The organism is Arhodomonas sp. SL1 (assembly GCF_052060015.1).
Taxonomy (GTDB): Bacteria; Pseudomonadota; Gammaproteobacteria; order Nitrococcales; family Nitrococcaceae; genus Arhodomonas.
The window spans coordinates 113,736-167,658 of the sequence record NZ_JBPODZ010000002.1 but is presented as its reverse complement, the minus strand read 5'-3'; the positions used below and the strand labels follow the sequence as shown (position 1 = coordinate 167,658).

At 68.6% G+C, this 53,923-nt stretch carries 56 protein-coding genes (1 of these 56 running past the window's edge); 28 read left to right on the top strand and 28 right to left on the bottom strand.

The window, feature by feature from the left end; genetic code table 11:
* On the bottom strand, positions 1-122 hold the 5' end (the start) of the coding sequence (locus ACQ754_RS04570; protein WP_440995814.1) for an LLM class flavin-dependent oxidoreductase. The gene continues 967 nt to the left of window position 1, outside the view; only the first 122 of its 1,089 coding nucleotides appear in the window; its start codon is at positions 120-122; its stop codon lies beyond the left edge, outside the window.
* 90 nt (positions 123-212) lie between these two features.
* Between ACQ754_RS04570 and ACQ754_RS04565 the strand changes: the two genes are divergently transcribed.
* Positions 213-992: an IclR family transcriptional regulator gene (locus ACQ754_RS04565; protein ID WP_440995813.1), complete on the top strand. Its 780-nt coding sequence runs from the start codon at positions 213-215 to the stop codon at positions 990-992.
* Here the strand turns inward: ACQ754_RS04565 and ACQ754_RS04560 are convergent.
* Together ACQ754_RS04560 and ACQ754_RS04555 are read right to left on the bottom strand one after the other, a co-directional pair.
* Positions 959-1,690: a biotin/lipoate--protein ligase family protein gene (locus ACQ754_RS04560; protein WP_440995812.1), complete on the bottom strand. Its 732-nt coding sequence runs from the start codon at positions 1,688-1,690 to the stop codon at positions 959-961. The two genes, ACQ754_RS04565 and ACQ754_RS04560, sit on opposite strands and share 34 nt — an antisense overlap.
* Positions 1,687-4,020 carry a tetratricopeptide repeat protein gene (locus ACQ754_RS04555; RefSeq protein ID WP_440995811.1) on the bottom strand — a complete coding sequence of 778 codons (2,334 nt, stop codon included), beginning with the start codon at positions 4,018-4,020 and terminating at the stop codon, positions 1,687-1,689. The genes ACQ754_RS04560 and ACQ754_RS04555 overlap by 4 nt, the downstream gene beginning before the upstream one ends.
* Before the next feature lie 40 nt (positions 4,021-4,060).
* Between ACQ754_RS04555 and ACQ754_RS04550 the strand changes: the two genes are divergently transcribed.
* Positions 4,061-4,267: a DUF6494 family protein gene (locus ACQ754_RS04550; protein ID WP_440995810.1), complete on the top strand. Its 207-nt coding sequence runs from the start codon at positions 4,061-4,063 to the stop codon at positions 4,265-4,267.
* A 4-nt stretch (positions 4,268-4,271) separates the two neighbouring features.
* Here the strand turns inward: ACQ754_RS04550 and moeA are convergent, their stop codons facing one another.
* The 5 genes from moeA to ACQ754_RS04525 are packed head-to-tail and all read right to left on the bottom strand — an operon-like array spanning position 4,272 to position 8,311.
* Positions 4,272-5,522 (bottom strand): molybdopterin molybdotransferase MoeA, encoded by a 1,251-nt coding sequence (moeA, locus tag ACQ754_RS04545; RefSeq protein ID WP_440995809.1) that lies wholly within the window; start codon positions 5,520-5,522, stop codon positions 4,272-4,274.
* Positions 5,519-6,133, bottom strand: coding sequence for a molybdenum cofactor guanylyltransferase MobA (mobA, locus tag ACQ754_RS04540; RefSeq protein WP_440995808.1), 615 nt, complete (start codon positions 6,131-6,133; stop codon positions 5,519-5,521). Before mobA ends, moeA begins: the two co-directional genes overlap by 4 nt.
* Complete coding sequence (locus ACQ754_RS04535; RefSeq protein WP_440995807.1) at positions 6,130-6,408, bottom strand: MoaD/ThiS family protein; 279 nt, start codon at positions 6,406-6,408, stop codon at positions 6,130-6,132. Before ACQ754_RS04535 ends, mobA begins: the two co-directional genes overlap by 4 nt.
* 47 nt (positions 6,409-6,455) lie before the next feature.
* Positions 6,456-7,205: a selenium cofactor biosynthesis protein YqeC gene (gene yqeC, locus ACQ754_RS04530; protein WP_440995806.1), complete on the bottom strand. Its 750-nt coding sequence runs from the start codon at positions 7,203-7,205 to the stop codon at positions 6,456-6,458.
* The gene (locus ACQ754_RS04525) at positions 7,202-8,311 is read right to left on the bottom strand and encodes a WD40/YVTN/BNR-like repeat-containing protein (protein WP_440995805.1); all 1,110 of its coding nucleotides are present in this window, start codon (positions 8,309-8,311) and stop codon (positions 7,202-7,204) included. The genes yqeC and ACQ754_RS04525 overlap by 4 nt, the downstream gene beginning before the upstream one ends.
* Positions 8,312-8,408: 97 nt before the next feature.
* Between ACQ754_RS04525 and ACQ754_RS04520 the strand changes: the two genes are divergently transcribed.
* The 10 genes from ACQ754_RS04520 (at position 8,409) to ACQ754_RS04475 (ending at position 17,558) form a co-directional block, all read left to right on the top strand.
* Positions 8,409-8,900 (top strand): DUF6505 family protein, encoded by a 492-nt coding sequence (locus ACQ754_RS04520; protein ID WP_440995804.1) that lies wholly within the window; start codon positions 8,409-8,411, stop codon positions 8,898-8,900.
* A complete protein-coding gene (locus tag ACQ754_RS04515) occupies positions 8,897-9,388 on the top strand; it encodes a DUF3305 domain-containing protein (protein ID WP_440995803.1) in 492 nt (163 codons plus the stop codon). Before ACQ754_RS04520 ends, ACQ754_RS04515 begins: the two co-directional genes overlap by 4 nt.
* Entirely contained in the window at positions 9,372-10,004 is a 633-nt protein-coding gene (locus ACQ754_RS04510) for a DUF3306 domain-containing protein (protein WP_440995802.1), read from the top strand. Before ACQ754_RS04515 ends, ACQ754_RS04510 begins: the two co-directional genes overlap by 17 nt.
* Positions 9,979-11,637 (top strand): 4Fe-4S dicluster domain-containing protein, encoded by a 1,659-nt coding sequence (locus ACQ754_RS04505; protein WP_440995801.1) that lies wholly within the window; start codon positions 9,979-9,981, stop codon positions 11,635-11,637. Before ACQ754_RS04510 ends, ACQ754_RS04505 begins: the two co-directional genes overlap by 26 nt.
* 98 nt (positions 11,638-11,735) lie before the next feature.
* On the top strand, positions 11,736-12,374 hold the full coding sequence (locus ACQ754_RS04500; RefSeq protein ID WP_440995800.1) for a TorD/DmsD family molecular chaperone: 639 nt from the start codon (positions 11,736-11,738) through the stop codon (positions 12,372-12,374).
* Entirely contained in the window at positions 12,371-12,589 is a 219-nt protein-coding gene (locus tag ACQ754_RS04495) for a hypothetical protein (RefSeq protein WP_440995799.1), read from the top strand. The genes ACQ754_RS04500 and ACQ754_RS04495 overlap by 4 nt, the downstream gene beginning before the upstream one ends.
* A gap of 31 nt (positions 12,590-12,620) precedes the next feature.
* The gene (locus ACQ754_RS04490; protein ID WP_440995798.1) at positions 12,621-15,578 is read left to right on the top strand and encodes a formate dehydrogenase subunit alpha; all 2,958 of its coding nucleotides are present in this window, start codon (positions 12,621-12,623) and stop codon (positions 15,576-15,578) included.
* 30 nt (positions 15,579-15,608) lie between these two features.
* Positions 15,609-16,199 (top strand): formate dehydrogenase FDH3 subunit beta, encoded by a 591-nt coding sequence (gene fdh3B, locus ACQ754_RS04485; protein WP_440995797.1) that lies wholly within the window; start codon positions 15,609-15,611, stop codon positions 16,197-16,199.
* Between the two features lie 15 nt (positions 16,200-16,214).
* Positions 16,215-16,418, top strand: a complete 204-nt coding sequence (locus ACQ754_RS04480; protein ID WP_440995796.1) for a hypothetical protein — start codon at positions 16,215-16,217, stop codon at positions 16,416-16,418.
* A gap of 45 nt (positions 16,419-16,463) precedes the next feature.
* A complete protein-coding gene (locus tag ACQ754_RS04475; protein WP_440995795.1) occupies positions 16,464-17,558 on the top strand; it encodes a formate dehydrogenase subunit gamma in 1,095 nt (364 codons plus the stop codon).
* A 41-nt stretch (positions 17,559-17,599) separates the two neighbouring features.
* Here the strand turns inward: ACQ754_RS04475 and ACQ754_RS04470 are convergent, their stop codons facing one another.
* The 5 genes from ACQ754_RS04470 to ACQ754_RS04450 form a co-directional block, all read right to left on the bottom strand.
* Positions 17,600-19,534: a molybdopterin biosynthesis protein gene (locus tag ACQ754_RS04470; protein ID WP_440995794.1), complete on the bottom strand. Its 1,935-nt coding sequence runs from the start codon at positions 19,532-19,534 to the stop codon at positions 17,600-17,602.
* A 17-nt stretch (positions 19,535-19,551) separates the two neighbouring features.
* Positions 19,552-20,646, bottom strand: coding sequence for a hypothetical protein (locus ACQ754_RS04465; protein WP_440995793.1), 1,095 nt, complete (start codon positions 20,644-20,646; stop codon positions 19,552-19,554).
* Positions 20,647-20,735: 89 nt separating this feature from the next.
* The gene (locus ACQ754_RS04460) at positions 20,736-21,557 is read right to left on the bottom strand and encodes a substrate-binding domain-containing protein (protein ID WP_440995792.1); all 822 of its coding nucleotides are present in this window, start codon (positions 21,555-21,557) and stop codon (positions 20,736-20,738) included.
* Entirely contained in the window at positions 21,530-22,321 is a 792-nt protein-coding gene (locus ACQ754_RS04455) for an ATP-binding cassette domain-containing protein (RefSeq protein ID WP_440995791.1), read from the bottom strand. The genes ACQ754_RS04460 and ACQ754_RS04455 overlap by 28 nt, the downstream gene beginning before the upstream one ends.
* Entirely contained in the window at positions 22,318-23,013 is a 696-nt protein-coding gene (locus ACQ754_RS04450; protein ID WP_440995790.1) for an ABC transporter permease, read from the bottom strand. Before ACQ754_RS04450 ends, ACQ754_RS04455 begins: the two co-directional genes overlap by 4 nt.
* Before the next feature lie 113 nt (positions 23,014-23,126).
* Between ACQ754_RS04450 and ACQ754_RS04445 the strand changes: the two genes are divergently transcribed.
* On the top strand, positions 23,127-24,002 hold the full coding sequence (locus ACQ754_RS04445) for a substrate-binding domain-containing protein (RefSeq protein ID WP_440995789.1): 876 nt from the start codon (positions 23,127-23,129) through the stop codon (positions 24,000-24,002).
* On the opposite strand, the gene ACQ754_RS04440 is transcribed toward ACQ754_RS04445, so the two are convergent.
* The 8 genes from ACQ754_RS04440 to paaX all read right to left on the bottom strand — a co-directional run bounded on the left by ACQ754_RS04440 (position 23,990) and on the right by paaX (position 30,496).
* Complete coding sequence (locus ACQ754_RS04440; RefSeq protein ID WP_440995788.1) at positions 23,990-24,769, bottom strand: alpha/beta fold hydrolase; 780 nt, start codon at positions 24,767-24,769, stop codon at positions 23,990-23,992. The two genes, ACQ754_RS04445 and ACQ754_RS04440, sit on opposite strands and share 13 nt — an antisense overlap.
* 94 nt (positions 24,770-24,863) lie before the next feature.
* On the bottom strand, positions 24,864-25,940 hold the full coding sequence (paaE, locus tag ACQ754_RS04435) for a 1,2-phenylacetyl-CoA epoxidase subunit PaaE (RefSeq protein ID WP_440995787.1): 1,077 nt from the start codon (positions 25,938-25,940) through the stop codon (positions 24,864-24,866).
* 39 nt (positions 25,941-25,979) lie between these two features.
* The gene (paaD, locus tag ACQ754_RS04430) at positions 25,980-26,489 is read right to left on the bottom strand and encodes a 1,2-phenylacetyl-CoA epoxidase subunit PaaD (RefSeq protein WP_440995786.1); all 510 of its coding nucleotides are present in this window, start codon (positions 26,487-26,489) and stop codon (positions 25,980-25,982) included.
* Positions 26,476-27,231: a 1,2-phenylacetyl-CoA epoxidase subunit PaaC gene (gene paaC, locus ACQ754_RS04425; RefSeq protein ID WP_440995785.1), complete on the bottom strand. Its 756-nt coding sequence runs from the start codon at positions 27,229-27,231 to the stop codon at positions 26,476-26,478. The genes paaD and paaC overlap by 14 nt, the downstream gene beginning before the upstream one ends.
* 15 nt (positions 27,232-27,246) lie before the next feature.
* On the bottom strand, positions 27,247-27,528 hold the full coding sequence (gene paaB / locus ACQ754_RS04420) for a 1,2-phenylacetyl-CoA epoxidase subunit PaaB (protein WP_440995784.1): 282 nt from the start codon (positions 27,526-27,528) through the stop codon (positions 27,247-27,249).
* 26 nt (positions 27,529-27,554) lie between these two features.
* The gene (paaA, locus tag ACQ754_RS04415) at positions 27,555-28,541 is read right to left on the bottom strand and encodes a 1,2-phenylacetyl-CoA epoxidase subunit PaaA (RefSeq protein ID WP_440995783.1); all 987 of its coding nucleotides are present in this window, start codon (positions 28,539-28,541) and stop codon (positions 27,555-27,557) included.
* Between the two features lie 246 nt (positions 28,542-28,787).
* Complete coding sequence (locus ACQ754_RS04410; protein WP_440995782.1) at positions 28,788-29,534, bottom strand: SDR family oxidoreductase; 747 nt, start codon at positions 29,532-29,534, stop codon at positions 28,788-28,790.
* Positions 29,513-30,496 carry a phenylacetic acid degradation operon negative regulatory protein PaaX gene (gene paaX, locus ACQ754_RS04405; protein WP_440995781.1) on the bottom strand — a complete coding sequence of 328 codons (984 nt, stop codon included), beginning with the start codon at positions 30,494-30,496 and terminating at the stop codon, positions 29,513-29,515. The genes ACQ754_RS04410 and paaX overlap by 22 nt, the downstream gene beginning before the upstream one ends.
* 365 nt (positions 30,497-30,861) lie before the next feature.
* Here paaX and ACQ754_RS04400 point away from each other — a divergent pair, with 365 nt between their 5' ends.
* From ACQ754_RS04400 to ACQ754_RS04335, 14 genes are all read left to right on the top strand, one after another.
* Positions 30,862-31,737, top strand: coding sequence for a branched-chain amino acid ABC transporter permease (locus tag ACQ754_RS04400; RefSeq protein WP_440995780.1), 876 nt, complete (start codon positions 30,862-30,864; stop codon positions 31,735-31,737).
* Positions 31,738-31,740: 3 nt separating this feature from the next.
* Complete coding sequence (locus ACQ754_RS04395) at positions 31,741-32,688, top strand: branched-chain amino acid ABC transporter permease (protein WP_440995779.1); 948 nt, start codon at positions 31,741-31,743, stop codon at positions 32,686-32,688.
* A complete protein-coding gene (locus ACQ754_RS04390) occupies positions 32,685-33,446 on the top strand; it encodes an ABC transporter ATP-binding protein (protein ID WP_440995778.1) in 762 nt (253 codons plus the stop codon). The genes ACQ754_RS04395 and ACQ754_RS04390 overlap by 4 nt, the downstream gene beginning before the upstream one ends.
* 19 nt (positions 33,447-33,465) lie before the next feature.
* Complete coding sequence (locus ACQ754_RS04385) at positions 33,466-34,806, top strand: ATP-binding cassette domain-containing protein (protein ID WP_440995777.1); 1,341 nt, start codon at positions 33,466-33,468, stop codon at positions 34,804-34,806.
* 117 nt (positions 34,807-34,923) lie between these two features.
* On the top strand, positions 34,924-36,090 hold the full coding sequence (locus ACQ754_RS04380; protein WP_440995776.1) for an ABC transporter substrate-binding protein: 1,167 nt from the start codon (positions 34,924-34,926) through the stop codon (positions 36,088-36,090).
* A 67-nt stretch (positions 36,091-36,157) separates the two neighbouring features.
* Positions 36,158-37,108, top strand: coding sequence for an MBL fold metallo-hydrolase (locus ACQ754_RS04375; RefSeq protein WP_440995775.1), 951 nt, complete (start codon positions 36,158-36,160; stop codon positions 37,106-37,108).
* A 12-nt stretch (positions 37,109-37,120) separates the two neighbouring features.
* Entirely contained in the window at positions 37,121-38,797 is a 1,677-nt protein-coding gene (locus ACQ754_RS04370; RefSeq protein ID WP_440995774.1) for an FAD-dependent oxidoreductase, read from the top strand.
* A gap of 32 nt (positions 38,798-38,829) precedes the next feature.
* Entirely contained in the window at positions 38,830-39,054 is a 225-nt protein-coding gene (locus ACQ754_RS04365) for a DUF2783 domain-containing protein (RefSeq protein WP_440995773.1), read from the top strand.
* 12 nt (positions 39,055-39,066) lie between these two features.
* Positions 39,067-39,669: a DUF2946 family protein gene (locus tag ACQ754_RS04360; RefSeq protein WP_440995772.1), complete on the top strand. Its 603-nt coding sequence runs from the start codon at positions 39,067-39,069 to the stop codon at positions 39,667-39,669.
* A 128-nt stretch (positions 39,670-39,797) separates the two neighbouring features.
* Positions 39,798-41,057 (top strand): amino acid ABC transporter substrate-binding protein, encoded by a 1,260-nt coding sequence (locus ACQ754_RS04355; protein ID WP_440995771.1) that lies wholly within the window; start codon positions 39,798-39,800, stop codon positions 41,055-41,057.
* Between the two features lie 111 nt (positions 41,058-41,168).
* The gene (locus tag ACQ754_RS04350) at positions 41,169-42,041 is read left to right on the top strand and encodes a branched-chain amino acid ABC transporter permease (protein ID WP_440995770.1); all 873 of its coding nucleotides are present in this window, start codon (positions 41,169-41,171) and stop codon (positions 42,039-42,041) included.
* A 13-nt stretch (positions 42,042-42,054) separates the two neighbouring features.
* On the top strand, positions 42,055-43,017 hold the full coding sequence (locus tag ACQ754_RS04345) for a branched-chain amino acid ABC transporter permease (protein WP_440995769.1): 963 nt from the start codon (positions 42,055-42,057) through the stop codon (positions 43,015-43,017).
* Positions 43,014-43,757, top strand: a complete 744-nt coding sequence (locus ACQ754_RS04340; protein ID WP_440995768.1) for an ABC transporter ATP-binding protein — start codon at positions 43,014-43,016, stop codon at positions 43,755-43,757. The genes ACQ754_RS04345 and ACQ754_RS04340 overlap by 4 nt, the downstream gene beginning before the upstream one ends.
* Positions 43,754-44,467 carry an ABC transporter ATP-binding protein gene (locus ACQ754_RS04335; RefSeq protein WP_440995767.1) on the top strand — a complete coding sequence of 238 codons (714 nt, stop codon included), beginning with the start codon at positions 43,754-43,756 and terminating at the stop codon, positions 44,465-44,467. Before ACQ754_RS04340 ends, ACQ754_RS04335 begins: the two co-directional genes overlap by 4 nt.
* On the opposite strand, the gene ACQ754_RS04330 is transcribed toward ACQ754_RS04335, so the two are convergent.
* From ACQ754_RS04330 to paaF, 7 genes are all read right to left on the bottom strand, one after another.
* Positions 44,452-45,666 (bottom strand): multidrug effflux MFS transporter, encoded by a 1,215-nt coding sequence (locus tag ACQ754_RS04330; protein WP_440995766.1) that lies wholly within the window; start codon positions 45,664-45,666, stop codon positions 44,452-44,454. The two genes, ACQ754_RS04335 and ACQ754_RS04330, sit on opposite strands and share 16 nt — an antisense overlap.
* Positions 45,667-45,750: 84 nt before the next feature.
* The gene (gene paaK, locus ACQ754_RS04325) at positions 45,751-47,067 is read right to left on the bottom strand and encodes a phenylacetate--CoA ligase PaaK (RefSeq protein WP_440995765.1); all 1,317 of its coding nucleotides are present in this window, start codon (positions 47,065-47,067) and stop codon (positions 45,751-45,753) included.
* 60 nt (positions 47,068-47,127) lie between these two features.
* Positions 47,128-48,339, bottom strand: a complete 1,212-nt coding sequence (pcaF, locus tag ACQ754_RS04320; RefSeq protein WP_440995764.1) for a 3-oxoadipyl-CoA thiolase — start codon at positions 48,337-48,339, stop codon at positions 47,128-47,130.
* On the bottom strand, positions 48,336-48,797 hold the full coding sequence (paaI, locus tag ACQ754_RS04315; RefSeq protein WP_440995763.1) for a hydroxyphenylacetyl-CoA thioesterase PaaI: 462 nt from the start codon (positions 48,795-48,797) through the stop codon (positions 48,336-48,338). The genes pcaF and paaI overlap by 4 nt, the downstream gene beginning before the upstream one ends.
* Positions 48,790-50,316 carry a 3-hydroxyacyl-CoA dehydrogenase PaaH gene (gene paaH / locus ACQ754_RS04310; RefSeq protein ID WP_440995762.1) on the bottom strand — a complete coding sequence of 509 codons (1,527 nt, stop codon included), beginning with the start codon at positions 50,314-50,316 and terminating at the stop codon, positions 48,790-48,792. The genes paaI and paaH overlap by 8 nt, the downstream gene beginning before the upstream one ends.
* 2 nt (positions 50,317-50,318) lie before the next feature.
* Positions 50,319-51,110: a 2-(1,2-epoxy-1,2-dihydrophenyl)acetyl-CoA isomerase PaaG gene (gene paaG / locus ACQ754_RS04305; RefSeq protein ID WP_440995761.1), complete on the bottom strand. Its 792-nt coding sequence runs from the start codon at positions 51,108-51,110 to the stop codon at positions 50,319-50,321.
* Between the two features lie 6 nt (positions 51,111-51,116).
* Complete coding sequence (gene paaF, locus ACQ754_RS04300; RefSeq protein WP_440995760.1) at positions 51,117-51,896, bottom strand: 2,3-dehydroadipyl-CoA hydratase PaaF; 780 nt, start codon at positions 51,894-51,896, stop codon at positions 51,117-51,119.
* A gap of 280 nt (positions 51,897-52,176) precedes the next feature.
* Here paaF and paaN point away from each other — a divergent pair, with 280 nt between their 5' ends.
* Positions 52,177-53,844, top strand: coding sequence for a phenylacetic acid degradation protein PaaN (gene paaN / locus ACQ754_RS04295; RefSeq protein ID WP_440995759.1), 1,668 nt, complete (start codon positions 52,177-52,179; stop codon positions 53,842-53,844).
* Positions 53,845-53,923: the final 79 nt, after the last annotated feature.

The window sequence follows — 53,923 nt, the reverse complement described above, 5'->3', positions numbered from 1 at the left end:
GTGCGCCTGTGCCCCGGGTACTTCTCGCCGGGATAATGGTCCTGCACGGAGAAAATGGAATAGCGCATGGGGTTGCCGGTGTCACCGGGGCCACCGGGGGTAATGGGTCGTGTAGCGGGCATCTCCTTCCTCCGTGTTTTCCTATTCATAATTGGTTACGTTAAACATAATTTCAGGGTGCGCTTCCGTCAAGCAACCGCAAGGAGTGAGGCATGGGCAGGGACGAACGGGCGCAGCAGGGCGTGCGCTCGGTGGAAACGGGGATGACGTTAGTGGCCGCGTTGGCTGCCGAGGAAACCGGCATGGGCCTGGGGGCACTGGCACGGCGCGCCGGGATGGCGCCGGCCAAGGCCCACCGCTACCTGGTGAGCCTGGCGCGCGCGGGGTTGGTGGAGCAGCACCCGGACACCGGGGTCTACGACCTGGGGCCGCTGGCCCTCGAGCTCGGCCTCGCCGCCCTGCGTCGGATGGATATCGTGCGCCTGGCCGACGCGGCGCTGCACCGGTTGCGTGACGAGCTCGACGAGACCGTATTGTTCGCCGTGTGGGGCAACCGCGGGCCTACGGTGGTGCGCTGGCTGGAGAGCTCGGATGCGGTCACCGTCAATGTCCGACTCGGCTCGGTGATGCCGCTGTTGCGCTCGGCCACCGGGCGGGCCTTCCTCGCCTGGGGTGCCCGTGCGGTGGTGCAGCCGCAGCTGGAGCACGAGCTGGCCGGCGCATCGTCCGAGGAGGCCGAGGCCATGGCGGAGCGGATCCGCCGCGACGGCGTCGCCACCGTCAGCGGCGACCTGCTGCCGGGGATCGCGGCGGTGGCGGCGCCGGTGTTCGATCATCAGGACGAGGTGGCCGGCGTGGTCACCGCCCTGGGGTATTCCGCCGGATTCGACGCGCGGCCCGGCGAGGCGCCGGCGGCGGCGGTGTGCGCCGCGGCCCGGGATCTCTCCCGGCGCCTTGGTCACCGCGGGGGGACGGATCCGGTGACCAAGTGATCCGCGAGGGGCAGGCTGGTGTCGCCGTCGCGGGTGCGTACGATCAGGTTACCGCGGGGGTCGATGTCCACGGCCTCACCGGCGGGTGCCTGCGGCGGCAGGTATTCCAGGATCCTTCGAGCCAGCCAAGCCCGGCGGACGGGGGCGAATCCCTCCTCCGCCCACCGGTTGATCCAGTCCAGGAAGAAGCGGCTGGTGCGGCCGAGGAGCTCCCCCGGGGTGGTGTCGGCACCGCCGTCGGTGTTCAGTGCGGCGACCGGTGGCTCCCCCTCCGGTGGGGCCGTGATGTGAATGCGCCAGGCGACCGCGAGGAGCTGTGCCTCCGGCGCGAGGGCGATGCGCCCCGCCTCGTCGGGGCCCAGGGCGAGGCCGTCCGGCCAACGGTAGCGCAGCGGGGTCATGGGCTGGCAGAGCTCGGCGATCGCCGCGCCGGCGGCGACCGCCGCCACGGCGGCCAGCTCCGGCCAGCGCCCGCCGATCTCCTCGCCGGGCCGGAGGAGCACGGCGGCATACAGGGCCCCCGGTGGGCCGGAATTGTCCTCCTCCGCCGCCCAGACCAGGGTGCCCTCATCGGCTCCTTGCCTGCCAAGGCGCAGCGCTTCCCGGGAGACGCTGTCCACCCGCTGCCGCCGGACTAGCTCGTAGGTCGCGGGGAGCTCCGCGGCGAGGGCGTCGCTGCCGTGGGCGTCCGCGCTCACGGGCCCTCCGCCGGTTGACCGTCGCCCGCGATGGCGTCGCGATGACGGCGCAGCTTTTGATAGCGGGCCGTGAGCCGCGCGGTACTGCCCTCCGCGGCCCCCAGGGCCTCGTCGAGCAGGGCCAGGGCAGCATCGCGTCGGCCGCGCCCCGCCCGCAGCCGCGCCAACCGCAGCGCGGTGTCCAGGTATAGCCCGCTGGTGACGCCGAGGCGGGCGCGGAGCTCTTCGAGGGCCGGTTGGAGCCAGGCCTCCGCCTCCTCGGGCCGGTCGCTGTCGGCGCAGAGACCGCCGAGCTCGGCCGCTGTCATCAGCACGTTGGGGTGGGAGGGACCGAATAGCGCCTCCCATGTATCCAGGTTCCTCCGGTACAACGCCTCGGCCTCTCGATGGTTCCCCTGCTCACGCAGCAGATCGGCGAGGTTGTTGACGCTGGTGGCCGTCGCCGGGTGGTCCGCGCCGACCAGCCGTTCCCAGGCATCGATGGCCTCACGGTAGAGGGTCTGGGCCTCCCTCCCGCGGCCGGTGACATCCAGCACCCCTGCCAGGTTGTGCAGCGTCGATGCGGTGTCCTCGTGGTGGGGGCCATGGAGGCTGCGCCGGAGTTCCAGCGCTCGGCGAAAGCATGTCTCGGCCTCACGGTAGGCGCCACGGCTGTCCAAGCAGGTCCCCAGGTTATGCAGGGCGGCAGCGGTGGCCCCATGATACGGGCCGAACAGCCGCTCGGCGCTGGCGGCCACCTGTCGGTAGTGTTGCTCGGCCCCTTCCGGGTCGCCCCCGGCGTAGAGCAGCCCCGCCAGGGCGTCCTGAAGGGAGACTGTCGCGGGATGGTCCTCCCCCAGGGACTGCCGGGCGGTGCGCAGCGTCCCCTCCAGGTGGTCCCGGGCCGGCTCCAGCCGGTTGGCGGCCCGCTGTACCGCCGCCAGGTTGGCCCGGTACGCGATCAGTCGGGGATCCCCCGGGTCGTGGCGTTCCGCGGCACCATCGAGCAGACGGCGGTAGCATTGCTCCGCCTGCTCGGTCTCTCCCTTGGTCTCGTGGACCATGGCGATGGCGTGCTCGCTGGCGAGGGCCTCCGCGGAGTGTTCCCCATGGATGCGGCGGCGAAGCCGCAGGGCCTGCTCCAGGCGCTGCATGGCCGGGTCCGGCTCACCGGCATCCAGGGCGGCCAGCCCGTCCCGGTGCAGGGCCTCCGCGAGCTCACTACGCGGTGCGCCGGCCCGGGCGAGCCAGTGGGTGACTGCGGCACGGAGCTCCGCTGCCTCCTGGGGGCGCTCCAGCGCCTCGAGCAGCGATACCGCGGAGAGCTGCCGCCGGGCCTCCCGCGTCGTCGGTTCCCTGCCGCGCGCCCGCGCCAGGGTCTCGGCGAGCGATGACCAGGCGGCCTCAGGGTTCGGGAGCCGCCGCCACAGTGCCGCCACAACGGGTGCCGAGCTCGACCAGTGATCCAGCGTGTCGGGCGCTGCCAGGCGGGCCGCCAGTTCCTGCCATGCCTCGGCGACGGCGAGCCAGCCGCCGGCGTGGATAGGGTCTCGGGTCCCGGAGGCCAGTGCGGTGAGCCATGCGCTGCCCCGGTCACCCTCCAGCTCGAGGGCCGAGGCCAGCGCGCGGCGCATGCCGTCGTCGGCCAATGCTACGCGTCCCGGGCGCCGCCGCAGCCAGGCGCTCGCCGTGCGGCGCTGATCACCGCCGGGATCGATGCCGGTGAGCTCGTCGTCGGTCACCCCGTCGGGCGAGGCCCACAGTCGCCGCAGCAGCGGTTCGGCCCGGTTGGCCGGGGGCCGGGGGCTGGTGGAGACGCCGGCGACATCGATGCGCTCCCAGCCCGACGCCGTCAGCTGGTCCGCCACCCCGCCCGGGAGGGCCGTTGCGAGCACCGTGACCGTTGGCGGGACATGGCCGGGGAGCCAGTCGGTATCACCGCCACGCCGGTCCACGCCTTCGAGCACGACGATGGCCCCGCCCGTGGCGCCGGCCCGGGCCAGCCAGTTCGGCAGTGCCTCCCGCATCGGCCCGGGCTGCAGCGGGATACCGGCGGGGATCGGGCTGAGGGCAGACGCCGCCTGCCCGAGCCGGAACAGCAGGACCTCGGGCTCGCGCTCCAGCAAGGGGACATCCAGGGTCGCCGCGATCACGGCGGTGCCCTCCGGCCGGCGGGTGATCCAGTCCCCCACGGCGGCACGTATCGGCCCATCCTCGCCGACAAGGAGGATCCTGCGTCCCTCTCCCCGGGCCACCGGCGGCAAACCGCGGAGGGGTTCGCTGCCGTCCGGCTGGCCCCATCCGGGTAACGGGTTGATGGCGCGGTGCCGGGATGCTCTGCTGTGGGTCATATGCGCTCGCCTAGCAATGTTCCATGAAGGGAGAAAGACCATGGACGAGGACGCACTGAACATGAGCATCCGGCGCTTTCTCAAGAAGGTCGGTATCACCTCCCAGCGGGAGATCGAGACCGCGGCCCGTGCCCTGGCGGAGGAGGGCCGGTTGCCGCAGGGCAGCGTTGCGGTAACGGTGACCCTGCGTTGCGAGGAACTTGGCGTTGAGCATCATGTCGATGGGGAGCTCGAGCTCAGGGACTGAGCGCCTACAAGGCGAGCGGCCCCTGGAACGGTTCCACGGTCACGGGATCCCCGGCGCCGATCTCGGCGCCCTCCCGTGGCAGGACGATGAAGCAGTCGGCGGCGCTCATGGAACGCAGTATGCCGGAACCCTGGCGGCCGAAGGGGGTGACCTCCGGCTGTCCGTCCGTGCCGCTTGCGAGCATGCCTCGCTGGAACTCCAGTAGTCCGGGCTTCTTGTGCAGCGCATTGGTGCAGCGGGCGGTGAACCGTAGCGGCGGTCGGGGGGTCTCCCCGGAGAGGTGACGCAGGGCCGGCGCCACGATCTGGGTGAAGGTGACCATGGACGAGACGGGATTGCCCGGAAGGCCGAAGAAGGCCGCGCCGCCGATATGGCCGAAGGCCAAGGGGCGTCCGGGCTTGACCGAGACCCGCCAGAAACCGATCTCGCCGATCTCCGAGAGGACCGTGGTCACGTAGTCCGCGGAGCCGACGGAGACGCCGCCGGAGGTGAGGATCACATCGGCGCGGTGGGCCGCCTCGTTCAAGGCCCGCCGCAGCTCCTCGGGATCATCCCGCACCACCCCCAGGTCCACGGCCTCCACGCCCAGGCGCGAGAGCATGCCATGCAGGGTATAGCGGTTGCTGTCGTAGACGTCGCCTTCCCCCAGCGGCTGGCCCACCGAGCGCAACTCGTCACCGGTGGAGAAGAAGGCCACGCGCGGCCGATAGCGGACGTCCGCCTCGGCCCGCCCCACGGATGCCAGGACGCCCAGGTCCGCTGCAGTGAGCCGCCTGCCGGCCTCGAGGACGGTGCCGCCGCGGGGGAGGTCCTCGCCGGCGCGACGGATGTTGGCACCGGGCTCCGGGCAGCGCTCGACCCGTAGGTGATCGCCGTCGGCCGCGCAGTGCTCCTGCATGACGACCGTGTCGGCGCCCGCCGGGACCACGCCGCCGGTCATGATCCGCACGCATTCGCCGGGCCCTACCGCTGATCCATAGGGGTGGCCGGCGAGGGCATCGCCTATGATGCGCAGCGGACCGGCGAGGGCGTCGGCATGGCGCAGGGCATAGCCGTCCATGGCGGAGTTGTCGCGCAGGGGGACGTCGCGGTCCGCGGTCACCGTCTCCGCGAGCACTCGGCCGAGGGCGCCGCGCACCGGAACCCGCTCGATCAGGGTGGCCGGCGTGAGGGCGCCGCGGATGCGTGCCAGTGCCTCGTCGAGGGTGATGGCGGGGCTGTCGTGGCCGCCGCCGGTCGGTCCGGATCCGCTCATGGTGCCGTCCTCTGCAGCAGTGCCGTCATGCGGTCGCGCTCCTCCGGCGTGTTCACGTTGGCGAAGGCCTCGGGCACGTCACTGAAGTCCACCTCCACCGTCCGCCGGCCACGGAACCAGTGGGCGATGCGGCGCTGTCCCGCCGAGACCTCCGCCGCGAGGCTCCCCGTGAGCGCGGTGCGCAGCAGGGCGTGGGCCGGCTGCAGGCGCTCGCCGTCGTGGGCCGTGGCCACCTCCGCCCCTTCCGCCTCCAGGGCCCGGCGGAGACGGGCCACGAGGTCCGGTGGCAGTGCCGGCGCGTCGCAGGGCACGAAGGCAGTGAGCGGCGTGTGCACCTCGGCAAGCGCCGCGGCCATGCCGGCCAGCGGGCCCTGGAAACCGCTCCCGGCGTCGGTGATCACGGGGTGACCGTAAGCGCGATAGCGTTCGAGGCTGCGGTTGGCGCTGATGAGCACGGCATCCACCTGAGGCCGCAGGGCGCCGAGCACGTGTTCGACCAGCGGTCGCCCCGCTACCTCCACGAGGCCCTTGTCCACGCCACCCATGCGGCTGCCCTCGCCGCCGGCGAGAATAACCCCCGTGATCGCCTCCCCCGATGCGCCCATGCTCATCCCCCGGCCACCGACGGGACTACGAGCAGTTCCCGCGCGCCGGTGACGGGGGTCTCCAGGCCGTTCAGGGACCGGATGTCATCCTCGTCCAGGAAAAGGTTCACATAGGGTCGCAGGTCCCCGCCGCGGGTGAGGATGCGCGGCAGCAGCAGGGCATGGCGCTCGCCGATCCGCTCCAGGGCGTCGCGCACGCAATCCGCCTCCACCACCAGCTCGGCGTCACCGCCGGTGAAATCCCGCAGGGGGGAGGGGATGTGGACTGTGATCCGGTTCATCGTCGTCACCGATGCTGCGGATTCGCTCTCTGGCCAGTCTGCCGCCGTCACCGGCGCCGGACAACCTCCCGGATCGGCTCCGCCGCGCGCATGGCGGTGAGCACTACCCGTTCCGCCGTGCCTCGCCCGATGGCCGTCCGGGCCGCCTCCCGCGCCCCCTGCAGGCGCGCGTCGTCGTCGACCTGGTTGATCACCGCCACGAGCCGGGCCCGGCCCACGCCCTTACCTGCCCCCTCCGGCGACGCGATTAGCTTGGCCAGATGCTCCGGTCGGAGGGGCTCCCCGGGAGCGGCGCCGATCACCGGGCCCAGCCGTTCCGGGCGGTGGGCGACGGCCTCGTCCAGGGGCGCCCCGAGGACGGCGGCGGAACACAGGTGCAGCACCACGTCGGTGGCCGCGGGGATGATCGGCTCGTCCTGCCGCGGGGCCTTGATCCCGCGCATGCGGGCCCCGTCGGCCTTGACCAGGGTCAGCCCGCGTCCGGCTTCATGGTGTAGGTCCGCAATGAGCTCCGGCGCGACGCCTGCGACCCGGCCAGGCTTGTCCGAGGGTCCGGCATAGGCCAGACGGCGGTGTTCGCCCGCCGCGAGGACGGATGCCTGCAACTCGGCACCCGAGGCCAGTATCCGCCGATCCCACAGCCGTCGGGGCGGCGGCGTGGTGAATACCGTCGCAGTGAGGGCATAGGATCCCGGCCAGAGTCCGGCGATGCGATAGAGGGTCGTCTTCTTGCCGCCGGCGCCCACGGCGCAGACGATCCCCCCTTCGATTCCCAGTGCCTCGAGCAGCCCGGTCATGGTGCCGACTCCGTGAGGGACGCCCGGACGCTCAGGATACCGGGGAGGAAACCCGCCATCAGGTACCAGTGCGCACCGCCGTCGTTACTCGCGAAGAGGTGGCCGCTGGAGGTGCCCAGATACAGGCCGGTGGGGGTGAGGGGGTCGCTGTCCAGGCCGTCCCGCAGGATGGTGACGAAGACGTTCTCCTGGGGCAGCCCTTGCTCGAGGGGTCGCCAGTGCAGCCCGGCGTCGCTGCTGGTGTAGACCCGCAGCCGGGCATCCACGGTGGCGCGCATCTGACTGTCCTGTTCCGGCACCGTGTAGAGCCGGTCGCGATCGGCGGGGTCGGTGGCCAGCGCGTAGCCGAAGTCGCTGGGGAGGCCGTCGGTGACCTCCTCCCAGTGGGCCCCGTGATCATCGCTGACATAGACGCCGTTGTGACTTTGCTGGTAGAGCCGCCCGCCACCGGCGGGGTGCACCAGCAGCCGGTGCACGCAGTGCCCGGCCTCCGGTGCGCGGCCGGGGAGATAGGGCGCGCGAACGCCGTGATTGCAGGGGACCCAGTGGCCGCCGGCATCGTCGGAGCGGAATACCCCGCCGGCGGACAGGGCGGCGTAGAGGCGCTCGGGATCGTCGGGATCCACCTGTACGGAATGTACGGCGAGCCCGCCCTTCGCCGGGGACCAGAGCCGGCGGGTGGGGTGGTTGTTGAAACCCGGCAGCGGCTGCCAGCTGCCACCCGCATCATGGGAGACGAACAGCCCCGCGGGCTCGATGCCGGCGTACAGGGTGTCCGGCCGCTGTGGTGGGCCCGGTGCGAGGCACCAGATCATCCGCAGCTGCTCGGGGGTGTCGTCAGTGCCGAAGCGCGGCACCTCGGCCAGGGCCTGCCAGCTGTGGCCGGCGTCCTCGCTCCTGTAGACGTGGATCCCCCACACCGGGTGATGGGCCGCGGCATAGCCGCGCCGGGGGTCGCGCGGATCGAGGAAGGCCGCCTGGATCTCGTAGCCGGCGAGATGGGGACCCTCCAGGCGCCAGTGTTGCCGTTCCCTGTCGCCGCGCGCCACAAACAGGCCCTTGCGTGTCCCCACCAATACCGCTATGCGACTTTCCTGCGTTGCCATCGTGTTGGCCGTATCCGCGGTTTCCTGATCCGCGTACATATACTATACCGTCAAGGTCTAGGTGAACGTGGTGTGACCACGCCGGGAGGAGGGTGCCATGCGGCTGCTGCGATGTCTGCGCCTCGACGATTCCGACGATCACGCGTACCCGCGCGCCGCCCATGCCGGTGAGTGGCTGGTGACCGGCACCTTTGCGTTCACCTTCAGTGACCGGGATCCCGACGCCCTCGTCGGGGGGGAACGGGCAGCCTTCGAGGGTGGCTTCCTGGGCCTGGAGAGCTTCGGCTGGTCGACCCTGGCGGTAGTCGCGGAGATCGGGGATCTGGACTATCGCCGGTTGGCGGAGGTGTTGGCGGCGCACCTGCGTGACCAGTACGGGGCGCCGGGGCTGGAGGCGGCGCTGGAGGAGGCCCGCCGCGAGCTCGACTACACCGCCTCCCTCGCTGATGCCCCGGTCAATACCATCTTCTCGCTGCAACGACGACTCACCGGCGAGGGTGTCGCCGAGCAGATCCGCATTCACCGGCCGCAGCCCGCCGACTGGCAGGCGGGCCAACCGATACGCTTCGTCCCGGAGGGTACCTCGTGAGCACGACGGCGCCCGAGGTCACGGTCCTCCCCGTCAGCGTCCTCATGCGCTGTACGCAGCGGGTGCATCGCGGCTGGTCCTATCCCGCCTGGGAGGTGGCCGGATTGCTTCCCGACGAGGAAGGCCACGGAGAGACGCCGAGCGGCGGTGTCGTGCACGCGGTGGAGGGCACCTCCGACTACCTCTGGCGCGGGCTTCGTTTCCGGCTGGTGCGCTCCAACGCCGAGACCTACTGGTTCAATCTCACCGGCACCCGGCCGCGGGCCTTCGTGATCTGCCGGCCGGACAGCGCCGGGCAGCTGGTGCCGGTAATGGTGACCCTGGACCAGGACGAGGCCACGCGGCAGCTCGAGGGCGACGGCGAGGTCTTCGAGGTGGTGATCCCGGCGCCGGTACAGGAGGTACTGGAGCGTTTCGTGATGACGCACTATCAGCCCCGGCCCAGGCGCCGGGGCCGACGGAGGTCCAGCGATGACGACGGCCGATGACCCCCAGGGCGGGGACCCGCCCGGCGGCGAGCCTTTCCTGCGGCGCTGGTCGCGGCGCAAGCGCGACGTCGGCGATGATGCACCGCCGCCTGCCGCCGATACTTCGGAACCCGGCGCCAGCGTGTCGGAGGCGACACCGGGGGATGACCCCGAGGGGGGCGGCGATCCCGCGGTGCTCACGGACGACGACATGCCCCCGGTGGAGAGCCTCACCGAGGATACGGACGTCAGCGGCTTCTTCTCCGAGGGGGTCAGCGAGGCGCTACGCCGCCAGGCCCTGCGCCGGCTGTTTCGCATGCCCAAGTTCCAGCTCCGCGACGGGCTGGATGACTACGACGGCGACTATCGCGCCTTCACGCCCCTCGGCGATACCGTGACCTCGGATATGCGGCTGCAGTCGGAGCGCCGCCTCGCCGCCGAGCAGGACCAGGCCGCCACCGGGGAGGAGTCCCGCACGGATGCGACCGCCGAGGGGCAGCAGGCGGGCACCCCGGAGGGGGCCGTTGAAGGCGAGCTCGCCGGGGACACCGGCGCATACAGCCGGGATACCGGTACGGCGCCGCAAGATTCACCCGTGGATGGAGAGGATCATGGAGATCGGCCTTCAGGCGCTTGATCTGCCGGAAGGGGCCAGTGCTGCGCGCCAGGCCGCCCTTGAGGTGCTGGCCCGGGCGCGCCTGCAACTGGAGGGGTTCGTCGACTACGAGGCCGGGCGGGAGCTGCTGGTGCTCGGGCCGGGGGAACGCGCCCTCGAGGCCCTCCGCGCCCTTGACGGTGCCCTGGAATGCGCCGTGGTGGACGAGGACGGTAGCGCCGGCGGTGGCGAGGCGGCGGCCCACGTCATCGCGGTGGGTCGCCCCGAGGGTGTCGCCGGCCATCTCGGGGCCTTCGAGGCGTGGATCCAGCGCGACGGTGCCGTGCGCAATCTGGCGTCCCTGTGGCGTCAGGGACGCACCTGTTTCGACCAGGTGCTCGATCTCTCCCCCGCGCCTCACCTGGAGGTGGAGCGCCCGCCGGTGGGCTACCACCGCGTGGGGGAGGACGCCGAGGCCCTCACGCAGGCGTTGCGGGATCTCCCGCAGCTGATCGGGGGCTTCCGTAAGCCCCGCTATTTCGCCTATCAGGAGATGCTCTGTGCCCATGGCAGCCGCCGCATCGGTGGCTGTACGCGCTGTCTCGACGCCTGCGCCACTGGTGCCATACGCTCACTCGGTGAGCGGGTGCAGGTTGACCCCTATCTCTGCCAGGGCTGCGGCAGCTGCGCCACGGTCTGCCCCTCGGGGGCCATGGCCTATGCCTTCCCGGATGCCACCGATCTGCTCGGGGTCCTTCGAAGCGCCGTGGATGCCTACCGCAGTCACGAGGCCCCGCCGCCCTGCATCCTCTTCCATGATGACGATGCGGGGGCCGAGCTCCTGCAGGCGATGGCCGACGAGCTCCCGGAGCGCGTGCTGCCGGTGGCGGTGGAGGACGTCGGCAGCGTTGGCCCCGAGGTGTGGACGGCGCTGCTCGCCTTCGGCGTCTCCGATGTCCTCATCCTGTTGCCGCCGGCACCGGAGCCCAGCCTGGCGGCGGCGACCCGTTCGCAACGACACTTCGCCGGGGAGGTGCTCGAGGGCATCGGCCTGTCGGCGGGGTGCGTTCGTGTGGCGGGGGGCGCCGTGGAGCTGCGGGAAGCGCTGGGCGAGCTCAGCGAGCGTGCCCCCCGGAGCCTGGAGACCCATTTCAGCGTCAGCGGCAGCAAACGCGAGGTCTGGCAGCGCGCGTTGTTCGCCCTCGCCGATCCACCACCGGCCGCCTTCACGCTGAGTCCGGGCGCCCCCTTCGGTACCGTCGCAGTCGACGACTCTGCCTGCACCCTCTGTATGGCCTGTGCCTCGGTGTGCCCGGTGGAGGCGTTGAGCAGCGCGGGCTCCAGCCCGCAGCTGCTTTTTGCCGAGGACCGCTGCGTACAGTGCGGGATCTGCGAGCGGGCCTGCCCGGAGGACGCCATCACCCTGGCACCGCGCATGGATGTCCATGCGCAGACCGCCGCCGAGCCCCGGGTGGTCCACGAGGAACGGCCGTTCCACTGCGTGAGCTGTGGCAAGGCCTTCGCCACCGAGGGGGTGATCGACCGTATTACCTCCCAGCTCGCCGAACACTGGATGTTCGCTGATGAGCGCTCGATGAGGCGGCTGAAGATGTGCGAGGAGTGCCGGGTGCGTGATCTCCTTGCCGAAGAGGGTGGCCTGGAGCGTTACCGGTGACGGCGCTGCGATAATGCGCTGCAACGTCGAAAATATTTGCGACACCCGCGACTTCTGTCTATACCAGTACAGTAAGCCGCCCCAGGGAGGAGCGCTTGATGGTTGACGATGATGGGCCGGGTATGGATACGGATGATGCCATCCGGGGCGAGACCTATCGCCTGCTGGCCCGCTTGTTCGCGCCACCGCCGGATCGTCGTTTGCTTGATGCGCTGGTCGCGGCGCGGCGGCCCGAGACCACCGGCCCGGTGGCCGAGGCTTGGGCGAATCTCGGTGAGGCCGCCGGTTCGGCCCCCGTCGATGTCCTCGACGGAGAATTCCAGGACCTGTTCATCGGCCTCGGTCGCGGCGAGGTCGTCCCCTACGCCAGCTGGTACCTCACCGGCTTCCTGATGGGCCGCCCCCTGGTGGCCCTGCGCTCACGGTTGGGGGATCTCGGCTTTGAGCGCCAGGAGGGTGTCAGCGAGCCGGAGGATCACATCGCCGCCCTGTTCGACGTTATGGGTACCCTTGCCGCGCCCGATGAGGGTGCCGACCTGGGCGTCCAGCGGGGCTTTTTCGCCGAGTTCCTGGCCCCCTGGGTGGAGCGCTTCATGGGGGATGTGCAGGGCGCACCGAGCGCGGATTTCTATGCGGCCGCGGCCCGTCTCGGCGAGCGCTTTGCCGTCCTGGAGAAGCAGTACCTGGGGCTGGCCGCCGATGACAATCCCCTTCGTTCCGGGAGAGCAATGCCATGACCGATAAGACACCCACCTCCCTTCCCCGGAGGCGTTTCCTACGCGGTGTCGCCGCCGGCGGTACGTTGGCGGCCGGTGCCGCCGCGGCCGGGGTGAGGGTGAGCGCCGATACCGCGCGTGCGGACAAGCCCGCTGGCAAGGACGACGCCGGCCGGGCACGGGGTTACCAGGAGAGCGAGCACGTGCGTCGGTACTACGACCTGGCCCGGTTCTGAGCCGCCACGGGCCAGCAGGGGGAGAGAGACGATGAAACTGATCCGCAAGCAGGTAGATACGGACACCGCTGCAGCGGGGCACGGGACGGGCGCGACCGGCATCCTCTCGGCCCCCATGGACCGGCGCGCCTTCCTGCGTCGTTCCGGGCTCGCCGCCGGCGCCGGTGCGCTGGGCGCCGCCGCGCTGGGGCCGAGCATGATGCGCCGGGCCGAGGCCCAGGACGAGGACCACACGCGCCGGCCCGATGTGGCCACGGAGATCCGCCGCTCGGTGTGTACCCACTGCTCGGTGGGCTGCGGCGTGATGGCCGAGGTGCAGAACGGCGTCTGGACCGGCCAGGAGCCGGACTTCGACTCGCCGTTCAACCTCGGCGGCCATTGCGCCAAGGGGGCCTCCGTGCGAGAGCACGGCATGGGCGAGAAGCGGCTGAAGTACCCGATGAAGCTCGAAGGCGGGCGTTGGCGGCGCATCGACTGGGATCAGGCGGTGGAGGAAATCGGCGATGAGTTCCTCCGGATCCGCGAGGAGCACGGGCCGGATGCCATCTTCTGGTGCGGCTCGTCGAAGGCGAGCAACGAGGGTTCCTACCTGCAGCGGAAGTTCGCCGCCTTCTGGGGCAGCAACAACATCGACCACCAGGCCCGAATCTGCCATTCCACCACCGTCGCCGGGGTGGCCAACACCTGGGGCTACGGGGCGATGACGAATTCCTTCAATGATATCCATAACGCCAAGTCGGCGATCTTCATCGGCAGCAACGCCGCCGAGGCGCATCCGGTGGCGATGCAGCACATCCTCCGGGCCAAGGAGAACGGCTGCCGCGTCATCGTCTGTGACCCCCGTTTCACCCGTACCGCCGCCCACGCCGACCTCTACGTGCGACTGCGCCCGGGTACGGACATCCCGTTGGTCTGGGGCCTGCTCTGGCACATCTTCGGCAATGGCTGGGAACACAGCGACTATATCGCCCAGCGCGTCTACGGCATGGACAAGGTCCGCGCCGAAGTGGAGCAGTGGACGCCGGAGGTGGTCGAGGATATCACCGGCGTGCCGGAGGATACGGTCCGCGAGGCGGCCCGGGTCCTGGCGGAGAACCACCCCGGTACCATCGTGTGGTGCATGGGCGGGACCCAGCACCACATCGGCAACAACAACACCCGGGCCTACTGCATCCTCCAGCTGGCCCTGGGCAACATCGGCGTCAGCGGCGGCGGTGCCAATATCTTCCGCGGCCATGACAACGTGCAGGGTGCCACCGATGTGGGTCCCAACAGCCACACCCTGCCCGGTTACTATGGGCTGTCGGAGGGCGCTTGGCGGCACTGGTGCCGGGTCTGGGACGTGGATTATGAGTGGCTACGGGGGCGCTTCGACACCTCTCAGCAGTACGACGCCGGCGGCGGCAGCATGGCCTACACCATGAATATCGAGGGCATCCCGGTGTCCCGCTGGGTGGACGGCGTCCTCGAATCCCCGGAGAACCTCTCCCAGCGAAGCAACTTCAAGGCGGTGTTCTTCCAAGGCCACGCGGTGAACTCCCAGTCCCGCGGCGTGGACATGAAGAAGGCCGTCGAGCAGCTGGATTTGGTGGTGATCTCGGACCCTTATCCCACCCATCTGGCGGTGATGAGCGAGCGCAGCGACGGGGTCTACCTGCTGCCCACCTGTACCCAGTTCGAGCAGCCGGGCTCGGTGACCGCCTCCAACCGATCCCTGCAGTGGCGGGAGAAGGTCGTCGAGCCGCTGTTCGAGTCCAAGACCGATGCCGAGATCCTCTATCTCTTCGCCGAGAAGTTCGGCTTCGCCGAGGAGATGTTCAAGCACATCGCCGTGGAGGACGGGATGCCGAGCGTCGAGGACACCCTGCGGGAGATCAACCGCGGCACCTGGACCATCGGCTATACCGGCCAGAGCCCCGAGCGATTGAAGCGTCACACTGAGCAGCGGGCCACCTTCGACACCACCACGCTGCAAGCGGTAGGCGGGCCACTGGATGGCGAGTACTACGGCCTGCCCTGGCCGTGCTGGGGGACGGCGGAGATGGGGCACCCCGGCACCCCCATCCTCTACGACACCAGCAAACCGGTGGCCGAGGGCGGCCTGTGCTTCCGTGCACGCTTCGGGGTGGAGCGCGACGGCGAGACCCTGCTGGCGGAGGGTTCCTATCCGGAGGGCTCGGAGATCGAGGACGGTCACCCCGAATTCACCTTCGGCATGCTGCGCCAGCTCGGCTGGGCCGGGGATCTCACCGGCGACGAGATGGATGTGATCCGGGCGGTGGCCGGCGCCTCCGGCGACGGCAGTGACGGTGCCCTCGACGGCGTCAACTGGAAGACCGACCTCTCCGGCGGGATCCAGCGGGTGGCCATCGCCCACGGCTGCGCGCCGTTCGGCAACGCGAAGGCCCGCTGTGAGGTCTGGCAATTCCCGGACCCGATCCCGGTGCACCGGGAGCCGTTGTACACGCCGCGCTTCGATCTGGTGGAGCAGTACCGGACCTATGAGGACCGCAAGGCCCTGTGGCGGTTGCCGACCCGGTACGACTCGATCCAGCAGACCGACCACTCGCGACAGTATCCCCTGGTGTTCACCAGCGGCCGGCTGACCGAGTACGAGGGCGGCGGCGAGGAGACACGCTCCAACTCCTGGCTTGCCGAGCTGCAGCAGGAGATGTTCGTGGAGATCAACCCGGCCGATGCCAACGACCGCGCCCTCGAGGACGGCCAGTGGGTGTGGCTGGAGGGCCCCGAGGGGGGCCGCATCAAGGTCCGCGCAATGGTGACACCCCGCGTGGGCCGCGGTGTGGTCTGGACGCCCTTCCACTTCGGCGGCTGGTTCCAGGGCGAGGACCTGTTGGATCGCTATCCGGAAGGGACGGCGCCCATCGTCCGCGGCGAGGCCTGCAACACGGCGACCACCTATGGGTATGACTCGGTGACGCTGATGCAGGAGACCAAGTCCACCCTGTGTGAGATCTCAGCGGCGTAACGGAACGGCTGGACCAGGGAGAAGACCGCCATGGCGCGAATGAAGTTTCTCTGTGACGCCGAGCGCTGCATCGAGTGCAATGCCTGCGTCACCGCCTGCAAGAACGAGAACGAGGTGCCGTGGGGCGTGAATCGCCGCCGCGTGATCACCCTCAACGACGGTGTCCCCGGGGAGAAGTCCATCTCCGTGGCGTGCATGCACTGCACCGATGCCCCCTGCGCGGCGGTCTGCCCGGTGGACTGCTTCTATACCACCGAGGATGGCATCGTCCTCCACGACAAGGACCTCTGCATCGGCTGCGGCTATTGCTTCTATGCCTGCCCGTTCGGGGCACCGCAGTATCCGCAACAGGAGGCCTTCGGCGTCCGCGGCAAGATGGACAAATGCACCTTCTGTGCCGGCGGGCCGGAGGAGGACAACAGTGCCGAGGAGTACGAGCGCTACGGCAGCAATCGCATCGCCGAGGGTAAGCTGCCGGCCTGCGCGGAGATGTGCTCGACGAAGGCCCTGCTGGCCGGTGACGGCGACATGGTGGCGGACATCTACCGCGAGCGGGTGATGCGCCGCTCCGGTCGTCCTTCCACCTGGGGCTGGGAGAAGGCCTACGGGGCCGGCGTCTAGCCGGGGGGAGGGATTATGAGCCGAATGCTGCCTGCCGGCCTGCTGGTCCTCCTCGTCTCCGGGGTCGGCCTGTCGGGCTGCTACGAGGATACGGACGTGACCCTCTATGAGCCCGGCCAGTACAAAGGTAGCTCCGACCCATTGCTGGCGAAGTTGCGGGACGGTGAGCTCCGGGAGCGCCTGAACCGTCGCTTCGAGCAGGTCCAGAAGGATCGCTAGGGATCCCGCCGCCGGAGGCGGGATGACCCGGAGGAGGTCGAGAACATGAGACAAGGTACCCATCGCCGGGCCATCCTCTGGAGTCTGGCGTTCATTGTCGCGGCGGCGATCCTGCTGCCCATGAGCGGCTACGTGTACGTTGCGTTCGCCCAGCAGGAGGCGGACAACCCCACTGCCGCGGTGGCCGAGCGGGGAGGCGCTGCCCTGGGGGCGCAAGGGTGGCAAGGTGACAATCCGCGGGCCGAGAGCTGGCGGCAGGCGCGCCAGGGGAATGCCGGGGTGACCACCGTCGGCGGGCCCGAGGCAGGCGTGCTGATCCAGAACGGCGGCGAGAACTGGCGCCAGGTCCGCAACGGGCCGGTGGCGGGGCTGACACCGTGGCTGATGGCCATCGCCCTGGTGGGTATCGCCCTCGTATGGGTGATCTCCGGCCGTCATCGCCTCCACGAGCCACGCTCGGGCTATGTGGTACCCCGCTGGAAGCTCTGGGAGCGGGTGCTGCACTGGGTGGTTGCGACGCTGTTCATCATCCTGGCGATCACCGGTTTGAGCCTCCTGTTCGGGCGCGCCGTGCTGATCCCCGTGCTGGGCCCCGAGGGGTTCGCCGCCTGGGCCACGGTGGCCATGAACCTGCACAATTACATCGGCCCCTTCTTCACCCTGTGCGTCGCCGTGATGGTCCTCGCGTGGGTGTGGTTCAACATCCCCAGTCGAGAGGATTGGGGTTGGTTCAAGGCCGGCGGCGGTTTCCTCAAGGGGCGCACCCTCCATGCCGGGCGCTTCAATGGTGGGGAGAAGGTCTGGTTCTGGTTCGTGGCCCTGGTGGGGGGCGCGGTCTGCGTCACCGGGGTCATCCTAGACTTCCCGAACCTGGAGCAGACCCGTTCCACCATGCAGACCGCCAACATCATCCATGCCGTGGCCGCCATCGCCTGGATCTCGTTGTTCTTCGGCCATGCCTACATCGGCACCGTGGGTACCGAGGGCGCCCTGGAGGGGATGACCACCGGTTACGTCTCCCGGGAGTGGGCGACGCAGCACCATGATCGCTGGTACGAGCAGGTCAAGGACCGGGAACAGCCCGAGTCGGCGGTACGTGGTGGGGAGCGACGCCACGGGGAGAGCGACACCGCTACCTGAGCTATCTTGCGCCCGTTGCCGGGGGTATACCGATCGGGCACTCAGCCTGCGGCGGTGAAGCCGAGGCCGGTGAGGGCCTCGCGCACCTCCGGCTCGGCGAGCAGCTCCCGGAAGCGGGTCACTGCCGGCCGATCGAGCCGCGCGTCCGGGATCATGAAATCGTAGTGCTCGTCGCGCACGGGCACGAATGCCAGCCCATAGGCCCGCGCCACCGGCTCGATGGTCATTCCCCAGTCGGCGCGACCCTGGGCCACCGCGGCGGCCACGGCGTTGTGGGAGGCGGGTTGTACCCCCCAGCCCGGGGGACGGAGCCCATCGAGGAGGCGATCGATGAGCACCCGGGTCCCACTGCCATGGTTGCGGTTGACCATGACCAGATCGGGGTCGTCGCGGAGCCGCTCGGCCAGGGTCTCGAGGGGCACAGTGGTGAGGCGTTCATCGTCCGGGCGCAGGCAGATCCCCTGGCGACGCCGGTAGCCCGGGACCAGGGTAACCCCTTCCGGCAGCCAGGGGCTGTTGTAGCGATCCGTTTCGGAATCGAGCAGATGGACGCCGGCGATGTCGCAGTCGCCCCGGCCGGCGGCTGCGACGCCGCCGAGGCTGCCCACGTGCATCGAGCGCACGGCATGGCCCTCGCGACGCAGCCGCCCGAGGAGATGGTCCAGTCCCGTGCAGTGGCTGCCCACGGCCACCAGGTCGGCCGCGGTGTCCAGGCCCTCCAGGCACTGAACCTCCACCTCGCTGCCCGCGCCCATTCCGGTGCTGCGCGCGCCGATGGCGATGAATCCGTCGGCGCGGCTGAAGGCGGTCACCGCCCCGGACCCCTTGGGGCTCGGGTAGGCGGCCGGGGTGCCGTCGGCCTGGGGCAGCAGTCCCACCATGCGGTAGTCCACGCGGCCGTACTCGGAGGGCACGTCCATGGGCAGCCGTGCCGTCACCACCTCCCGCCGTCGGGGCGGCAGCCCGGCGAGTCGCCGGATCACCGGGACGATGAACTCATGGAAGGTGAAGATCGCGGAGGTGGGAAAGCCGGGCAGCACCGCTATGGCCACTCCGTCGTGCACCGCGAGACACAGGGGTTTGCCCGGGCGCAGGGCGACCCCGTGGACGAGGACGCCGGGATTCCGCAGCCGGGCCACCACCCGGTGCACCACATCCCCGGCGCCCTTGGACGTGCCACCGGAGAGCAGCACCACGTCGGCCTCCAGCGCCCGCTCCAGGGCCGACGCAATAGCGGCCTCGTCATCGGGGCAGATGCCGAGGGGCAAGGGCTCGCCGCCATTCTCCCGGACCGCGGCGGCGAGTATCGCGCCGTTGGAGTCGTATACCGCACCGGGGCGTGCCGGTGCGCCCGGTGGCAGGATCTCGTCGCCGGTGGAGAGGATGGCGATCCGCGGGCGCCGCCAGACCGGCACCTCCGCCAGGCCCACGGCAGCGAGGAGACCGATTTCGCGCGAGCCCAGGGGTTGCCCGGCATAGAGGACGGTCTCGCCGAGGGCGATATCCGAGCCGGCGTGGGTGACGAAGGCCCCCGGATGGAGCGGGCGCGAGACGGCGACGCCGCCATCCACCGTTTCGGTGTGTTCCACCATGACCACGGCATCCGCGCCGCGGGGGATCATCCCCCCGGTGGCGATGGCGCTGGCCGTGCCGCTCGACACCGTCTCCTGCGGCATCATGCCGGGGGTTAGAAGCTCCGGCGTCAGCGTCAGCGTAACCGGGGCCTCCTCCGAGGCGGAGGCGAGGTCGGAGGAGCGCACCGCGACCCCGTCGACATTGGCCCGGTCGAACCCGGGCACATCTACTGCGGCGGTGGCGTCGGCGGCCAGGACCCGACCCGGGCAGGCATCCAGCGGTAGAGGCTCGGAACCGCGCGGGGAGAGGTCCAGGGCGCTGAAGAACCGTTCGATGGCCTCTTCTCGGCTGACGGTATCGAGGAATTGGCTCTGCTCGTTGCCTTCTCGGCCAGCGCGCATGGTCGGTGTTTCCTTCGTCACATCCCCTCCACGGCTACCGCGGCGCCCCGCGGGAACCCCTCGCTTCCGTCGGCCACCCTGACCATGCCATCCACACCGGCCGGGGGCAGGAGCCCTCCCCGCCGCAGCGGCCGGATGCCGTCCTCCCCGATGGCCACGGGCACGTACTCCGTAAGCCCCGGCGCGGAGGTGATCTTGCCGGTTAGGGGGAGCGTGCCGGTGCTGACGGGTCCCCGGACGCCGGAGAGGGCCTCGAGGGCCGGTGCCACGGCCAGACGGAAGGCGGCGAAGGCAGGCCACGGCGCCCCGGGCAACCCCAGGGCCGGCACCTCCCCGAGCATACCGCCGAGCAGGGAGGTTCCGGGCCGGATGGCCGTTCCATGCCAATGGCAGTCGCCGTCCTGGCGGAGCAGCGTGGCCGCGTCATCCGCGGGGGACCACCCTGAGCCGCCGTAGAGCAGCACCAGGGCGACCCCCTCGAGCTCCGTGGGTGTACTCACGAACCGCGGCCGGACGCCCCATCGTTCCAGCTCGGAGGTTAGCAGGGGCCCAGTGATGTCCGGCCCCCTGTGGCTCCCCCTGCGGAGAAGGGCCACGACGGGGCGCGCATATACCGTTACCGTCTTCATCCAGCAGGCGGCGAGGCGGGCCCCGTCCAGGGCGGAGAGGCGGTGGCCGGCCGCCGCGAGGAGGGTCGCCGGCGGGATCTCGGCGCCGGCGGGTACGGTTCCTTCCCCCGGGGCCAGCGGTGTGGAGACCTGCAGGTGGTCCCCGTCGCGGTGGCCCTGGTGGGCGGGCAGCACGGCGTCCCGCGGGGGTGGCAGGGGCTCCCCCACGGCAATGGCCCTCGCATCGGCGTCCGGCCCCACCAGGGACAGCCGCAGGGGGGTATACAGGGAGACCCCCACGGTGGCCTCCGCCACCAGCGCATAGCCGTCCTCCGCGGCGATTGTCGTGGCGGGTAGGGCACCGCCACTTGTGGTTGGCTCGGCCACAACCCGACCGGCGGCCGACGTCGTGGCCACCGCCTCGGTCTCCGGGCAATCCGGCAGCCGGGCACGCAGCCACTCCCCGACCTCCGCCAGGGGCCGGAGCGTCCGGCCGATACTCACCCCTTCACTCCCCGAGACACGCCCGCATACCTCCCGACGGCCTTTGCGCCGACCATCCTAACGCGGGCCGCCGGGGGGCACGAGGGGGCTCATTCGGCGTTGGGGTGGAACAGCCGCGCACCGTTCAGCCGGAAGGAGGCGATCCGCTGCTGGCCTTCGGGGGACGTCAACCATTCGTGCCAAGTTTGCGCCAGCCCGGTGCGCAGGCCATCGTGGCGCTCGGGGTTGACCAGGATGCTGCCGTACTGGTTGAAGAGGGCTTCGTCGCCCCCGTAGAGGACCTGCAGATCCTGGCGGTTGTCGAAGCTGAGCCAGCTCCCCCGGTCGGTGAGGGCGTAGGCGTTCATGGCTGCCGCGGTATTGAGGGTGGCCCCCATACCGGAGCCGAGCTCGCGGTACCAGCTGCCGGACGGCGTGACCCCCGCCGCCTCCCAAATCGAGCGTTCCTTCTTGTGGGTACCACTGTCGTCGCCGCGGGAGGCAAATGGCGCCTCCGCCGCGGCGATGCGGGAGAACGCCTCGGCCGCCGAGCCGGCGCCCGCGATCCCGGCGGGATCGCGTCCCGGTCCGACCACCACGAAGTCGTTGTACATGACCCGGCGGCGGTCGACCCCGTAGCCGCGGTCGATGAACTGGTGCTCTGCCGCCGGGGCATGGACCAGAAGCGCGTCGGCGTCGCCGCGGCGGCCGAGCTCCAGGGCCTGGCCGGTGCCCACCGCCACTACCCGCACGTCGATCCCCGTATCCTCCTCGAAGACCGGCAGCAGGTGGCCGAACAGCCCCGAGCTCTCGGTGGAGGTCGTTGAGGCGAGGGTGAAGGCCGTCTCCTCGGCGCGGATGACGGTGGCGAATGCCGTGGCCACCAGCAGCGCGATCATCGAGGCTAAGGGGGGGAGGTCTGTGCGTCGCATTGGTCCTCCCCGGGTTGTATGAGGCGGGGGAATGGGCCGGTCAGCAGGTCGCCGCGCAGGAAGGCGCTCGCCTCCCGGGTCCGGGGCCGCGCGAAGAAGCGCCCGGCGGGGGTATGCTCGAGGACCCGTCCGCCGCAGAGGAACACCACTTCGTCGGCGAGTCGTCGGGCCTGGGCGAGGTCATGAGTGGCCATCACCACCGTGACGCCATCGGCGCGGAAGCGCGTCACTGCCTGCTCCACCGACTGGGTGGAAGCCGGGTCCAGGGCGGAGGTGGGCTCATCGAGGAACACCACCGCCGGGGACAGCGCCCAGGCCCGCGCGAGGGCCAGGCGTTGTCGTTCGCCGCCGGAGAGTACCCGAGCCGGGCGGTGGGCCAAGTGATCTAGCTGGAATACGGCGAGGGCCTTCTGCGCATGGGCCTTGCGATGGCGGAAAGGGACGCCGTGCAGGGCGAGGGCGTGACGGACGTTCGCGATGCTCGAACGGCGCAGCAGCACCGGTTGCTGAAAGACCATGGCCAGGTGCCGCCGATGGCCCCTTGCTGGCGGCGCCCCGGCGTAGCGGACCTGGCCCCGGGTGGGCGCCAACAGCCCATGGCAGACCCGCATCAGCAGGCTCTTGCCCGCGCCGTTGGGGCCGAGCAGCACAGTATTGCCCCCGCCCTCGATGCGCAGGGAGACGTCCTCCAGTAGTACTTGGTCCCCGTGACCGTATGTGATCCCCGCCAGCGACAGGGGCAATACAGGGCCGTTCGGGCTCATGATCCGTACCTCCGCCCCAGCGAGCCGACAGCAAACGCCACCGCATTGACCGCCACAATGAGTGCGATGAGGATGATGCCGAGTGCCAGGGCCAGGCCCAGCGCCCCCTTGCTGGTTTCCAGGGCGATGGCGGTGGTCATCACCCGGGTGTAGCCGTTGATGTTGCCGCCGACAATGAGCACCGCGCCGACCTCGGCGGCGGCCCGGCCGAAGCCGGCGAGCACTGTAGTGATAAGGCTGAAGCGGGCATCCCACAGGAGCGTCGGTATGGCGCGCAGACGGCTCGAGCCCAGCGATTGCAGCTGCTCCCGGTACTCCTCCCAGAGGTCGGCGATCACCTGGCGGGTGAGGGCCGCGATGATGGGCAGCACCAGCAGGGACTGGGCGATGACCATGGCGGTCGGCGTGAACAGCAGCCCCAGCGACCCTAGCGGGCCGGCCCGGGAGAGCAGCAGGTAGATCACCAGGCCCGCGACCACCGGTGGCAGACCCATCAAGCCGTTGAGCAGGACCACCAGTGCGGAGCGGCCCGGGAAGCGATACAGCGCCAGCGCCGCCCCCAGGGGCAGGCCGATGACGCTGGCGACGAGCACCGCGGTCAGGCTCACCCGCAGGGACAACACTACGATGCCGATCAGGTCGGCGTCCGCCTCCAGGATCAGGCGGATGGCCCGGGCAAGGATCCCGTCCATCGTTCCCCGTAGCTACAGTGATCACTTTCCCCTAAAGCATGGGCGTTCATTTGCATGCATGCCGCTAGTTCTGTAAATCATGCAGTCATAAACAGTTCAATGCGGTTGCTGTCATGGAGTATCTCACCACCGCCGAGGTCGCCGCGTATCTGCGGATGAAGGAGCGCAAGGTCTATGCACTGGTGCGCGACGGCCAGATCCCCTGCAGCCGGGTCACCGGCAAGCTGCTCTTCCCCCGCCAGGCGCTGGACCTGTGGGTGATGGGCCACTTGAGTGGCGACCGGGCGCTGGAGCCGCCGGCGCCGCCGGTCTATGCCGGCAGCCATGATCCGCTGCTGGGATGGGCACTGCGGGAGGCGGGGAGCGGGCTGGCGGAGCTCTGTAATGGAAGTGGCGACGGGGTGCGCCGACTGCTCGACGGTGACGCCCAAGCGGTGGGTTTGCACGTCGTCGACGCTGAGACCGAAGGCTTCAATGACCCTGTCCGCTTGGGGCTCGGCGGTCTGCGGGACCTGGTGATGATCCGCTGGGCGTCGCGTCGCCAGGGGTTGGTGGTGGCGCCGGGCAACCCCCAGGAGATCAACGCGCTGTCGGATCTAGCGGACAGCGGCTGCCGGCTGGCCATGCGCCAGCCCGCCGCCGGCGCGGACACGCTGTTCCGCTACCTGCTCGGCCAGGCGGGGATCGATCCGCAAGGGCTGGCGGTGGCCACGGAGGTGGCCCTGACCGAGGACGATCTGGCAGTGGAGATCCAGGCCGGGCGGGCGGATTGCGGCTTCGCTGTGGAGGCGGCGGCCCGCCGCCACGGCCTCGGATTCATCCCCCTGAGCTGGGAGCGATTCGACCTGGCGATGCGCCGGCGCACCTACTTCGAGCCGCCGGTGCAGCGGCTGCTGGCCTTCACGCGTACGACCCGCTTTGCCGAGCGGGCGGTCGCCATGGGCGGTTACGACATCGCTGACTGCGGCGGTGTTGCCTACAATGCCTGAGCGGTGGCGTTCACTCCAGGAACGCGTGCAGTCGTGCCGCCAGTGCCGGTGGCGTCTCCACCATCGGATAGTGTCCGGCCCCCCCCGAGCGTCTCCACGGTCACCGCCTCGAGCCATTCCCCCAGGGTGGCCTCTAGGGACTCCGCGGTAATGGCCGGGTCGTGCTCCCCGGCCAGGGCCAGGAACGGGGTCTCGCAACCGGCCAGCGCCCGGGAGAAGTCCCCGTCCGCCCAGTCGCGGAAATAGTCGGCGAAGGTGTCTTCGTCGCAGGCGGTCAGTGAAGCCCGGGTCATCGCCGCCAGCCAGGTCCCGCCGAGGCGATGCCCGGTGGTGAGGTCGAGGATGGCGCTGCGCGCGTCGGCGTCCCCGGCGGCCGACTCGAACAGGGCGCGGCCGTCGTCGTCGAAGGGCGTGGGGGCGGCGGGGACCGGGTTGATCCCCACGGCGCGGCGGACCCGGTCCTCGGCATAGGTGCACAGCCACTGCGCCGCCTTGCCCCCCATGGAATGCCCGACCACGTCGAAGCGCCGCCAGCCCAGGGTGTCGGCCAGGGCCAGGGCGCCACGGCCCATTCCGTCCATGCTGTGGGGCAGCTCGCTGTCACGGGAACCGCCGTAGCCGGGGGCGTCCATGAATGCGAAGCGGAACCGGGTGGTGTCCAGCCAGGGGAACATCGGGGCGAATACACTGTGGTCCGACAGCCAGCCATGGAGGACGATGACCGGCTGCGGGCCATCACCGAGGTGGTAGTAGGCGGGTGGTGTCATGATCTCCCCTCCCTCGTGCCGTGGCGCGGAGCGCGCCGTCCCGCTACAGCGTAGCCCAGGACGGCGGCACCGGCAGGGGGGAGCCCGGCGTCGGCTACTCGTCGTAGTCCAGGACCACGCGCTCGCTGACCGGATAGCTCTGGCAGCTCAGCACGTAGCCGGCCTCCACTTCATAGTCCTCCAGGGCGTAGTTGACGTCCATCTCCACCTCGCCCTCGACCACCTTGGCGCGGCAGGTGGAGCAGACCCCGCCCTTGCAGGAGAAGGGCAGATCGGCCCCCGCCTCCAGTCCGGCATCGAGAATGGGCTGGGTGTTGCGGGGGAGATCGAAGACGATCTCCTGGCCGTCCACCCGCACTGCCACCTCGGTGGTGGAGTGATCCGCGCTGGGGTCCTTGGTCCGCTCGCGCTGGCGTTCCTTGGCCTCGCCCGGCGCGGTGAACAGCTCGAAGTGGATCTGCTTCTTGCCGAGGCCGCCGGCCTCCAGGGCCTCGGAGGCGGCGTGGATCATGGGTTCGGGGCCGCAGATGAAGGCCTCGTCCACGTCGCCGAGGTCGATCCAGTGGCGGAACATGGCCTCCAGCTTGTCGCGATTGATATGGCCGTGGAACAGATCGATGTCGGTGCGCTCCCGGCTCATGACATTGATCAAGTTGAACCGCCCCATGTGCTCGTTCTTCAGGTCCTCGAGCTGCTCGCGAAAGATCACGGAGGCCGTGGAGCGGTTGCCGTAGATCAGCGTGAACCGGCTCTCCGGCTCGGTGTGCAGCGCGGTACGCGCCAGGGACATGATCGGCGTGATCCCGCTGCCGGCGGCGATGGCGAGGTAGTGCTTGCGCTGTTCCGGGCGGAACGGGGTGTTGAAATGGCCCTGGGGCGGCATCACCTCGAGGCGGTCGCCGCGCTTGAGCTCGCTGTTGGCGAAGGCGGAGAAGCGGCCGTGGGGCTGCTGCTTGACCGCCACGCGGAGCTCTTCGTCCTGCACCCCGGTGCAGATGGAGTAGGTGCGCATCACCTCCTCGCCGTCGATCCAGGTGCGGATCGCCAGGTGCTGGCCGGGCTCGTAGCGGAAGGTCTCGCGCAGCTCCTCGGGGAGCTCGAAGCGGATGGACACCGTGTCGCGGGTCTCGGGCCGGACCTCGGCCACCGTCAGTTCGTGGAATCGGGACATAACCGTCGTTCTCTCCTCATGGCCCAGGGGGCCCGGGGGTCAGATGCACTTGAAGTAGTCGAAGGGCTCCAGGCAGTCGTCGCAGCGGTAGTGCGCCTTGCAGGCCGTCGAGCCGAACTCGCTCACCCGTGTGGTGTTGGTGGAGCCGCAACGCGGGCAGGCCACCGCGGGTAGCGGAGCAAACAGCCCGCGCTTGCTCGTCGAGCGTCCCTCCGGTGGGGCGATGCCGTAGGCGCGGAGCTTTTCCCGGCCCGCCTCGGAGAGCCAGTCCGTGGTCCAGGCCGGCGAGAGGCGTTCCTCGATGCGTACGTCATCGACGCCGTGGGCGCGGACCGTCTGCCGAATGCCCTCCTCGATGGTGCGCATCGCCGGGCAGCCGGAATAGGTGGGGGTGATCACCACCACCAGCTCGTCGCCCTCCCAGCGCAGCTCCTGCAGGATGCCGAGATCCTCGATGGTCAGCACCGGGATCTCCGGGTCGGTGACCGTTTCCAGCCAGCCCCGGATGGTCTCCAGATCCGGCGTCGCGTCGGCGCTACCAGCGGGCATCGGGGTAGGCCCTCGGCATGAACTGCATTTCGGCGAGGAGGTAGCCGAGGTGCTCGCTGTGATGGCCCTGTTTGCCGCCGGACTGCATCCAGCCATCCTCGGGTCGAGCGAGGCCCGCCTCGGCGAACACCTCGTCCACGGTAGTCGACCAGCGCTCGCGCACCGCACCGAGATCGGCGCCCACGCCGGCACTCCGCATCGCCTCGTCCACCTCGTCGCCGGCGAACAGCTCGCCGGTGAACGGCCACAGCCGGTCCACCGCATCGGTCACGCGCCGCTGACTCTCCTCGGTGCCGTCGCCGAAGCGGATCATCCACTCGCTGCTGCGCCGCAGGTGATAGCCCACCTCCTTGGCGGACTTGGCGGCGATCTCGGCGATCCGCGGGTCCGCGGAGGACGAGAGCTGCTCGAGCAGCGGCAGGTGGAAGGCGTCGAAGAAGAACTGCCGGGCGATGGTCAGCGCGTAGTCGCCGTTGGGCTGCTCCACCAGCAACGCATTGTGGAAATCGAGCACGTCGCGGTGGAAGGCGAGGGTATCGGCGTCGCTCCCGCCCCGGAGCTCGGCGGCGTATTCCAGCCATGACTTGGCCTGGCCGATGAGGTCCAGGGCCACGTTGGCGGTCGCCATCTCCTCCTCCAGCGCGGGGGCGTGACCCACCCACTCGGACAGGCGTTGGCCGAGGACGAGGGCGTTGTCCGCCTGCCGCAGGACGTAGATTTGGAGGTTGCGCTCGTCGGTCATCGGATTCCCCCCGCCCTACAGGTTTTCGACTTCATCGGGCACCTCGTAGAAGGTCGGGTGCCGGTAGACCTTGTCGTCGCTGGGGTCGAAGAGGATCTCCTTGTCACCGGGCGCCGAGGACACGATATCGGCGGCGCGGACCACCCAAATGCTCGCGCCCTCGTTGCGCCGGGTGTAGACGTCGCGGGCGTTCTCCACTGCCATCTCAGCGTCGGCGGCGTGGATGCTGCCCACGTGCTTGTGGGCGAGCCCGTGCTTGCTGCGGATGAACACTTCCCAGAGCGGCCAGTCCTTCATGATGCGTTTCTCCTCGGACAATGGGATCAGGCGGCGGCGCGGCGGGCGCGCTTGTCGGCGTGGGCCTGGGCGGCTTCACGCACCCAGGCACCGTCCTCGTACGCGTTGCGCCGGGCCTCCAGGCGTTCGCGGTTGCAGGGTCCGTTGCCCTTGACCACCTGCCAGAACTCGTCCCAGTCGATCTCGCCGTAGTCGTAGTGCCCGGTCTCCTCGTTCCAGCGGAGATCCGGGTCGGGGATGCTCAGGCCGAGGTACTCCGCCTGGGGCACGGTCTGGTCGATGAAGCGCTGGCGCAGCTCGTCATTGGTGTGGCGCTTGATCTTCCAGGCCAGGGACTGCTGGGAGTGCACGGAATCACCGTCGGCGGGGCCGAACATCATCAGGCACGGCCACCACCAGCGGTTGAACGCGTCCTGGGCCATGCGCTTCTGCTCGTCGCTGCCGCGGCAGAGCTCCAGCATGATCTCGTAGCCCTGGCGCTGGTGGAAGCTCTCCTCCTTGCACACGCGCACCATGGCCCGGGCGTAGGGACCGTAGGAGCAGCGGCACAGCGGGATCTGGTTGACGATGGCCGCGCCGTCGACCAGCCAGCCGATGCAGCCGATGTCCGCCCAGGTCGGCGTCGGGTAGTTGAAGATGCTGGAGTACTTGGCCTTGCCCGCGTGGAGCGCGTCGATGAGCTCATCGCGGGAGACGCCCAGGGTCTCCGCGGCGCTGTAGAGATACAGACCGTGGCCGGCCTCGTCCTGGACCTTGGCCAGGAGGATCAGCTTGCGACGCAGGTTAGGGGCCCGGGTGATCCAGTTGCCCTCGGGCAGCATGCCGACGATCTCGGAGTGGGCGTGCTGGGAGATCTGGCGCACCAGGGTCTTACGGTAGAGCTCGGGCATCCAGTCCCGGGGCTCGATGGTGATCTCTTCATCGATGCGCTCCTGGAACTCCCGGTCCAGGCCCTCGAGCTCCTCGGCAGACTTGACCTTGCTGGCGCCGGTGTCAACGAACTGACTGTACATGGCTACTCCTCCTCGGAAGCCGGATGCGGGACCCAAGGTAGGGCCGCTACTCAATCTACTAGTAATGATACAACCCAAACGCCCGTAGTCAATTCTTTGTGTCACGTAAATGATTATTCGCAAATCATCCGGTAACCCAAGCACGGTTTCACGGCCAGACCGGCGGCACGGTCCCCGGCTCCATGCGGGGGCCGTGCAAGTGCGACGCGGAGACTGAATGCAGGGGGTTGTCGTGTATCAGCCCGTTCACTGGTCCTGGATCGTGGGACGCACCAGGATCTCGTTGACGTCCACGTGCTCGGGTTGGGTCAGGGCGTAGCGGATCGCGGCGGCGATGTCGGCGGGCCGGAGGATCGGGGAGCCCTCGGCGTAGAGGTTGCTGCGGACCGCCTCACGTACCTTGTCGTGGGCGATGCCCTCCGGCAGCTCGGTGTCCACCGCGCCGGGCTGGATGTCGGTGACGCGGATGTTGTGGCGGATGCCCTCCCGGCGCAGGCCCTCGGAGACTGCCGTCAACCCCGCCTTGGTGGCCGCATACACCGCGGCGCTGGGGAAAACCACTCGGGCTGCCACCGAGGAGATATTGACCACGTGGCCCTGCTCGCGTCTGGCCATTCCCGGTAGCACGGCATGGATCGCGTACAAGGCGCCGCGGAGATTGACGTCGATCATCCGCTCCCACTCGTCGACGCGCCCGCTGATCAGCGGCGACAGCGGCATGACCCCGGCGTTGTTGATCAGCGCCGCCACCCCGCCGCGTTCTTCCAGGGCCTCCCCGACCCCGGCCACCGCGTCGCGATCGCGGATATCCAGGGGCAGCACCTCGGCGCTGCCACCCTCGCCGGCGATGGCCTCGGCGATGGCGTCGAGGCGTTCGCGGCGCCGGCCGGAGAGCGCCACCCGGGCGCCCTCGGCGGCCAGGCAGCGGGCGGTCGCCTCACCGATGCCGCTGCTCGCGCCGGTGATCCATATCAGCTTGCCGTTGAGTTCCATGCGGCCTCCGGTTGTTCGGTGGGTGGTGATGTGGGCTCTGGGTCCAGGCCGCCGAAACGCCGGTAGAAGTAGGGTGCCGGTTCAGGCAGCGGACCCTCCGCGGTCTGCAGGGTCTCGCCGAGATAGACCTCCGCCTGGCGGTAGGTGGCGCGATAGAGGTTGCGGCATAGCAGCCGCGCCGCCGCGCCGTGCCAGTCCCCGGGCAGCACGTCGTCGGGTAGCTGGGGGTCGCGGAGCAGCAGCCGCCGGATCTCGTGGATGAGCAGGGTGCGCACCAGAAAGCACTGCTGGGGATCGAGGGAGCGGGCCGAGCGAACCGCACGCCAAATGGGGCGGAAGCGCTCCAGGAAGCGCTCGTATTCCGCGGCCAGCTCCTCGAGGTTCCAGCACTGGCGCACCAACCGGTTCAGCGGTCGCGAGGTCGGCAGCCCCTCGTTACGCGCGTGCATGATAATGACGTCATTGTTGAGCTCCAGGTCCTGGAGCAGGGTCGTCAGCGCGTCCCTCGGCGGCAGGGGGTGGGCCAGAACGCCCGGGGCGAAGGTGCCGAATCCGAGGGTGGACAGCTCCTTGCGCAGGGCTTCGCGGCGGCCGTTCTCTACCTGGGTGGTGAGCACCAGCGTCCAGCTGCCGTCCCAGGCCAGGTGCGGTTCGGCGTAGACCCGCTCATAGGCGCGCTCGAAGCTGCGCCAGCCGCTGCGAGTGAGGCTGTAATAGCTACGCCGACCGATCTGCTCGGAGACCAACCAGCCCTCCTTGGAGAGGCGATATACGGAGGTGCGCACCAGCCGGGCGTTGAGCCCGAGCGGTGCCAGGGCACGGATCAGGCTGCCCAGCCAGACGGTGCCGCCACGAGGGGCGATGGCGTCACCGTAGACGGTGATGATCAGCGAGCCGGCGCGGATCGGGCGGCGCTCGCGGAACTCCTCCACCAGTTCATCGATAACCTTGGAGCGTGCCATCAGGCGTCCTTCGTATCATTCCTTGAGTTTCAGTGGCGCGGAAAGGTTCACGTCGCTGGTTGCTTCTGATACTTTTCTCGCGTGGTTGTGCCAGACAATGTATCGTATCTGAAACGCTTGCGCATTGCGCTTGACAGAATGTTTCGATCGAAAATATTGTTTGCGCGCTTTCAGGGGAGCCGGCCGCCGTCATCGGGGGGATGGCTGTGGCCGTGGCCGAGTCGGGGAGGAGAGTTATGGGAATGCATTCCGCCCGCCTAGACCGTAGCGGAGCCCGGTGCCTGCCGGGGATTATCCGCTACTATCGGCCGTAGATAACACGCATAGCGGCATGCCCGCGACGGGCGTCCAACGAGGGGAGAGCCATGCTCGGGGAATTCCTGCAGTACCTGTTCTCGGGGCTGACAACGGGGGCGGTATATGCCCTCGTGGGTCTGGGCTTCGCGATCATCTATAACGCCAGCCACGTCATTAACTTCGCTCAAGGGGAGTTCGTGATGATCGGCGGTATGGGGGCGGTGATGATGACGGCCGCCGGGTTGCCCATGCCGTTGGCCATGCTGGGTGCGGTGCTCCTGGCCGTCGTGGCCGGCGTCTTGCTGGATAAGCTCGCCATCGAGCAGGCACGGGGTGCCGATATCGTGCCGCTGATCATCATCACCATCGGTGCCTCCCTGTTCCTGCGCGGGCTCGCCCAGTACTTCTGGGGCAAGTCCTACCATTCCCTACCCGCGTTCACCGGCGACGAGCCGTTTCGCATCCTCGGCGGCACCATCCTGCCGCAGAGCCTGTGGGTGCTCGGCGTCGGCGCCGTTCTGGTGGTGGCGCTGGCTTTTTTCTTCAATCGCACCCTCAAGGGCAAGGCCATGCTGGCGGTCTCCCATAACAAGGACGCCTCGCGCATGGTGGGCATCAACCCGCAGTTCATCTTGATGCTGGCGTTCGCGCTCTCGGCGGCGCTCGGTGCCATCGCCGGCATCGTCGCGGCCCCGATCACCCTGACCGCCTATGACGTGGGCATCATGCTCGGCTTGAAGGGGTTCGTCGCCGCGGTGCTCGGTGGTCTCGGCAGCTCGGTGGGGGCGGTCGTCGGCGGGTTGCTGCTCGGCCTCATGGAAGCCATGGGCGCCGGCTATATCTCCTCCGATTACAAGGATGCCATCCCCTTCGTGATCATCCTGCTGGTGTTGTTCTTCATGCCCAGCGGGCTGTTCGGTAAGCGTGGAACGGAGCGCGTCTGAATCATGTGGAACCGACTACGCACGCCTTACGCCGGGCTACCGGTGCTGGTGATCATCCTGGCGCTGCTGCCGCTGGTGCTCACCAATCCCTATCACTATGACGTGGTCATCCACGTGCTCATCAATGCGGTCGTCGTGGTGGGCCTGAATCTGCTCATCGGCTATGCCGGACAGATCAGCCTGGGCCACGCCGGATTCTTCGGCCTCGGCGCCTACGCCACCGGCATCCTCAGCGGTATCTATGGTTGGCACCCGTTGCTTTCCATCCTCGCGGCGCTGGTGGTGGTGGCGGCGCTGGCCTTCGTGGTGGCGCGGCCCATCCTGCGCCTTTCAGGCCACTACCTCGCCATGGCCACCCTCGGCCTGGGCATCCTGATCAATATCGTGATCTCCACCGAGGGCTGGCTCACCGGCGGCCCCGACGGGATGATCGTGCCCACCATCGAGGTCTTCGGCTGGGAGTTGTTCGGCGAGACCAAGTGGTACTGGGTGATGTCGGTGATCCTGGTCATCGCCGTGTGGCTGGCGCTCAATCTCATCGACTCGCCGGTAGGACGGGCGCTGCGCGCGGTACACGGCTCGGAGGTCGCCGCCCAGGTGGCCGGCGTGAGCACCATTAACTACAAGGTGCTGATCTTCGTCGTTTCCGCGGTGTTCGCCGCCCTTATGGGGACGGCGAGCGCGCACTACTCGGGATTCATCACCCCGGATATGGCCGGGTTCTTCCACTCCATCGAGTTCGTCACCATGGTGGTGCTCGGCGGCATGGCCTCCACCTACGGGGCGCTGGTGGGTGCGGTAATCCTCACGGTGTTGCCACAGCTTCTCACCGGTTTCGATGATCTGGAAATGGCGGTGTTCGGTTTCATCCTCATGGCGGTGATGATCTTTATGCCGCGGGGGCTGGTGCCGACACTGACCGCGAAGCTGCGCAGGGGGGGAGCGAAATGAGCGCGCTGATGAGCGTCGAGCACCTGACTAAGCGCTTCGGCGGCGTGGACGCCATCTCGGAGCTGTCCTTCGATATCCAACCGGGGCACATTCACTCGGTGATTGGCCCCAACGGCGCCGGTAAGACCACGCTGTTCAACCTGATCACCGGGCTGTACTTGCCCACCTCCGGGCAGATCACCTTCGCCGGCGAGGACATCCGGGGTATGACGCCGCCAGAGCTTGCCCGCCTGGGGATGAGCCGGACGTTCCAGAACCTCCAGATCTGCATGAATATGTCGGCGCTGGAGAACGTCATGGTGGGCCGGCATTTGCGCCTGGACCGGCGGTTCCTGCCGGCACTGCTGCGTCTGCCCTCGGTGATCCGTGGCGACCGGGCCTGCCGAGAGAAGGCCGCCGAGCTGATGCGTTTCGTCGGGCTGGAGGCCTATCTGGACAGCGACGCCGATGCCATGCCCTACGGCGCCCTGAAGCGCCTGGAGATCGCCCGGGCCCTGGCGGCGGAGCCTCGCATGCTGCTGCTCGATGAGCCGGCGGCCGGCCTGAACGCGAACGAGACCGCAGAGGTCGATGAGCTCATCGTCAAGGTGGCGGAGAGCGGAATCACCGTGGTGCTCGTCGAGCACGACATGAAGCTGGTGATGAATATCTCCGATCACATCCTGGTGCTCAACTACGGCAAGAAGCTCGCCGAAGGGACGGCCGAGGAGATACGCCACAACCCGGAGGTGATCTCCGCCTATCTGGGGGCGGCGTGAGCCGGCTGGGGGAGAGGACATGACCGACGCGATTTCCACCATACAGCGCGAGCACAACGGCATCTGGCGGGTCCTCGATACCGCCGAGGCCTTGGCCCGCGAGTACCGCGAGCGGGCACAGGCCCCCGATCGAGCGCTCTTTGGCGCGATCTTCGACTACATCGAGCAGTATGCCGACCGCGTCCATCACCCCAAGGAGGACGACTACCTCTTCCGGTTACTGCGCGCCCGTGCCCCGCAGATCGAGCCGGTGCTCGAGGAACTCGAGGCCCAGCACAGTGAAGGGCCGGCCTTGGTGGCCGCAGCCCGCGAGGCCCTGGAGGCCCACGTGGCGGACTACCCGGACGGCGGCGGACGCTTCGAGGAGGCGCTGCACCAATTCGTGGAGTTCGAGCGTCACCATCTGCGCCGCGAGGAAAGCGAGGTGATCCCCCTGGCGCGCGAGGTGTTCACCGACGAGGATTGGGCGGAGATCAACGCCGCCTTTGCCGATAACCGCGACCCCTTGTTCGGCGAGGAGCGGCGCGAGCATTTCCGAGAGCTCTATCAGCAGATCGTCAACTACGCCCCTACCCCCATCGGCCTCGGGCTTACCCGGGAGGTGCCGGAGGGTCCCGAGGTCGAGCGGGTGGCGCCGCGGGAGGCCGCCGAGGAGCTGCTCGCGGTGGAGGGCCTGGTCACGCGATATGGTCCAATCGAAGCCCTGCACGGCGTGGACCTCTCCGTGGGCAAGGGACAGATCGTCGCCCTGGTGGGCGCCAACGGTGCGGGCAAGACCACGCTGCTGCGTACCATATCCGGGCTGCAACCGGTGACCCGCGGCGGCGTCCGCTTTCGGGGCCAGGACATCACCCGAATGTCCGGGGAGCGGAGGGTGGCCGAAGGGATCGCCCAGGTCCCCGAAGGGCGCCAGGTCTTCGGCCCCATGAGCGTCGAGGACAACCTCGTACTCGGGGCCTATACCCGGGGCCGGGGCGCGGCGGTGAACCGCGATCTCGAGTACATGTACGAGCTCTTCCCCATTCTCAAGGAGAAGCGCCATGAGGCGGCGGGTACCCTCTCCGGTGGCCAGCAACAGATGCTGGCCATCGGTCGAGCGATGATGACGCGGCCGCAGCTGATGCTTCTCGACGAGCCCAGCATGGGGCTTGCGCCGTTGCTGGTGGCGGAGATCTTCCGCATCGTCGAGCGCTTGAAGAAGGAGGGCATTACGGTGCTGCTGGTGGAGCAAAACGCCTCCGGTGCGCTCGGCATCGCCGATCGGGGCTACGTCATCGAGACCGGGCACATCACCATTTCCGGCAGTGGTGCGGAATTGCTGGAGGACGAAGAGGTCAAACGGGCATACCTGGGGATGTAAGGCCCGCGCCGTACGTGGGCTTGACATTAGTTTTGATCGAAAATACTTTGTGGGCGATGGTCGGGTGGGCCGGCATCGCCTGTTATCCCGCCCAGCGCGGAATCAGGAGGAGAGCAGATGATCCATGCATTGCTGAAGAAACTCGGTCTGGCGGCAGCGGTTACCGGCATCGCGGTTGGTGGCATGTCCTCGGCGGCGGCCCAGGACGATCCGATCCGTATCGGCTCGTTCCTCGCCGTGACGGGGCCGGCGTCGTTCCTCGGTGATCCGGAGCTCAAGACCCTCGAGCACTGGATCGAGAAGATCAACGAGGACGGCGGCGTCAACGGCCGCCAGCTGGAGCTGGTGCACTACGATACGGCCGGCAATGCGGGGAAGGCCCGGACCTTCGCCAAGCGGCTGGTCACTTCCGACGATGTGGATCTCATCATCGGGGGCACCACCACCGGTACCACTATGGCGGTCGTGCCGCTGGTGGAACGCTACGAGATCCCCTTCATCTCCCTGGCCGGCGGCGTGCCCGTCATCGATCCGGTGAAAAAATGGGTATTCAAGACCCCGCACACCGACCGCATGGCGGCGCAGAAGATCCTCGAGGACATGCAGTCCCGGGGGATCACCAAGATCGGGCTGATCTCCGGCACCGGCGGCTTCGGCAAGTCCGGCCGGGAGCAGACCTTGGACGTGGTGGGTGACTACGACGTCGAGATCGTCGCCGACGAGACCTACGGCCCGAGCGACACGGACATGACCGCGCAGCTGACCAAGATCGCCAACACCGATGGCGTGGAGGCGATCCTGAACTTCGGCTTCGGTCAGGGACCGGCCATCGTCACCCGCAACTACGACCAGCTCGGCCTGGAGTTGCCCTTCTACCAGTCCCACGGCGTCGCCTCGAAGAAGTTCATCGAGCTCGCCGGCGATGCGGCCAATAACGTGCGCCTGCCCGCCGCCGCGCTGCTGGTCGCCGATCAGCTTCCCGACGACGACCCGCAGAAGCCGGTGGTGGTCGACTACAAGAACGAGTACGAGTCCACCTTCAACGAGTCCGTCTCCACCTTCGGCGGTCACGCCTACGACGGGTTGTTGATCGCCATCGACGCCATAGAGCGGGCCGGCACTGCGGACCCGGCGGCCGTGCGGGATGCGATTGAGCAGACCAGCGGCCTGATGGGTACGGGCGGCGAGTTCAATATGGGCCCCGAGGACCATCTCGGTCTCGATCTCTCGGCATTCCGCATCCTCGAGATTCAGGATCAGGATTGGGTCCTGGTAGAAGAGTGAGTATCTGCGCCCCGCCGCGCCACGGCGGGGCGTTGATCCATCCCCCAACAACCCTGGAGACGCTGCCATGGCCAAGCAATTCGCATCCGCAGGCGATATGACCCCCAAGGAGATCACCTTCTCCGAGCTCGCCCCGGGTGCCTACGCCTACACCGCCGAGGGCGATCCCAACACCGGCATCATCGTCGGCGACGACGGCGTGATGGTGATCGATGCCCAGGCCACGCCGGTGATGGCGGAAGAGGTGATCAAGCGGGTACGGAAGGTCACCGACAAGCCTATCCGCTACGTGATGCTCACCCACTACCACGCGGTGCGTGCCCTAGGTGCCTCTGCCTACCAGGCGGAGCAGATCATCGCGAGCCGTGACACCTATGACCTGATCGTCGAGCGCGGCGAGCAGGACTACGCCTCGGAGCTCGGCCGCTTCCCGCGGCTGTTCCAGGGCGCCGATAGCATCCCGGGGCTGACCTGGCCGACCACGGTCTTTGACGGTCACATGACCCTGTGGATGGGTGAGCGCCGGGTGGAGATCATGCAGCTCGGCCGTGGCCACACCAAGGGCGATACCGTGGTCTGGCTGCCCGACGACAAGGTCCTGTTCAGCGGCGACCTGGTGGAGTACGGCGCCACCCCGTACACCGGCGACGCCTATCACCGGGACTGGCCGGACACCCTGGGTCGGCTCCGTGAGCTGGAACCGAAGGCGCTGGTACCGGGCCGTGGCGAGGCATTGAAGACACCGGAGGAGTGTCAGAGCGCGCTGGAGGGCACGCAGGCCTTCATCAATGACCTCTATGGCGGGGTCAAGCGTTGCCGGGCCGAAGGCAAGGACCTCAAGGCCACCTACGAGACGCTGATGGAGGAGATGGAGCCCAAGTACGGCCACTGGGTGATCTTCCGCCACTGCATGCCCTTCGATGTCAGTCGGGCCTACGACGAGGCCGGCGACTACCCGGACCCGCGGATCTGGACGGCCGAGCGCGACCAGGAGATGTGGGAGGCCCTGGAGGGCTAGGAGGGGCGCGCCATGCCGAAGTCACACCAATGCCCGGTCTTCGAGTACCGGCGCTCGCCGGACCAGGACGCCGGCGAGCCGGTCCGCCATCCCGTGGTGGTGGTCGGGGCCGGCCCCATCGGGCTATCGGCGGCCATAGACCTCGCCCAGCGCGGCATCGAAGTCGTACTCTTGGAGGCGGAGAACGGCGTGAGCGACGGCTCCCGCGCCATCTGCTTCGCCAAGCGGACGCTGGAGATCTTTGATCGCCTCGGTGGCGCGCAGCCGATGGTGGACAAGGGCATCACCTGGAAGCTCGGCCGGGTGTTCTTCGGCGACCGGGAGGTCTACCGCTTCGATCTCCTCCCCGAGGAGGGTCATCGCAGGCCCGCCTTCATCAACCTGCAGCAGTATTACCTGGAGGAATACCTCATCGAGCACCTCCAGGGCCTGGAGCGTGCGGACCTGCGCTGGTGCAACGAGGTGGTCTCGGTCGCCGAGCGCGATGACGGCGTCCATCTCACGGTGCGCACGCCGGAGGGGGAGTATCCCCTGATCGCCGACTATCTTATCGTGGCCGATGGGGCCAAGAGCCCGTTGCGCAAGATGCTCGGTCTGAGCTCCGAAGGTCAGGTGTTCAAGGACCGCTTTCTCATCGCCGATGTCGTCATGGACGCCGACTTCCCCACCGAGCGATGGTTCTGGTTCGACCCCCCGTTCCATCCCGGCCAGTCCGTGCTGCTGCACCGCCAGGCGGATAACGTCTTCCGCATCGACTTCCAGCTCGGCTGGGAGGCCGATCCGGAGGCGGAGCGCCAGCCCGAGCGCGTGATCCCCCGGATCCAGGCAATGCTCGGCGAGGACGTGGACTTCGATCTGGACTGGGTGAGCGTGTATACCTTCCAGTGCCGGCGTATGCCCACCTTCCACCCCTCGTCGCGGATCTTTTTCGCGGGCGACGCCGCGCACCAGGTCTCGCCCTTCGGCGCGCGAGGCGCGAACAGCGGCGTCCAGGACGTCGATAACCTGATCTGGAAGCTCGAGCGGGTGATGCAAGGCCGCGCCGGCGACCGGTTGTTGGAGACCTACGACAGCGAGCGTATCGCCGCCGCCGACGAAAACATCCTCAACTCCACTCGCAGCACCGATTTTATTACCCCCAAAAGCGAGGTGAGCCGCTCGTTCCGGGATGCCACCCTGATGCTCGCCGAGGACTTCCCCTTCGCCCGCCGCTTGGTCAACAGCGGCCGGTTGTCAGTGCCCACCGTGCTCAGCCATTCGGTGCTCAACACCCCGGACCAGGAGCCGTTCGAGGGGGCGATGGTGCCGGGCGCGCCCTGCGCCGACGCGCCGGTGCGCATCGGCGGTCGCGACGACTGGCTGCTCGCCCAGCTCGGCGGCGACTTCACTGTGTTGGCGTTCGCCGATGAGGACGGTGGCTGTTCGGCGGGGTTGACCGAGACGCTCGAGCAGGCCCGCGAACGTGAGCCCGGACTGCGCATCATCGTCGTCGGCCGCAGCGGGGGCAATGTGCCCGAGGGGGCCATGCTGGTGGGGGACAGCGAGGGGCTGGCGGCCTCGCGCTACGACGGCCGTGCAGGCACGGTCTACGTCATCCGCCCGGATCAGCACGTGGTGGGCCGCCGGCGCGGCCCGAGCGCGGAGGTGATCGGTCGCATCGTCGACCGGGCCTGCGCGCGGGCCGCCTGAGAGCGCCCACCCAGCGAGGAGGAGCAGCGAAGATGCAGCCGGAGTATCTCAACGTGGACCCGCGCCTCGAGCGGGGGGATGATTTCTACGAGGCCCTGGTGGAGATGCACCGGGACCTCACCGACGAGGAGAGTCGGCTCGCCAACGCCAAGCTCATCCTCCTGCTGAGCAACCACATCGGCGACCACGATGTCCTCAATGAGGCCATGCGCATCGCCCGCAAAGGGGTCCGCGGCGGATCCGAAAAGGGGGGCTGAGGCCCTTCGCCCATGGACGAGTCCGTCCGCCGGGCCATGGCCCGTTGGCCCAATGTCCCGGCCCTATACGGCTGGCTCTACCTCGACCGGCGCGGGTGCTGGTGGATCAACGGTGAGCTCATAGAGCGCACCGCCATCATCGACTTCATCGGCCGCAACTACGTCGTCGACGAGCGAGGGCGCTGGTACTTCCAGAATGGGCCCCAGCGCGGGTACGTGGACCTGGAGTACACGCCCTGGATCCTGTTTGCCGACGGTGCCGGGGGCCTGGTGGATCATACCGGTACCGCGGTGACCGGCATTAACGCCGCCTATGTGGATGAGCATGGGGACGTGCTGCTGACCTTCGACCGCGGCGTCGGCCTGCTCCACGGGGATGTCCTGCACTGGTTTGTGGAGCACCTCGAGGGAGAGGGCGGCGGTCAGCCTTCGGCCCCGGCACTCGAGCGGGCCCTGGATGACCTGATGCAGGGCCGTCCCGCAGGCCTCCGCCTGAACCCTTCCGTCGGAGTCAATCGTCCCCTCTACCCGTTGCGGCGCAGTCAGGCCCCGGCCCGGTTCGGTTTCGATCCCCGCCCCCGCGAGGTGGCCGGCGAAGACCCTCATTCGGGGTGAACGCGTTCCGGGTTTCCGGGTCCCCGACTTGTCAGATGGCGTACGCCTTCTATCTTTTTCGGTGACGGTTATTCCGCTTTCAGACAAACATAAGGGCCCGCTAAGGCCCACAACGGAGGGGAGATACCATGGCTAGCAAGCTTACCCGACGCGACTTTCTCAAGACCTCGGCGCTCGGTGTCGGGGCGCTATCTGTTGGTGCCACGGGCCGTTCCGCACGTGCGCAGTCGGCGACCATCCGCTGCGGGGTGGTGACCTCGCTGTCCGGCGCCAACCGCTTCGGCGGTAATCTTACCCGCCGCGGCTACGACCTCTGGGCCGAGGAGATCAACAAGCTCGGTGGCGTGGAGATCAACGGCGAGCGTTACCGGGTGGAGATGTTCTACGGTGACGCCCAATCCAACCCGTCCTCGGGCGCCTCTGCGGCAGAGCGGCTCATCGTCCAGGAGGAGGTGGACGTGATCTTCGGGCCGTACACCTCGGGCGTGACGCTCGCGGTCCAGCCCATCTGCAACAAATACCGCGTCCCCATGATCTCCGGCTCCGCGGAGTCCCCCAAGGTCTGGGTGGACCAGCCGCCGTTCAATTTCGGCATGATCCCGGCGGTGGACCTCTCCTCCGGGAAGTCCCTCGGGGTGATCGCTGATGCCGCCAGCCCGCGGCCCGAGTCCGTGGGTGTCGTAGGCGTCAATGAGCCCTTCTCGGATGACACGGCCCACGGCTTCCGCGATGGTGTGGAGGCGGCGGGCCTGGAGCTCACCGGCTTTGAGCTGTTCCCGGCCAAGGCGGACCTGACTCCGGTGGTCACCAAATTGCGTTCCCAGGACCCGGATATCGTCGCCGTTGGCGGCCACGAGGAGGTCCTGATTAACATGGTCAGGACCGCCAAGTCCCTGGGTTTCCGGCCCAAGGCCCTGGTTATGCACTACGGCATCACCGCGCCCGCCTTCGCCAACGAGCTCGGTCGTGATGCCGACGGTGTGCTCGGGATCTCGCTGTGGACGCCCGGCGTCTCCTACCGCGATGATCTCTTCGGCAGCGCCGCGGACTACGATGAGCTCTCCCATTCGCGGTGGGGCAGTCACCCCGACTACACGGAGGCGGCCTGTTCCGCCAGCGGTCTCGTCCTCCAGGACGCTGCCGCGCGGTTAGGCAAGGCGCCGCCGTGGAGTCAGAGCGACCGCGAGGCGCTGGCCCAGGCCATCGAGGCAACGGACATCGAGACCTTCTACGGCCCGGTGAAGTTCGAGACCTCCGGCGACCACTTCCACAACAACACCCAGCCCATCCCCGTGGTGGTGCAGATCACCGACGGCCGGGTGGTGCCGGTGGCACCGGCGGACGCCGCGGACGGCGAGCTGGTCTACCCATTGCCGGACTGGTCGTGACCCCCTGATCCGGCGGGCCGCGGGTCCGCCGCGTGCCGGTGGCAGGGATGCCGCGGCCCCCGCCCCATCCGAGGGGTGGGTTCGCGAGGCATCACCAGTGAGGAGATCCCTGTGGACCTTTTCCTGCAGGCACTGGCCAACGGGGTGCTGATCGGCGGCATCCTGGTCTGCTTGACCATCGGTTTCCAGCTCACCTTCGGGGTGCTGCACGTCATCGACTTCGCCGTGGGTGGCTGGGTCATGCTCGGCGGCTACGCCGCCTACTGGGCCCTGGAGTTGCTCGGTTTGGACCCCTTCGTGGCCTTGCCACTGGTGTTCCTCGGTTTCGCGCTGATCGGCCGGGCCCTGGGGCCGCTGATCTATCACGTGCGTACCAGCCGCTATGCACGTCCCGATCTCATGGCCCTGGCACTGACCTTCGGTATTTTTATCTTTATGCGGGGTGGCGCGTTGTGGCTGTGGTCGTTCAACAGCCGCAGCGTCGATACCGCCTTGGCCGGGCCGGCGATCCAGATCGGGCCGGTGGCGCTGCCCGTGCTCCGGGTGGTGGCCTTTCTGGCCGCGGTAGGTCTGAGCCTGGCCCTGTTCCTGTTCCTGTATCGGACCCGTACGGGGCTCGCGGTTCGCGCGGTGGCCCAGAACCGCGATAACGCGGGGCTGATGGGGGTGGATGTGCGCCGTATCTCGGCCCAGGTCTACGGGGTGTATACCGGGCTCACCGCCAGCGCCGGGGTGCTGGTGGCCACCATCTTCGCCGTGAGCCCGGATGTCGGCATCCGCTACACCCTATTCGCATTCTTCGTTGCGGTGCTTGCCGGGCTCGGCTCCGTGGGTGGGGTGCTGGTGGCCGGGTTGTTCCTGGGGATCATGGAATCGATGGTGGCAATCTACGCGGGCACCAGTTACTCCCTTGTGGTCGTGTTCGGGACGCTGTACTTGGTATTGCTCATCTCCCCGCAGGGCATCCTGCGCCGTGGACTGTAGACAAGGGGCAGGAATGACGATCGGTCGCTGGTTCCTCCTTGCCATCGCCGCCGCGCTGCTTGCTATGCTGCCCTTGGCACTGGATGCCTACGCCCTGCGCGTGGCCACCGGCGTGCTCATGTGGGCGGGGTTGGCCTGTGCCTGGAACATCGTCGGCGGATACGCCGGTTATATCAGTTTCGGCCACTCGGCGTTCTTCGGCATCGGTGCCTACGCCACCGCGTTGCTCATGCAGCGCGGCATGGACTGGCCGTTTTTCGCCACGTTGCCGGTGGCCATCCTGGCGGCGGCGGGCGTTGCCGCGGCCATCGGTGCGCCGACCATGCGGTTACGGGGTTCATACTTCGCCATCGCCACCTGGGCCTTCGCCGAGATGTTGCTGGAGCTGGTCAACGTCCTCGATATCACCGGCGGGCCCGGTGGATTGTCCGTGCCGCCGTTCCTCAACGAGTTCTTCTTCTACTACCTGATGCTCGCCTCTGCCCTGGCGGCCTATCTGCTGGTCTGGGGGCTGATGGAGCGCTCGCGCTTCGGTTTTCGGCTGCGCGCGCTGCGTGACCATGAGGGGGCGGCGGAGGCGATGGGCATTCGTACCACGGCGGTGAAGGTGCAGGCGTTTTCGCTCTCGGCGGGCATCACCGCGCTGTTCGGTGGCATCTACACCTACTGGGTTACCTTCATCGATCCGAGATCGGTCATGGGCCCCGAGATCACCGATCAGATGGTGGTCATGGTACTGCTCGGCGGCCTCGGCACGGTCTGGGGCCCGGCGCTGGGGGCGAGCCTGCTGTGGCTGACGAATCGCATGGTATGGGCCTCCTACGGTGACACCGCCATCTACCTGCCTATTCTCGGTCTGATCATCGCGGCAGTGGTGGTATTCCTACCCAACGGGCTCATCAGCCTCCTGCCCGGGGCGCAGTCGCTGCGCCGGCGGGGCCGGCGGTTGATCATGGCAGTGGTGCGGAAGCTATGACGGCGAATACGGCCGTGGTGGCTGGGCGGGCGGCGGCGCTCACGGTGGACGAGCTGCGCAAGCGGTTCGCGGGAATCGTGGCCGTCGACGGCGTATCCCTCGAGGTCGGCGCGGGCGAGGTGCTCGGGCTGATCGGGCCCAACGGCAGTGGCAAGTCCACGCTGTTCAATCTGATCGCCGGGGCCGTCAGCCCGGATAGCGGCTCGGTGCGGCTCGGTGGACAGGACATCACGGGCTGGCCCGCCTGGCGGGTGGCCCGGGCGGGGTTGGGGCGGACCTTCCAGATCCCTTCGCTGTTCGAAAACATGAGCGTGCGCGATAACCTGCTCGCCGCCGCTGTGGAGGGCGATTGGCGGGGTGCACCGGAGCGAGCGGCGCAGGCGTTGTCGCTGCTGGAGATCGCACACGTCGCCGAGAACCAGGCCTCCGAGCTCTCCGGGGGGCAGCAGAAGCTCGTGGAGTTCGCGCGGGTGTATATGCGCCGGCCGAGTGTGGTGCTCCTCGACGAGGTCACCGCCGGGGTGCATCCCAATATCCGCGCCATCATCCTTAACGCGGTGCGGAGCATGCAGGAGGCCGGCGCCACCTTCCTGCTCATCGAGCACGATATGGAGCTGGTGCGGGAGGTCTGCAGCCGGATCATCGTCATGGACTTTGGCCGGGTGGTCGCCGAGGGCAGCTTCGAGGCCATTGCGGCCGATGCCGAGGTCCGCCGTGCCTATCTGGGGCGTACCGAATGAGCGAGATGCTGGAAATCGAGGACCTGGTCACCGGCTATGGAAAACAGGAGATCGTCCACGGGATCTCGCTATCCGCGGCGCGCTCCCGGGTGACCTGCATCTTCGGTCCCAACGGCAGCGGCAAGTCCACGGTGATCAAGGCCATTGCCGGGGCCCTGCCCGTCTGGTCGGGGTCTATTCGCCTGGATGGGCGGGATATCACCGGGCTGCGCGTCCACCAGGTGGTGCGTGAAGGCATCGTGCTGATGCCCCAGGGCGGCGGGGTCTTCCCCAAGCTCACCGTCGAGGAGAACCTGCGCATGGGGGGCTATTCCCTGCGCGATGGCCGGCAGGTGGAGCGCCGCGTGGACGAGCTCATCGGGGAGTTCCAGAATCTCGGCCGGCGTCGCCATGTGGCCGCCGGGTCTCTCTCCGGTGGTGAGCAAATGATGGTGGCCATCGCCCGGGCCCTCGTGCCGGAGCCGCGCTTCGTGCTCCTCGACGAGCCCTCGGCCGGGCTGTCGCCGGCGATGGTGCATGACACCATCGCGCGGGTGCAGACCCTGCGCGATCGGGGCGTGGGCGTGGTCATGGTGGAGCAGAACATCCGTGAGGCCCTGCCCCTGGCCGACCACGTCTATGTCCTCGCCGGCGGCCACCGGCAGTTCAGCGGCTCGCCGGAGGAGATCCGTGACGACGCCAAGCTGATGTCGCTCTACATGGGCGGCTGAGCCCAGGGGGCCGCTCGCTCCGCCGGGCGGGCGATGAGCAGGAAGCTGGCCAGGGTGGCGATCCCCATGGCGCCGATGAGGAAGGCCATGGAGTGGGAGGTGCCGTCGTGGAACTGGCCCACCAGGGCCCCGGCGGTGGCGGCGATCCCCATCTGGATGAAGCCGAGCAGTGCCGAGGCGGACCCTGCCATGTGCGGGAACGGACCGATGGCACCCCCCATGGCCTGGGGCATGACGATGCCGACGCCGGTCATGAACAGCATGTGCGGTGCGATGACGGCGGCCACGGTATAGACCCCCGCCGCCGAGAGCACGGCCATGGTGGTGCCGGCGCCGGCGGCCAGCAGGCTGCCGGCGACCATCAGCCGCTGGATGCCCCAGGCGCGGCTGAGGCGCCCGGCGATGATGCTGCCCGCGATGTAGCCGAACACCACCAGCATGAAATACAGCCCATAGTGCTGCTCGGCGACGCCGAGGAACTCGATGAGCACGAAGGACGAGCCGGAGAGGAAGGAAAAAAGGCCGCCGAACACGAAGCCGCAGGCGAGGGTGTAGCCGACGAATACCCGGCTGCTAAGGAGCTCGCGGAAGTTCGACAGGATCACGCCGGCACGGATGGGCTGACGGTTCGAGGCCGGCAGCGGCTCCGGCAGCGCCCAGGCCACCACGACCGTGACCACGCTGGCGTAGACGGCGACCAGCAGGAACAGCGACGGCCAGCCCGCCAACACCAGCAGATACCCGCCGAACACCGGCGCGATGGCGGGGGCCAGGGCCATGGCGGTGGCCAGGTGGGAGAGCACTCGGGCGGCCTCGTGGCGCCCGTGGATGTCGCGCACCGCCGCGCGGCCGAGCACCGGCCCCACGCAGCCGCCGAGGGCCTGGAGGAAGCGCAGGACGATCATCGCCTCGATGGTCGGGGCCAGGGCGCAGCCGATGGTGGCGGTGATGAACAGCGCCATGCCCCCCATGATCACCGGCTTGCGGCCGAAGCGGTCCGCCAGCGGCCCGTAGATCAGCTGCGAGACGGCGAAGCCGAGCATGTACAGGCTCAGCGTCAGCTGCACCTGATCGCTGCTCGCGTCGAGCGTACGGCCGATGGCGGGCAGTGCCGGGAGGTAGAGATCGGTGGCCAGCGGGCCTACCGCCACCAACGCGGCCAGCACCAGCGTGGTGGCCTTGGATTTGGGTTCCAGCAATGCCTTCCTCCCGGCCCGGGTTGCACGTGTCCAACGAAAACGGCCCGACGGGGTCGGGCCGGGTGGGGAGGGGGTGTGGTCTCGCTACTTCGGCCGTTTATCGATCACCCGCCGGGCCTTGCCTTCCGAGCGTTCCACCTCGCCCGAGTTCAGCACCTTCACGTCGGTGCTGATCCCGATGTAGGACTTGATGTGGTGCTGCAGGTCCTTGGCGAGGGACACCTTCTCCTCGTCGCCCACCTCGCCGAGGTCTTGGCGGGGCTCCACGTAGACGGCCATCTTGTCCATATGACCCTCCCGCCAGACCTCGATCTGGTAGTGCGGCGCCAGTTGCCCCTGGTTGCAGATCCGCTCCTCGATCTGACTGGGGAAGACGTTCACGCCGCGGATAATTAGCATATCATCGGAACGCCCGGTGATGCGCCCCATCCGGCGCATGGTCCGCGCGGTACCGGGCATCAGCCGCGTGAGGTCGCGGGTACGGTAGCGAATGATCGGCAACGCCTCCTTGGTCAGGCTGGTGAACACCAGCTCGCCTTCCTCGCCGTCCGGGAGCAGCTCGCCGGTCTCCGGGTCGATGATCTCCGGGTAGAAGAGATCCTCCCAGATGGTCGGGCCGTCCTTGGTCTCCACGCACTCCTGGGCGACCCCGGGGCCCATGACCTCCGAGAGGCCGTAGATGTCCACCGCGTCGATGCCCACCCGTTCCTCGATCTCCTGGCGCATGGCATCGGTCCAGGGTTCAGCGCCGAAGATGCCTACCCGCAGGGAGGTGTCGCGCGGATCCAGGCCCTGGCGCTCGAACTCGTCGGCGATGTTGAGCATGTATGACGGCGTGACCATGATGACGGTCGGCTTGAAGTCGCTGATGATCTGGACCTGCTTCTCGGTCTGGCCGCCGGACATCGGGATCACGCTGGCGCCGAGGCGCTCGGCGCCGTAGTGGGCGCCCAGACCGCCGGTGAACAGACCATAGCCGTAGGCCACGTGGACGATGTCGTTGGCGGAGCCACCGGCGGCGCGAATGGAGCGCGCCACCGCGTCGGCCCAGGTGTCGATGTCGTTCTTGGTGTAGCCGACCACCGTGGGGCGGCCGGTGGTGCCGCTGGAGGCATGGATGCGCACGATATCGCTCATGGGCACCGCAAACATGCCGTAGGGGTAGTTGTCCCGCAGGTCGTTCTTATAGGTGAACGGGAACTTGCCCAGGTCCTCGAGGCTGTTGATCTGGCTCGGATGGACCCCCGCCTTGTCGAAGCTCTCCCGGTAGAATGGGACGTTCTTATAGGCGTGGTTCACCGACCAGCGTAGCCGCTCGAGTTGGATGTGACGCAGCTCGTCGCGGGTGCAGGTCTCCACCGGCTCGAGCAGTGTTCGGGAGGGGACGTTCGGGTTCTTCATGGATGCTTCTCCTTCCCCGGGGACGGGGTAATCGGTTCTTTCCTGTTCTCCGGGTGTCGTCTATACCCGCTCGATCACCGCGGCGATGCCCTGTCCGACGCCGATGCACATGGTGCACAGGGCGTAGCGGCTGCCGCGGCGGTGCAGCTCGTTGACCGCTGCCAGCGCCAGTCGCACCCCGCTGGCCCCCAGGGGGTGGCCGAGGGAGATGGCGCCGCCGTTGGGATTGACGTGTTCGGCATCGTCCGGCACACCCAGCATGCGCAGCACCTGCAGCGACTGGGCGGCGAAGGCCTCGTTGAGCTCGATGACGTCGATGTCATCGATGCCGAGTCCGAGGCGCTCCAGGAGCTTCTGGCTCGCCGGTGCCGGGCCGATGCCCATCACCCGGGGTGGGACGCCCGCGGTCGCCATCCCGAGGATCCGGGCCCGGGGCGTGAGCCCGTGGCGGGCGGCGGCCGCCTCGGAGGCGACGATTACCGCCCCGGCGCCGTCGTTGACCCCGGAGGCATTGCCTGCGGTGACGCTGCCGCCCTCCCTGCGGAAGGGGGTGGGCAGCTTGGCCAGGGCCTCGGCGGTGGTCTCCGGGCGCGGGTGCTCGTCGGTGTCCACCACCACCGGTTCCCCCTTGCGCTGGGGGATGGTCACCGCGGTGATCTCCTCGGCGAGCCGCCCGGCGTCCATGGCCGCCTTGGTGCGCTGCTGGCTGCGCAGGGCGAAGGCGTCCTGATCGGCGCGGCTGACGTCGTAGTCCTCCGCCACGTTCTCCGCGGTCTCCGGCATGGAGTAGGTGCCGAAGCGCTCGGCCATGAGCTTGTTGACGAAACGCCAGCCGATGGTGGTGTCGTGGATCTCGGCCTTGCGGGAGAAGGCGGTCTCCGCCTTGGCCATGACGAACGGCGCCCGGGACATGCTCTCGATGCCGCCGGCGATCATCAGCTCCGTCTCGCCGGAGCGGATCCCGCGGGCGGCGGTGCCGATGGCGTCCAGGCTCGAGCCGCAGAGTCGGTTGATCGTGGTGCCGGGGACTTGCTCGGGGAGCCCGGCGAGCAGGGTGGCCATGCGGGCCACGTCCCGGTTGTCCTCGCCGGCCTGGTTGGCGCAGCCGAGGACGACATCCTCCACCGCCGCCCAGTCCACGTCCGGGTTGCGCTCCATCAGCGCCTTGATCGGCACCGTGGCGAGGTCGTCGGCGCGGACCCCGGACAGTGCGCCGCCGTAGCGGCCGAAGGGCGTGCGCACGCCATCGCAGATATAGGCCTCGGTCATCATTCCACCTCCAGCCCCGGGATCATCTGGGCCCGGGTTTGATAAGACTTGCCGCGGAACAGGGCGACCACCCGGCCGTCCTGGTTCTCCACGCGGATATCGTAGACGCCGGTCCGCCCGCCACGGCTGCGTTCCTCAGCGATGGCCGTGAGCCGGTCGCCGCGCTTCGCCGGTGCCAGGTAGTCGATGCCCGCGCCCTGGGCGACGGTGACGAAGTTGTTGTAGTTGCAGGAGAAGGCGAAGGCCGAGTCCGCGAGCGTAAAGATGAAGCCGCCGTGGCAGTTGTCATGGCCGTTGACCATGTCCTCACGCACCGTCATCGACAGTCGTGCGTAGCCCGGGTGGACCTCCTCGAGCTCCATGCCGAGGCCGCGGGAGGCGTAGTCGTCATCCCACATGGTGCGGGCACAGCGCTCGGCCATTTCCTGGGCGGAGATGCGTTCAATGGTGGACTCACTCATGGAAACCGGCTCCTGCATAGACCTTGCGCCACAGCAGCGGCGAGACCCGATAGCGATCCAGGCCGTAGACCACCGCCAGGCTGTCGAGGACCTGGCAGACCTCGGGTAGGCCGATGGCGTCGGCCCAGGCCAGCGGGCCGCGCGGGTAGTTGACGCCGCCCTGCATGGCGGTGTCGACACTGGCGGCGTCGCAGACGCCCTGATTGACCGCGTCCGCCCCCTCGTTGGCGAGCATGCACACCGTGCGCATGACGATCAGCCCGGGGACGTCGTCGATCACCGAAACGTCCCGGCCGAGCGCCTGGAACAGCCCGGCGGCCCGCTCGAGCGCCGCCCCCGGTGCCTGATCGGCGGCGGCGATGACGGCACGCTTGGCGCTTGCGAAGTCCAGTGCCAGGTCGAAGACCACCAACTCGTCGAGCTCCTCCTCGAAGGCTCGCTCGGTGGCCAGCCGTCCGTCGGTGAGCGCCAGCGTGGTCGGGCCCACATGAATGTAGCCCTCCTCCTCGTCGCTGCCGCTGCGCTCGACCTGGATGCCCGCGGCCTCCATGGCGGCCACCAGGGGCTCGGCGACGCCCAGGTCCCCCTCGACGGTCACGGACTCCGGCTTCGGGCCAGCCGCCGCGTTCGCCGGGCGCGGGTTCTCCGCTCCCTCTCGGTAATCATAGAAGCCGCGGCCGGACTTGCGCCCGAGCAGGCCCCCTTCCACGTATTCCCGTTGCAGCAGCGAGGGCAAAAAGCGCGGGTCCTGGAAGTAGGCGTTGAACACCGAGTTGGTGACGGCGAAGTTCACGTCCTGGCCGATGAGGTCCATGAGCTCGAAGGGACCCATGCGGAAGCCACCGGACTCCTTGAGTGCGGCGTCGATGGTGGCGACGTCGGTGCCCCCTTCCTCGAGCACCCGCAGGGCCTCGGCGTAGAAGGGCCGGGCCACGCGGTTGACGATGAATCCCGGCGTGGAGCGGGCATGCACCGGCTGTTTGCCCCAGGCGGCGGCGGTGTCGTGGACGGTCTCCGCCACGGCGGGGTCGGTGGCGATGCCGCTGACCACCTCCACGAGCTTGAGGATGGGTGCCGGGTTGAAGAAGTGCATGCCCACCAGGCGCTCGGGGCGCTGGAGGCCGGCGCCGATGGCGGTCACCGAGATCGAGGAGGTGTTGGTGCCGAGGATGACGTCCTCGCCGCAGATGTTCTCGATTTCGGCGAAGACCTTCTGCTTGATCGAGAGGTCCTCGACGATGGCCTCCACCACCAGGCCGGCAGGGGCGAGATCCGCGGTGGCGGTGACAGGGGTGATCCGGCCGATGATGGCGTCCATCTCTTCGGCGGACATCTTGCCGCGCTCGATGAGCCGGCCCATGCCCTTGCGGGTGCGCTCGATGCCCGCCTCGGCGGCGCCCTCAGCGGCGTCGAAGAGCAGCACCGGGTGGCCGGCGGTGGCGGCCACCTGGGCGATGCCGGCCCCCATGGTCCCGGCACCGATGATGCCGATGGTGGTGTCCTTATTCAGTGCGGTCATGCTCACTTCCCCTGGAACTTCGGATCGCGTTTTTCCATGAACGCCGCCACGCCCTCACGGTAGTCCTCGGAGCGGCCGGCGGCACGCTGCAGGTCGCGCTCGAGCTCGAGCTGGGCGTCCAGGTCGTTGTGCCAGGAGGCGTTGATAGCGCGCTTGATAAACGACAGGCCCTTGGTGGGTTGGGTGGCGAGATGGGCGGCGAGCTTGCCGGCCTCGTCGGCCAGGGCATCGTCGTCCACCACCTTCCAGATCATCCCCCACTGCTCGGCCTGTTCGGCGGGGACCTTGTCGCCGAGCATGGCCAGCGCCATGGCCCGGGCATGACCCACCACCCGTGGCAGGTGCCAGGTGCCGCCGGAATCCGGCAGCAGGCCGATCTTGCAGAAGGCCTGGATGAAGCTCGCTGAACGCGCGGCGAGGACGATGTCACAGGCCAGCGCCAGGTTCGCGCCGGCCCCGGCGGCGACCCCGTTGACCGCACAGACCACCGGCATTTCCAGGCCCTTGAGCTTGCGGATCAGGGGATTGTAGTTCTTCTCGATGGACTCGCCGAGGTCCGGCGCCTCGGCGCCCGGGGCGACGTTGCGGTCGGAGAGGTCCTGGCCGGCGCAGAAGCCCCGGCCGTTACCGGTGATCAGCAGGCAGCGGACGTTGTCGTCGCGCTCGGTGGAGCGCAGGGCGTCGCGCACTTCCTCGTGCATTTGCGCGTTGAAGCTGTTCAACGCCTTGGGCCGGTTGAGGGTGAGCGTGGCGACGCCGTCCTCCACCTGGTACTCGATGGTCTCGTAGCTCATGGCGGGTTACCGTCCCTTGAACTGGGGTTTGCGTTTTTCCATGAAGGCGCTCAGGCCCTCGGCCCGGTCTTCGGTGGCCGCGAGGATGGTGAACGCCTGGCGCTCCAGGCGCAGGCCGGCGGTAAGGTCGGTATCGAAGGCCTTGAGCAGCACGTCCTTTGCCTGGCGTACCGCCATCGGCGGCTTGGCGGCGATGGCCTTGGCCAGGGCTTCGGCGCGCTCGATGGTCGCCTCCCGCGCGGTGACCTCCGCGACCAGGCCGGCGGTCAGCGCGGTGCGGGCGTCAATGCGCTCGCCGGCGAGGACCATCTTCATGGCCAGGGGCTTGCCCACCGTGCGGATCAGTCGCTGGGTGCCGCCGGCACCGGGGAGGATCCCCAGATTGATCTCCGGCTGGCCGAACTCGGCATCGTCGCCGGCTATAATGATGTCGGCGTGCATGGCGAGCTCGCAGCCGCCGCCGAGGGCATAGCCGTTGACCGCGGCGATGAGCGGCTTGGGGAACTGCGCGATGCGCTGCCAGTAACCCGGACGGGCGTCCTCGACCACGCCCTTGAGGTCCAGGGCGGCCAGCTCGCCGATGTCGGCGCCGGCGGCGAAGACCTTCTCGCCGCCGGTGAGCACCACGGCACGGACGTCGTCATCGGCGGCCGCCGCGTCCAGGGCCTCGGCGAGCTCGCGGAGCAGGTTGGTGCGCAGGGCGTTGCGGGCCTTGGGCCGGTTCAGCGTGATCTGCAGGACATGCTCCGCCGTGGTGGCCACGACGATGTCCTCGAAGTCGGTCATGCGGGGCTCCTCCTCGCAATGGTTTCCGGGGGTCGCCGACGGGGAGGAACACGAGCATGCGTCCTTCGGGCGGTTGTTTGGTATCGCATCGGCCGGGCCGCCTGCGCGCCGCGCCCCGCCCGCTTGTATCCCCGTCATGGCGCCGTTGCGGGTATCTCCACCGTATGGTTTACGGGCGGGAAAGAATACCCTACCGCTTTAATAGGATACAAGAATTTCATTGACAGAGGTCAAATACGTATCAAAATACAGCCCACTCGGAACATGCTCAGGAGGCGAGATGAGTCAGGATTTCTACGCGAAGCACCAGGCCACCCTGGACAAGGCCATTGAGGTGACGCGCACGCGGGAGTTCTGGAGCCCTTACCCAGAGATGCCCAGCGGCAAGGTTTACGGTGAGGACGCCGCGGAGCAGGGCGAGGCGGCCTTTAAGGCTCGTCTCAACCAGCCGTTCAAGGTCGAGATGCCCGGCATCGTCGGTGAGGTCGGCGAAGAGGTCTCGCCCTATGGCTTCGATCTCGGTATCCGCTATCCGAAGGTGGATCCGGACACCCTCGTGCCCGCCATGACGGAGTCGCTGAAGGCCTGGCGGGATGCCGGCCCGGAACAGCGCGCCGGCGTCTGTGCCGAGATCCTCGAGCGGTTGAACAAGCGCAGCTTCGAGATGGCCCACGCGGTGATGCACACCACCGGCCAAGCGTTCATGATGGCCTTCCAGGCCGGCGGCACCCATGCCCAGGACCGTGGGCTCGAGGCAGTGGCCTACGCCCTGGAGGCGCAGACCCGCACCGTCGGCGAGGCGCACTGGGTCAAGCCCCAAGGCAAGCGTGATCCGCTGGAGATGGACAAGCGTTTCCGCGTCGTGCCCCGCGGCCTGGCGTTGATGATCGGCGTGTCCACCTTCCCCACCTGGAACGGCTATCCGGGGCTGTTCGCCAGTCTCGCCACCGGCAATCCGGTGATCGTCAAGCCGCACCCGCACACGGTGCTGCCGCTGGCCATCACCGTGGAGGTCTGCCAGGAGGTCCTGCGCGAGGCCGGTTTCGACCCGTGGGTGGTCTCCATGGTGGTGGACACCCGCGAGGCCCCGGTGACCAAGGAGCTCGCCCTGCGCGAGGAGGTCGGCGTGATCGATTTCACCGGCAGCTCAGAGTTCGGCGAGTGGCTGGAGCGTAACTGCCATCACGCCCAGGTGTACACCGAGAAGGCGGGCGTGAACGCCGTCGTCATCGACTCCACGGACAACCTGAAGGGTATGGTGCAGAACCTGGCCTTCTCGCTGTCCCTGTACTCTGGGCAGATGTGCACCACGCCGCAGGACATCTTCGTACCGCGGGACGGGATCGAAACCGACCAGGGCCATCTGTCTTTTGATGAGGTGGCGGAAGCCATCGCCGACGGCGTGCGCAAGTTCCTATCGGACAACGACCGCGCCACCGCCGTCCTCGGCGCCATCCAGGCCCCGGTGACCGCGGATCGGATCGATGAGGCGGTCAAGCTCGGGGAGGTGGTGCTGGCCTCGGAGCGCCGCGAGCACCCGCAGTTCGAGAACGCGCGCATCCGCACCCCGCTGGTGCTCAAGGTGGACGCCGCGGACGAGGACAAGTACAGCCGCGAGCTCTTCGGTCCCATTTCCATGGTCATCGCCACGGACTCCACGGCGGATAGCATCGAGCGGGCCCGGCGACTGGCGAAGGCCAAGGGCGCCATCACCTGGGGGGTGTACTCCGCGGACGAATCCGTGCTCGATCAGATGGAGGAGGCCGCGCTGGATGCGAACGTGGCCCTGTCCATCAACCTCACCAGTGGCGTCTACGTCAACCAGACCGCGGCGTTCAGCGACTACCACGCCACCGGCGGTAACCCGGCGGCCAACGCCTGCCTGTGCGACGCCGCCTTCGTGGCCAACCGTTTCCGGGTGGTGGAGATGCGGCGCCACGCGGCGTGACGCAGGCCAGCGCGCCGCGTGACCTCGGAAGGCTGAGGGCTCGGCGGGGGAGCGGGTCGGCCGCTGGCGGAGATGCTGT

What these genes read in the sequence shown, in the direction of transcription:
- ACQ754_RS04395 (WP_440995779.1), top strand. Translation starts at nt 31,741, where the DNA reads ATGTGGAACCGACTACGCACGCCTTACGCCGGGCTACCGGTGCTGGTG.
- ACQ754_RS04375 (WP_440995775.1), top strand. Translation starts at nt 36,158, where the DNA reads ATGGCCAAGCAATTCGCATCCGCAGGCGATATGACCCCCAAGGAGATC.
- fdh3B (WP_440995797.1), top strand. Translation starts at nt 15,609, where the DNA reads ATGGCGCGAATGAAGTTTCTCTGTGACGCCGAGCGCTGCATCGAGTGC.
- paaN (WP_440995759.1), top strand. Translation starts at nt 52,177, where the DNA reads ATGAGTCAGGATTTCTACGCGAAGCACCAGGCCACCCTGGACAAGGCC.
- ACQ754_RS04440 (WP_440995788.1), bottom strand. Translation starts at nt 24,769, where the DNA reads ATGACACCACCCGCCTACTACCACCTCGGTGATGGCCCGCAGCCGGTC.
- paaD (WP_440995786.1), bottom strand. Translation starts at nt 26,489, where the DNA reads ATGCCCGCTGGTAGCGCCGACGCGACGCCGGATCTGGAGACCATCCGG.
- ACQ754_RS04490 (WP_440995798.1), top strand. Translation starts at nt 12,621, where the DNA reads ATGAAACTGATCCGCAAGCAGGTAGATACGGACACCGCTGCAGCGGGG.
- ACQ754_RS04410 (WP_440995782.1), bottom strand. Translation starts at nt 29,534, where the DNA reads ATGGAACTCAACGGCAAGCTGATATGGATCACCGGCGCGAGCAGCGGC.
- mobA (WP_440995808.1), bottom strand. Translation starts at nt 6,133, where the DNA reads ATGAGCATGGGCGCATCGGGGGAGGCGATCACGGGGGTTATTCTCGCC.
- ACQ754_RS04380 (WP_440995776.1), top strand. Translation starts at nt 34,924, where the DNA reads ATGATCCATGCATTGCTGAAGAAACTCGGTCTGGCGGCAGCGGTTACC.
- ACQ754_RS04505 (WP_440995801.1), top strand. Translation starts at nt 9,979, where the DNA reads ATGGAGATCGGCCTTCAGGCGCTTGATCTGCCGGAAGGGGCCAGTGCT.
- ACQ754_RS04445 (WP_440995789.1), top strand. Translation starts at nt 23,127, where the DNA reads ATGGAGTATCTCACCACCGCCGAGGTCGCCGCGTATCTGCGGATGAAG.
- ACQ754_RS04495 (WP_440995799.1), top strand. Translation starts at nt 12,371, where the DNA reads ATGACCGATAAGACACCCACCTCCCTTCCCCGGAGGCGTTTCCTACGC.
- ACQ754_RS04460 (WP_440995792.1), bottom strand. Translation starts at nt 21,557, where the DNA reads ATGCGACGCACAGACCTCCCCCCCTTAGCCTCGATGATCGCGCTGCTG.
- paaI (WP_440995763.1), bottom strand. Translation starts at nt 48,797, where the DNA reads ATGAGTGAGTCCACCATTGAACGCATCTCCGCCCAGGAAATGGCCGAG.
- paaB (WP_440995784.1), bottom strand. Translation starts at nt 27,528, where the DNA reads ATGAAGGACTGGCCGCTCTGGGAAGTGTTCATCCGCAGCAAGCACGGG.
- ACQ754_RS04345 (WP_440995769.1), top strand. Translation starts at nt 42,055, where the DNA reads ATGACGATCGGTCGCTGGTTCCTCCTTGCCATCGCCGCCGCGCTGCTT.
- paaX (WP_440995781.1), bottom strand. Translation starts at nt 30,496, where the DNA reads ATGGCACGCTCCAAGGTTATCGATGAACTGGTGGAGGAGTTCCGCGAG.
- ACQ754_RS04535 (WP_440995807.1), bottom strand. Translation starts at nt 6,408, where the DNA reads ATGAACCGGATCACAGTCCACATCCCCTCCCCCCTGCGGGATTTCACC.
- paaC (WP_440995785.1), bottom strand. Translation starts at nt 27,231, where the DNA reads ATGACCGACGAGCGCAACCTCCAAATCTACGTCCTGCGGCAGGCGGAC.
- ACQ754_RS04450 (WP_440995790.1), bottom strand. Translation starts at nt 23,013, where the DNA reads ATGGACGGGATCCTTGCCCGGGCCATCCGCCTGATCCTGGAGGCGGAC.
- ACQ754_RS04480 (WP_440995796.1), top strand. Translation starts at nt 16,215, where the DNA reads ATGAGCCGAATGCTGCCTGCCGGCCTGCTGGTCCTCCTCGTCTCCGGG.
- ACQ754_RS04370 (WP_440995774.1), top strand. Translation starts at nt 37,121, where the DNA reads ATGCCGAAGTCACACCAATGCCCGGTCTTCGAGTACCGGCGCTCGCCG.
- paaH (WP_440995762.1), bottom strand. Translation starts at nt 50,316, where the DNA reads ATGACCGCACTGAATAAGGACACCACCATCGGCATCATCGGTGCCGGG.
- ACQ754_RS04500 (WP_440995800.1), top strand. Translation starts at nt 11,736, where the DNA reads ATGGTTGACGATGATGGGCCGGGTATGGATACGGATGATGCCATCCGG.
- ACQ754_RS04520 (WP_440995804.1), top strand. Translation starts at nt 8,409, where the DNA reads ATGCGGCTGCTGCGATGTCTGCGCCTCGACGATTCCGACGATCACGCG.
- yqeC (WP_440995806.1), bottom strand. Translation starts at nt 7,205, where the DNA reads ATGACCGGGCTGCTCGAGGCACTGGGAATCGAAGGGGGGATCGTCTGC.
- ACQ754_RS04355 (WP_440995771.1), top strand. Translation starts at nt 39,798, where the DNA reads ATGGCTAGCAAGCTTACCCGACGCGACTTTCTCAAGACCTCGGCGCTC.
- ACQ754_RS04555 (WP_440995811.1), bottom strand. Translation starts at nt 4,020, where the DNA reads ATGACCCACAGCAGAGCATCCCGGCACCGCGCCATCAACCCGTTACCC.
- ACQ754_RS04340 (WP_440995768.1), top strand. Translation starts at nt 43,014, where the DNA reads ATGACGGCGAATACGGCCGTGGTGGCTGGGCGGGCGGCGGCGCTCACG.
- ACQ754_RS04390 (WP_440995778.1), top strand. Translation starts at nt 32,685, where the DNA reads ATGAGCGCGCTGATGAGCGTCGAGCACCTGACTAAGCGCTTCGGCGGC.
- ACQ754_RS04510 (WP_440995802.1), top strand. Translation starts at nt 9,372, where the DNA reads ATGACGACGGCCGATGACCCCCAGGGCGGGGACCCGCCCGGCGGCGAG.
- ACQ754_RS04455 (WP_440995791.1), bottom strand. Translation starts at nt 22,321, where the DNA reads ATGAGCCCGAACGGCCCTGTATTGCCCCTGTCGCTGGCGGGGATCACA.
- paaE (WP_440995787.1), bottom strand. Translation starts at nt 25,940, where the DNA reads ATGTCCCGATTCCACGAACTGACGGTGGCCGAGGTCCGGCCCGAGACC.
- paaG (WP_440995761.1), bottom strand. Translation starts at nt 51,110, where the DNA reads ATGAGCTACGAGACCATCGAGTACCAGGTGGAGGACGGCGTCGCCACG.
- ACQ754_RS04385 (WP_440995777.1), top strand. Translation starts at nt 33,466, where the DNA reads ATGACCGACGCGATTTCCACCATACAGCGCGAGCACAACGGCATCTGG.
- paaF (WP_440995760.1), bottom strand. Translation starts at nt 51,896, where the DNA reads ATGACCGACTTCGAGGACATCGTCGTGGCCACCACGGCGGAGCATGTC.
- ACQ754_RS04400 (WP_440995780.1), top strand. Translation starts at nt 30,862, where the DNA reads ATGCTCGGGGAATTCCTGCAGTACCTGTTCTCGGGGCTGACAACGGGG.
- ACQ754_RS04550 (WP_440995810.1), top strand. Translation starts at nt 4,061, where the DNA reads ATGGACGAGGACGCACTGAACATGAGCATCCGGCGCTTTCTCAAGAAG.
- paaA (WP_440995783.1), bottom strand. Translation starts at nt 28,541, where the DNA reads ATGTACAGTCAGTTCGTTGACACCGGCGCCAGCAAGGTCAAGTCTGCC.
- ACQ754_RS04335 (WP_440995767.1), top strand. Translation starts at nt 43,754, where the DNA reads ATGAGCGAGATGCTGGAAATCGAGGACCTGGTCACCGGCTATGGAAAA.
- paaK (WP_440995765.1), bottom strand. Translation starts at nt 47,067, where the DNA reads ATGAAGAACCCGAACGTCCCCTCCCGAACACTGCTCGAGCCGGTGGAG.
- ACQ754_RS04365 (WP_440995773.1), top strand. Translation starts at nt 38,830, where the DNA reads ATGCAGCCGGAGTATCTCAACGTGGACCCGCGCCTCGAGCGGGGGGAT.
- moeA (WP_440995809.1), bottom strand. Translation starts at nt 5,522, where the DNA reads ATGAGCGGATCCGGACCGACCGGCGGCGGCCACGACAGCCCCGCCATC.
- pcaF (WP_440995764.1), bottom strand. Translation starts at nt 48,339, where the DNA reads ATGATGACCGAGGCCTATATCTGCGATGGCGTGCGCACGCCCTTCGGC.
- ACQ754_RS04525 (WP_440995805.1), bottom strand. Translation starts at nt 8,311, where the DNA reads ATGGCAACGCAGGAAAGTCGCATAGCGGTATTGGTGGGGACACGCAAG.
- ACQ754_RS04475 (WP_440995795.1), top strand. Translation starts at nt 16,464, where the DNA reads ATGAGACAAGGTACCCATCGCCGGGCCATCCTCTGGAGTCTGGCGTTC.
- ACQ754_RS04360 (WP_440995772.1), top strand. Translation starts at nt 39,067, where the DNA reads ATGGACGAGTCCGTCCGCCGGGCCATGGCCCGTTGGCCCAATGTCCCG.
- ACQ754_RS04470 (WP_440995794.1), bottom strand. Translation starts at nt 19,534, where the DNA reads ATGCGCGCTGGCCGAGAAGGCAACGAGCAGAGCCAATTCCTCGATACC.
- ACQ754_RS04565 (WP_440995813.1), top strand. Translation starts at nt 213, where the DNA reads ATGGGCAGGGACGAACGGGCGCAGCAGGGCGTGCGCTCGGTGGAAACG.